Below are 55,959 nucleotides of genomic sequence, written 5' to 3'. Positions count from 1 at the left end.
TCGTCACCCCCACCGGCGTCTTCCTCGTTGAAGACACCCAGGCCTCCGGCGGCGCCATCGTCCACCGCGGCCGCGTCGTCGAAGGGGAGATCCGTGCCAGCCAGCGCGCCACCGCCACCGTCGACCTCCACTGGCGCCGGGGTGCAGCCCGCAACCACACCGGCACCCATATCCTCCACGCGGCCCTCCGCGCCATCCTTGGCACCCACGTTCGCCAGCAGGGCTCCCTCGTCACTCCGGACCGCCTCCGCTTCGACTTCACCCACCTCGAACAGACGCCCCGCGAGGCCCTCGCCGAGGTCCAGCAGCTTGCCAACGAGAAGGTCCGCCACGACCTCGAGGTCCAGTGGCGCACCACCGGCTATCGCCAGGCGATCGAATCCGGCGCACTCGCCTTCTTCGGCGACAAATACGGCAGCGAAGTCCGCGTCGTCGAAATCCGCGAAAACAGCCACGTCTTCAGCGCCGAGCTCTGCGGCGGCACCCACGTCCACCACACCGGCCAGATCGGCTTCATCCACATCATCCGCGAGGGCGCCGTCGCCGCCGGCACGCGCCGCATCGAAGCCGTCACCGGCCGTGCCGCAGAAGCCTACCTCCTCGAACAGCAGGACCGCCTTCTCCGCATCGCGGAGCGCCTCAACACCTCGCCGGCCGAGGTCGAAGACCGGATCGACGCCCTCCAGTCCGAGCTCGAGCGCCTCCGCAAACAGGCCGAACAGCTCGCCCGCGTCCAGGCGGCGGCCCTCGCCGAGGGTCTCGTCGCCGGCGCCGAGCGCGTCGGCGAGGCAGCCCTCGTGGTCGCCCGCGTCGACGCCCTCTCCCAGGACGTCCTCCGTGACGTCGCCGACCGCCTCCGCGGCCGGCTCAAGTCCGCCCTCGTCATCCTTGCCGCAGAAATCGAAGGCCGCCCGGCGTTCCTCGCCGCCGCCACGCCCGACCTCGTCGCCCGCGGCGTCCACGCTGGCACCATCATCCGCGCCGTCGCGCAGGCCGCCGGCGGCGGCGGCGGCGGCCGCCCCGACCTCGCCCAGGCCGGCGCCAAAGACCCGTCCCGCATCGACGCCGCCCTCGCCGAGGGCCGGCGGCTCGGATTGGAGGCGCTCTCCGGCTAGTCACCCGCCGGCGCCCCAACTCATGGAGGCCGAACGCTGACGAACGCACCACCCCCGCAGGACGTCCCGCCAGCAGAACCCGCAGACAGCCTCGCCTCCGTCATACTGGTCGACCGGACGGAAGACATCGCCGCAATCTGCGGCCGCCTCGATACCGCACCCACCTGGGCGGTCGTCATCCACGCCCCCGACGGCAACCGCCAGCTCGCAACCGAGCTCGGCATGCGCCGCCTCCTCCGCCACGCCGAAGAGACCGGCCGCGTCATCGCCGTCGCCACCCGCTCCCGCGCCCTCGCCGACCGCGCCCGCGAGGCCGGCCTCCCGGTCGCCCGCCGTCCTCACCAGGTCCGCTGGGACGCCGCCGGCCGGTACGTCATCCGCCTCGGTCCCCTCTCAATCGTCGCACCGGCCATCGGGCGGTTCGTCCAGGTGGCCATCATCGCCGGCGTTGCCGCCCTGGCCCTCTTCCTCGCGCTCTTCCTCGCCCCATCCGCAACCGTCGTCGCCTATCCACCGACCGAAACGCTCGCCGAGACCATCACCATCACCGCGATTCGCGACCTCGCGGAGCCCGATTACGACGCCCGCCGCCTGCCGGCTGTTGCTGTCTCGGCATCCCGCTCGTACACACTCGCCGTGCCTGCCACAGGCACCGTCCGCGTTGGGGTTGGCTACGCCCGCGCAACCGTGACCATCACCAACCCCACCTCCGCCGACGTTCTCGTCACCGCCGGCGCCGTGCTCCTCGCGGCCCCCGATTTCCTCGACTTCGAACTCGACGCCGACGTCACCGTGCCCCGCAACGGCAGTGCCACGGCGGCTGTCGTCGCCCGCCAGCCCGGCGAGCGGTACAACCTCCCCGCCGGCTCGATTACCGGCTGGTTCGACGAACGCTACCGCTTCCTTGCCGTCACCAATCCCGAGCCGGCAGCCGGCGGAACCAGCGAGCCGCGTCCCGCCCCCTCGGAGGCCGACGTTATCGCCATCCGCCAGCTCGCCGCCAGCCTCGCCGATTCCGACGCCGTCCGCGAAGACCTCGCAGCCGCCCGCCCCCGCGACGCCGTCTTCCTCCGGACAGCATCCGCCTCGGCAAAGCTCGGAACGCCGCGCCCTGCCATCGGCACCCCCTCCCCCGTGCTCCTGCTCGATGTCACCATCGAAGTCACCGCGCTGGCAGTAACCGAAGCGGTCCTCCGCGAGCTGGCCGTCCGCGCTCTTGTGCCCCCCGGCTCCCGCGGCGAACTCCTCGCCGAAACAATCCGCGCCAGCGAAACGGGCGCCTCCACCTACGACGCCGAAGCGGACGCCTTCACCACCAGCCTCCGCCTCTCCGCCGAGTTCGCCCGGGACATCACCGCAGCCGACCTGCAGGCCGCCATCAAGGGCAAACGTCCCTCAGAGGCGCGTTCGACCCTCCGCGAGCGGTATGCTATCGATGAAGCCGACGTGCGCGTCGTGCCCGGCTGGGCCCCCTTCCTGCCCCGCTTCGGCATCCGCCTCGATGTCCGCCTCGCCGTTCCCGAGGAATCACCCGCAGTCGGCACATCTCCAGCGAATCGCGAATGAACGACCGAAACCCCGCGGCCGGCCGCCGCATCCTCGCACTCGACCCCGGCGAAGCCCGCATCGGCGTCGCTATCTCCGACGACCTCGGCATGTTCGCCCACCCGCGCCCCGCCATCGTCGGGCGCGACCGGCGCGCAGCTCTCAGGGCCATCGCCGATCTCGTCGCTGCCGAACAGGTCAGCGAAGTCGTCGTGGGCCTGCCCGTCTCCCTCTCGGGCGAACACGGCCCGCAGGCCCGCGCCGTGGAATGGTTCGTCGCCGACCTCCGCGCAGCCGTCCGTGTCCCGGTCCGCACCGCCGACGAACGGCTGACCTCGGCCCAGGCCGCCCGCCAGGCTCCGGCTGCCGCCCGCCGCCGCGACGGCACCCTCGACTCGCTCGCGGCCGCCCTCCTCCTCCAGTCGTTGCTCGACGCCCGCCGGGGGGCCCCGTGACGAAATTCCCGGGCACTCCCTTTGCCGCCGCCGGCATCGGCGTCACCGTTCTGGTTGCACTCCTGGCCGCCTGGGGCATCGCTGGCACCCCCGCGTCGGTGCGCAGCAGTCTCCCCGTGGCAGCCGAGGCACCCCCGCCGTCGTCCGCCGCGACGGTGCCATTCACCCTGGAGCGCGGCGCCTCCGCTGGCGAGGTCGGCCGGCGCCTCGAAGAGCTTGGCATCATCCGTTCAGCACGCCAGTTCGAGATGCTTGCACGTCTCCTGGGCGTCCAGGGCCTGCTCAGCGCCGGCGATTACCTCCTCCCCGAGCGGGCCAGCGCGCTCACCGTCCTCCAGCTGCTCACCGTCAAGGAATCCGTCCCGGTGCTCCGGGTAACCTTCCCCGAAGGGCTCCGCATCGAAGAAATGGCCGTCATCGCCGAGCAGGCCGGCTTCGGCACCCGCGACGAATTCCTGGCCGCCACGGCCCGCGCCCAGCTCCCGCCCGGCCTCGCCGAGTACCTGCCCGAAGGCGCCACCCTCCAGGGCTACCTCTTCCCCGACACCTACATCCTGCCCGTCGGCTCGACCATGGATGACCTCGTCGCCTACATGATCCGCACCCTCGACGAGCGCTTCACCCCGGAGCTGCGCGCCGCCGCCGCCGCCCGCGGCCTCAACCCCCACCAGGCCCTCACCCTCGCGTCGATCGTCGAGCGCGAAGCCGTCATCCCCGAGGAGCGGCCGCTCATCGCCGGGGTCTTCTACAACCGCCTCGCCGCCGGCGACCGCCTCGGGGCCGACCCCACCGTCCAGTACGCCGTCGCCGAAGACCCCGCCTCAGTCCGCCAGTACGGCTGGTGGAAGAAGGAGCTCACCATCATCGACCTCGAGAACCCCTCCCCCTACAACACCCGCCTCTTCCCCGGTCTGCCTCCCGGCCCCATCGCCTGCCCCGGCCTCGCCTCGATCGAAGCCGTCGCCCGCCCGGCAGTAACTGACTACTACTACTTCGTCGCTGACGCGAAAAAGGGCGACGGCTCCCACGTGTTCGCGGTCACCTTCGCCGAGCACGAACAAAACATCGCGCTCTACGGGTCCCCATGAGCCGCCGCGCCGGCATCATCGGCCAACCCGTCGGGCACTCCCTCTCGCCCGTCTTCCAGTCCGCGGCCTTCGCCCACTGCGGCCTCGATGTCGTCTACGAGCGCTGGGACACGCCGCTTGCCGACCTCCCCGGGCGCGTCGCCGCCCTGCGCGCCCCCGACGTCCTCGGCGCCAACGTGACCGTACCCCACAAGGAGGCGGTTATCCCCCTCCTCGACGAAGTCGGCGACCAGGCCGCCCGGGCCGGCGCCGTCAACACGATCGTCAATCGCGACGGCCGCCTCTTCGGCTTCAACACCGATGGGCCCGGGTTTGTGGCCGCCCTCCGCCAGGAGGCCTTCCTCGAACCCGCCGGGCGCTCCTTCCTGCTCCTCGGCGCCGGGGGAGCCGCACGGGGCATCGCGCTTGCCCTCATCGATGCCCGCGCCGCCCGCGTCGATATCTGGAACCGCACACCCTCCCGCGCCGCCAGCCTCGCGGCTGACCTCGGCCCCCCGGCCCGTCCCCTCGCAGACCTCCCGCTCCTCGCTCCCTACGATGGTCTCGTGAACTGCACCACCATCGGCATGCGCGGCGGCCCGGCTCCCGGCGCATCCCCCGTCTCCCTCGAAACGGCCGGGCCGGATTTGCTCGTCGTCGATATCGTCTACGCCCCCCTCGAAACACCGCTCCTGCGCGAAGCCGCCGCCCGCGGCCTCCGCACGCTCGGCGGCCTCCCCATGCTCATCTACCAGGGCGCACTCGCCTTTGAACTCTGGACTGGCCTCCCCGCGCCGGTCGACGTCATGTTCGCCGCAGCCCGCAACGAACTCGCCCGCCGCGAAGGAGCCGCCCCGTGATCCTCCTCGGCATGATCATCGTCGGCGCCATCTTTCTCGTCGTCGGCTGGGCCGTCACCACCGAAATGCTGCAGCACCGCGCCTGGCGCCGCCGCGTCGCCTCCGGCGACACCGACATCATCGCCGCCCTCATCGAAGAGGCCCTGGGCACCTGGCGCCGCGCGCGCCCGCCGAAGGGCATCCACCCCGGCACCTGGGCCGGGATTCAATCGGCCCAGCTCGTGGCCGTTGAGCCCGACAGCGCCACCCTGACGGCCTCGGCAGAGGGCGAGTTCCGCACCGAAGGCGGCCAGCGAGTCCAGGTCATCTCGCCCCTCGACGACGCCATCGCCATCGCCGCAAAGCTCCTCGACATGATGCTGTACGATGTCCCCAACCTGCGCCTCGGAACTGTGCGCGTCGACGTGTACACCACCTTCGCTTCCCCCGACGGCACGCTCACCCAGCAGCCCATCCTTACGGTCACGGCCGACCGGGCCGTCGCTGAGGACCTCGCGTGGGATGCCCTTACCCCCGCCGAAATCCTCGGCCGCTTCGAGGCGCACTACGTGCGCGATCCCGCCGGCCGCGCCATCCCCATCCAGCTCCCGCCCGTCACCGGCGTCCCGCCGCGCCCCGCCGCGGGGGCTGCCGCCGAAGCCGCGCCCCGGGCCGAGCACCCCACGGAGTAACCATGGGCCACTTCCGATTCCTCACCGCCGGCGAAAGCCACGGTAAGGGCCTCACGATGGTCATCGAAGGCCTTCCCGCCGGCCTCCCCCTCTCCGAAGCCGACATCGCGCCGGACCTCGCCCGCCGCCAGGGCGGCTACGGCCGCGGCGGCCGCATGAAAATCGAAAAGGACCGCGCCGAGATCACCGCAGGCGTCCGCCACGGCCGCACCCTCGGCTCCCCTGTTGCCCTCTGGATCGAAAACCGCGACTGGGTCAACTGGACCGAGAAGATGGCCGTCGAGCCGGTCGAGACCGAAATCGAACGTGTCACCCGCCTCCGGCCCGGCCACGCCGACCTCCCGGGCACCCTCAAGTACGGCTTCGATGACGTCCGCAACGTCCTCGAGCGCGCCTCTGCCCGCGAAACCGCGGCCCGCGTCGCCGTCGGCGCCGTCGCCCGCCGCCTCCTCGCCGAATTCGGCGTCGAGATCCGCAGCCATGTCCTCTCCATCGGCGGCGTCGAAGCCAGCGTTCCCGACCCCATCGACTGGAACGCCGTCGAAGCCAGTCCCGTCCGCTGCGCCGACCCCGTCGCCGCCGAGGCGATGGTCGCAGCCATCAACGCCGCCAAGCCCGATGGCGATACCGTCGGCGGCGAAATCGAAGTCCGTGCCATGGGCGTTCCCCCCGGCCTCGGCAGCCACGTCCACTGGGACCGCAAGCTCGACGGCCGCATCGCCCAGGCCATCCTCAGCATCAACGCCTTCAAAGCCGTCGGCCTCGGGCTCGGCTTCGAAGCCGCCCGCATGCGCGGCTCCCGCGTCCACGATGTCATCCTCCCGGTCGACCAGTGGCAGGGGCGCCCGTGGCGGCACGCCACCAACAACGCCGGCGGCATCGAAGCCGGCATCACCACCGGCGAAGACATCATCGTCCGCGCCGCCATCAAGCCCATTCCCACCCTCGCCCATCCCCTCCCGTCCGTCGACCTCGATACCGGCGAGGAGGTCCTCGCCCACTACGAGCGGAGCGACGTCTGTGTCGTCCCCGCCGGCGGCGTCGTTGCCGAAGCCATGGTCGCCATCGTCCTCGCCGACGCGTGGCTCGAAAAGTTCGGCGGCGACACCCTCGAGGAAGTCCGCCGCAACTACGAGGGCTTCCTCGCGACCATCGGCCCCCGCGCCCGGAGCAGCTGATGGTCCCCCGCCGCATCTTCCTCATCGGCCTCTCCGGCAGCGGCAAGTCCACCACCGGCCGCATCCTCGCACGGCGGCTCGGCTGGGAGTTCATCGACACCGACGACGAAATTGAGCGCGAAGCCGGCCGCACCGTCGCCGAGCTGTTCGCCGCCGAGGGCGAAGCCGCCTTCCGCCAGCGCGAACTCCGCGCCCTCGAGCGTGCCGCTGCCCGCGAGCCGGCGGTTATCGCCACCGGCGGCGGTGCACCCACCATCCCCGCCGCCCGCCCCATCCTCGGCACCGGCTTCGTTGTCTGGCTCGCCGTCTCCCCCGCCGTCGCCGCACAGCGCATCCTCGCCGCCCCCAACGCATCCGAACGGCCCCTGCTCGCCGGCGACCCCCGCGCGCGACTCGAAGCACTCCACCAGGCGCGCATCGACCTCTACCGCGGCGCCGATGCCGCCGTCGACTGCGACGACCTCACCCCCGAGGAGCAGGCCGAGGAGATCGAGCGCCTCTGGTACGAATGGCAGCGCGACCCTGCCCCGCCCGCCCAGCGCTTCTACTCGCCCTACGCCGCCCCCCGCGAATCGGCACCCGGGCCCATCCCCGAGCCTGCCGCCATCGTCACCGCCCCCGGCGGCACCTACCCCGTCCTCGTCGGCGAAGGCGCCCTCGGCGCCCTCGGCGCCATCTGCCGCGACCTCGACCTCGATGGCCGAGCCTTCATCATCACCGACACCACCGTCGGTCCCCTCTTCGCTTCCCGCGCCGAATCCGCGCTCGAATCCGCCGGATACACCGCCGCGACCTTCGCCATCCCGGCGGGCGAAGAACACAAGAATCTCCAGACCCTCTCCGCCGTCTACGACTTCCTCATCGACCACAGAATTGAGCGGACGGACTTCGTCGTCACCCTCGGCGGCGGCGTCGTCACCGACCTCGCCGGATTCGCCGCCGCCACCATCCTCCGCGGTGTTCCCTTCCTCCACGCCCCCACCTCCCTCCTCGCAATGGCCGACGCCGCCATCGGCGGCAAGACCGGCATCGACCACCCCCGCGGCAAGAACCTCATCGGCGCCTTCGCCCAGCCGCGCGCCGTCGTGATCGACCCCCTCCTCCTCCGCACCCTCCCCGAACGCCAGCTCCGCAACGGCTGGGCCGAACTCCTCAAGCACGGCTTCATCCTCGACGAACCGCTCGTCCGCGACCTCGAAGCAGCCTCCGTCGACGGCCCGCCCCTCACATCGGCCGACCTCATCGCCCGCTCCGTCGCCATCAAGGCCGCCATCGTCTCCGAAGACGAACGCGAATCCGGCCGCCGCACCCTGCTCAACTACGGCCATACCGTCGGCCACGCCATCGAGGCCGTCACCGGCTACCAGACCTACCTCCACGGCGAAGCCGTCGCCATCGGCATGCGCGCCGCCGGCATCATCGCCGTCGAACTCGGCCTCCTGCCCTCCGCCGACTTCGAGCGCCAGCAGGCCCTCATCCGCCGGTTCGGCCTGCCCGAGACCGCCCCCGGCCTCGACCCTCGCGCCGTCTTCGATGCCACCCTCGTCGACAAGAAAGTCCGCGCCGGCGCCATCCGCTGGGTCCTGCTCGAGCGCATCGGCCAGGCCGTCGTCCGCCAGGGCGTCCCCGACGCCCTCGTCCACCACGCCATCGAGACCGTGACCCGCCCGTGACGGCCGCTGCCGCCTTCCGGTTCGAACTCACCACTCGCCCGGCTGGCCCCGTCGCCCCGCGCACCGGCCGCCTCCACACCGCCCACGGCATCGTCGAAACCCCCGTCTTCATGCCCGTCGGCACCCTCGCCACCGTCAAAACCCTCCTCCCCGCCGAAGTCGCCGAAACCGGCGCCAGCATCATCCTCGTCAACGCCTACCACCTGTATCTCCGGCCCGGCCATCGGCTCATCGAGCGGCTCGGCGGCGTCCACCGCTTCATGCGGTGGGACCGCCCCATCCTTTCCGATAGCGGCGGCTTCCAGGTCTTCTCCCTCGCCAGCCTCCGCAAAGTCACCGAAGACGGCGTCCGATTCCGCTCCCACATCGACGGCTCCGAGCACCACTACACGCCCGAGCTGGCCATGGAAGTCCAGCAGGCCCTCGGCGTCGATATCGCCATGCCGCTCGACCACGTCGTCCCCGGCGATGCCCCCTACGAGGCCGCCGCCGAAGCCGTCCAGCGAACCCTCCGCTGGTACCGCCGCTGCCGCGAGGCCGCCCCCGGGCTGCCGACCTTCGCCATCATCCAGGGCGGGACCCACCCCGCCCTCCGCCGCTACCACGCCCGCGAAGCCCTCCAGGCCGAACCCCCCGGCTTCTCCATCGGCGGCCTCTCCGTCGGCGAACCGAAAGCCCGCATGTGGGAAACCGTCGAACTCACCAACGCCGAGCTCCCCATCGAACGGCCCCGCTACCTCATGGGCGTCGGCAGCCCCGAAGACCTCGTCGAAGGCATCGCCCGCGGCATCGACATGTTCGACTGCGTCCTCCCCACCAGGCTCGGCCGCAACGGCGCCCTCTTCACGGATACAGGCCGGCTCACCATCCGCAACGCCGCCAACCGCGAAGTCGACGCCCCGCCCGACCCCGTCTGCGATTGCCTCGCCTGCCGCCAGTTCAGCCTCGCCTACCTCCACCACCTCTTCCGCAACGACGAGCTGCTCGGGCACCGGCTCGCAACCCACCACAACCTGCGCTACCTCGCCCGGCTCGTCGAGCGAGCCCGCCAGGCCATCCGCGATGGCAGCTTCGAACAATTCCGCCGCGAGTTCCTCGCCCGCTACCGGACAGCCGACGAAGAGGCGCGTCTCGCCAGCCGGCGGCGAATGTAAAAAACCGGCCCAGGGCCGCGGCAGACCCCTTGCAAACAACGCCGAGACGTGCCATCTTGAAACTCCCCCGCCGGCCACAGTCAGGGCGGCAGCGCCCGCGAGGGGCGGCCCCGTTGACAGCCTGGCGGAGAGAAGTTAATCTTCTCGTTCGGGCCTTACGAAAGGCCAGCGCACCTTAACAACTGGATAGCGGACGAAAGAGAACGTCTGGGACCCCGTTCAAACGGAACATCCCGGCCGCAAGGTCGGTTCTGTTTCTACGGAGAGTTTGATCCTGGCTCAGGACAAACGCTGGCGGAATGTATTAGGCATGCAAGTCGTACGAGCCTTCGGGCTAGTGGCGAACGGGTGAGTAACACGTGGGTAACCTGCCCCGTAGTGGGGAATAACTCCTCGAAAGGGGAGCTAATACCGCATAAGACCCCCGGTGAGAGTCCGGGTGGTGAAAGCTCCGGCGCTACGGGAGGGGCCCGCGGCCGATTAGCTAGTTGGTGGGGTAATGGCCTACCAAGGCGACGATCGGTAGCTGGTCTGAGAGGACGATCAGCCACACGGGGACTGAGATACGGCCCCGACTCCTACGGGAGGCAGCAGCTAAGAATCTTGCGCAATGGGCGAAAGCCTGACGCAGCAATTCCGCGTGGAGGACGAAGGCCTTCGGGTTGTAAACTCCTTTTGTGAGGGAAGAAGTTCTGACGGTACCTCACGAATAAGACACGGCTAACTACGTGCCAGCAGCCGCGGTAATACGTAGGTGTCGAGCGTTGTCCGGATTTACTGGGCGTAAAGCGCCCGCAGGCGGCCAGGCAAGTCCAGGGTGAAATCTCCCGGCTCAACCGGGAGGGTGCCCTGGAAACTGCCTGGCTTGAGGCAGGGAGAGGGATGTGGAATTCCCGGTGTAGTGGTGAAATGCGTAGATATCGGGAGGAACACCAGTGGCGAAGGCGGCATCCTGGCCCTGTCCTGACGCTCAGGGGCGAAAGCGTGGGGAGCAAACCGGATTAGATACCCGGGTAGTCCACGCCGTAAACGATGAGTACTAGGTGTTGGAGGTATCGACCCCTTCAGTGCCGAAGCCAACGCGATAAGTACTCCGCCTGGGGACTACGGCCGCAAGGCTAAAACTCAAAGGAATTGACGGGGGCCCGCACAAGCAGCGGAGCGTGTGGTTTAATTCGATGATACGCGAAGAACCTCACCCAGGCTTGACATGCACGTGGTACCGATCCGAAAGGTGAGGGACCCTTCGGGGAGCGTGCACAGGTGTTGCACGGCCGTCGTCAGCTCGTGCCGTGAGGTGTTGGGTTAAGTCCCGCAACGAGCGCAACCCCTGTCGCCAGTTGTACTTCTCTGGCGAGACTGCCGAGAAAACCTCGGAGGAAGGAGGGGATGACGTCAGGTCAGCGTGGCCCTTACGCCTGGGGCTACACACACGCTACAATGGGCAGTACAACGGGTCGCGAAGCCGCGAGGCGGAGCTAATCCCATCAAAGCTGTCCTCAGTTCGGATTGCAGGCTGAAACCCGCCTGCATGAAGCCGGAGTTGCTAGTAACCGCAGGTCAGCACTACTGCGGTGAATACGTTCCCGGGCCTTGTACACACCGCCCGTCACGTCACGAAAGTCGGAAACACCTGAAGCCGGTGGGCTAACCCGCAAGGGAGGCAGCCGTCGAGGGTGGAGCCGGCGATTGGGACGAAGTCGTAACAAGGTAGCCGTAGCGGAAGCTGCGGCTGGATCACCTCCTTTCTAGGGAGCCTGCCCCGGATCCACGCCAGCCGCCTCAGCGGTGGGGCAGCTGGCCCGGAAGCAGCACCCAGGTCGATCGGTCCGGCGTTTCGCCGGGTCGTTACACCACCGCGGCGCCCAGCAGCCGTCTTTCGTCCGCTATCCAGGTGTCGAAGGTGCACTGGCCGCGTACCCGGGGGCCATTAGCTCAGCTGGTTAGAGCGCAGTCCTGATAAGACTGAGGTCTCTGGTTCGAGTCCAGAATGGCCCACCATCCTGGCTCAAACCCCGGCCAAGCGCTTCACCCCCGGGCGCCGGGCGTGGCATACTCGAACCCGGAGGGGCCGTAGCTTAGTTGGGAGAGCGCCGCCTTTGCACGGCGGAGGTCAGGAGTTCGAATCTCCTCGGCTCCACCAGCCAGTTCGGCCTCCCGGCGGCACCAGCCAATCGACACAGGCTTCGCATCCAGCCCCTGCCAGCACGGCAGCGGCCGGCGGCGAAGCCGGGCTCCCAGCCGGGAGCACGCACCTTAAGAACTGAAGAGCGAAGATACTGCATCGCCTCGGCGGCACGCGCTAGCGTCGCCAACGAGGCCGGGCAATTCATACCGACCGAGTCTTGGTGGAGGTCAAGCTACCAAGGGCGCGCGGTGGATGCCTAGGTATCAGGGGCCGATGAAGGACGTGGCAAGGCTGCGATAAGCTCCGCCCAGCTGCCAAGCAAGCGTAAGCGGAGATCTCCGAATGGGGTAACCCAGCCCGGCAAAACCGGGCTACTCCAGGCTGAACACATAGGCCTGTGAGGGGGAACCGGGGGAACTGAAACATCTAAGTACCCCGAGGAAAAGAGAGTATTCCCCTAGTAGCGGCGAGCGAACGGGGAGGAGCCCAAACCGGCAGGGTACGCCCTGCCGGGGTTGTAGGGCCGGCCATCGTGCAGTTACCAATCGCACGGGTAGGAGAATGGACCTGGAAAGGCCAGCCAGAGAGGGTGATAGCCCCGTAAACGAAACCTGCTGCGACTGCCGGCCGGTACCTGAGTACCACGGGACACGTGAAACCCCGTGGGAATCCGGGGAGACCACTTCCCAAGGCTAAATACCCCTGATGACCGATAGTGAACCAGTACCGTGAGGGAAAGGTGAAAAGTACCCCGGGAGGGGAGTGAAAGAGAACCTGAAACCGCGTGCCTACGTGCAGTCGGAGCCCGTCGCAAGGCGGGTGACGGCGTGCCTATTGAAGAATGAGCCGGTGAGTTACTCTACGTGGCGAGGTTAAGCAAGGAGACTTGCGGAGCCGCAGCGAAAGCGAGTCCGAACAGGGCGTCACAGTCGCGTGGAGTAGACGCGAAACCGAGTGATCTACCCATGGGCAGCGTGAAGTCCAGGTAAAACTGGATGGAGGCGCGAACCTTCTAGCGTTGCAAAGCTATTGGATGACCTGTGGGTAGCGGTGAAATGCCAAACGAACTCGGAGATAGCTCGTTCTCCCCGAAATGCATTTAGGTGCAGCGTCAGGCGATCTCCGGCGGAGGTAGGGCTCTGAAAGGGCTAGGGGGCTCACCGCTTACCGAACCCTATCAAACCGCGAATGCCGTCGGACAAAGCCTGGCAGTGAGACGGTGGGGGCTAAGCTTCATCGTCAAAAGGGAAACAGCCCAGACCACCAGCTAAGGTCCCTAAGTCCACGCTCAGTGTGAAAGGATGTTGAACCGCCCAGACAGCCAGGAGGTTGGCTTAGAAGCAGCCATCCTTTAAAGAGTGCGTAATAGCTCACTGGTCGAGTGGTTCTGCGCCGACAATTCAACGGGGCTAAGCGTGGCACCGAAGCTGTGGGTCAGCAGCCTCGAGCTGCTGGCGGTAGGGGAGCGTTTGCTTCCGCTGTGAAGGGGTAGCCGTGAGGCGCCCTGGAGCGAAGCGAAGTGAGAATGCCGGCATGAGTAGCGCAAGGCGCGTGAGAACCGCGCCCCCCGTATACCTGAGGTTTCCTACGGAAGGTCAATCCGCGTAGGGTTAGTCGGGCCTAAGCCGAGGCCGAAAGGCGTAGGCGATGGACAGCTGGTTAGTATTCCAGCACCGCAGTGGTAGCGTTTGATGCAGAGGGGGGACCCAGCAGGGTAGGCCCCGCGGGCCCATTGGACATGGTCCGTTCCTGGTTCGTAGGCGTCTCGCCGGAGGCAAATCCCCGGCGGGGTTAAGCGGAGGAACCGGGACGAGTGGAGACATTGTCAAAGCGAGGGGGCTGAGCCCACACTGGCGAGAAAAGCCTCGCTGCTAGTTACCATTGCGCCCGTACCGCAAACCGACACTGGTAGGTGGCGGTAAGCACCGTAAGGGGATCGGGAGAACCTTCGTTAAGGAACTCGGCAAATTGGATCCGTAACTTCGGGAGAAGGATCGCCCCCGGGTGTGTAGAACCTCGCGTTCCAAGCACCGGGGGGCCGCAGAGAGCAGGCCCAGGCGACTGTTTATCAAAACCACAGGTCTCTGCAAAAGCGAAAGCTGATGTATAGGGGCTGACGCCTGCCCAGTGCCGGAAGGTTAAGGGGAGAGGTGCAAGCCTTGAACTGAAGCCCCGGTGAACGGCGGCCGTAACTATAACGGTCCTAAGGTAGCGAAATTCCTTGTCGGGTAAGTTCCGACCCGCACGAAAGGCGTAACGATCTGGGCACTGTCTCGACGAAGGACCCGGCGAAATTGAATTGACCGTGAAGATGCGGTTGACCCGCGGCAGGACAAAAAGACCCCGTGGAGCTTTACTGCAACTTGGCGCTGGAAGTGGGTCTGAGATGCGTAGGATAGGTGGGAGGCGACGAAGCGCTGCTTCCGGGCGGCGTGGAGCCAACCTTGAAATACCACCCTTCTCTGATCTGCTTTCTAACTCCTGAGCAAGCAGGAGGACAGCGTCTGGTGGGCAGTTTGACTGGGGCGGTCGCCTCCTAAAGAGTAACGGAGGCGCACAAAGGTTCCCTCAGGGTGGATGGAAATCACCCGTCGAGTGCATTGGCATAAGGGAGCTTGACTGCGAGACCCACAAGTCGAGCAGGGGCGAAAGCCGGTCAAAGTGATCCTACGGTACCGAGTGGAAGGGCCGTGGCTTAACGGATATAAGCTACCCCGGGGATAACAGGCTTATCTTGCCCAAGCGTCCACAGCGACGGCAAGGTTTGGCACCTCGATGTCGGCTCGTCGCATCCTGGGGCTGGAGTAGGTCCCAAGGGTTGGGCTGTTCGCCCATTAAAGCGGTACGCGAGCTGGGTTCAGAACGTCGTGAGACAGTTCGGTCTCTATCCGCCGTGGGCGTAGGAGCCTTGAGAGGAGCTGCCCCTAGTACGAGAGGACCGGGGTGGACGGACCGCTGGTGTGCGGGTTGTTCCGCCAGGAGCACCGCCCGGTAGCCATGTCCGGACCGGATAAGCGCTGAAAGCATCTAAGTGCGAAGCCGACCTCAAGATGAGGGCTCCCACCGAGTCAATCGGGTAAGACCACAGGAAGACTACCTGTTCGATAGGCGCCAGGTGTAAGCGCAGCAATGCGTTCAGCTGAGGCGTACTAATGGTCGAGGGCTTGACCTCCAGCAAGACCCGGCGCGCATGAAACGCCCGTCCCGCAGTTCTTCGCTCTTCAGTCCTCGAGGTGCACCGGCTCGCCGGCCCTCACATACCGCGGGGTGGAGCAGTGGTAGCTCGTCGGGCTCATAACCCGAAGGTCGGGGGTTCGAATCCCTCCCCCGCTACCAAACCCACACAGCACACCACAACGGCCCGGGTCACCCGACCCGGGCCGTAGCTTTTTGCCCTGCCTCCAGCCCCGACCCCCTCGTCTATCGCCCCCGCGGCCCGGTCGGCCCCCTTGCGGAACCCCGTTCGAACGTCACCCGCCGTTCCGGCGGCCTCCCACCCGGGATCTCCCCTGCACCGCCAGCACCCGCTCCGCCGCGTCGTCGCCCACGTCCCCGCATCCCCCCACCCGGCACAACCCCACTCAGCTCCCCAGCACAATTGCTCTCCCCGCCACCACCAGCACCACCCGCTCCGCTTCCCGCCCAATCGCCTGGTTCGCCAGTCCCAGCGCATCGCGGTAGTACCGCGTCAGCCGGCCGACCGGCACAATCCCCCAGCCAACCTCATTCGTCACAACGACGGTCTCGCCGGTCCGCGCCAGCGCAACCGCCGCAAGCTCCCTGGCTTCCGCGACGACCCGCTCCACCAGCCCCTCCCACAGGCCTGCCGGCGCACCATCGTCCAGCCCCGCCCGCCAGAACACGTTCCCGCACCACGTCGCAAGGCACTCCACCAGCACCGTCGCTTCGGCCTCGGCCGCTGCAACGGCGCCCGCCAGGTCGAGCGGCTCCTCCACGGTGGCCCATCGCGCCGGCCGGCGTGCCCGGTGGGCCGCCACCCGCGCCGCCGTCTCCTCGTCGGTCGCCTCCATCGTCGCCAGATACACCACTGGCACCCCCGTCGCAGCCGCCAGCTCCTCGGCGTACCGGCTCTTGCCGCTCCGCGCCCCGCCCGTCACCAGCGTCAGCCGGCCCATCACCCCGCCCCCGCCAGCGCCCACGAAGCGACCCGCTCGATGTCCAGCGACGACTCCAGCACGTCGGCCAGCCGGTCGAAGGCCGCATCCTCGTTTTCCGCCTCACCCGGTGCAAACGGCTTCCCGCGGAGGCGCGCCACGTTCCTTAGCAGCCGCGCCCTGAACTCCCGATCCCGAAAGGCCCCGTGGACATACCACCCGAAGACCAGCCCATCGTCCGAGGCAGCCCCGATCGCCTCGCCATCAGCGGTCCAGGCCGCCGGTTCGCCGTCGATGGCCGTCGCCCCGGCATGGATCTCGTACCCCTCGACCTCAAGTCCCGCACACCCGCTCAGCAGTCCTGGCCCGCCCTCCAGGCGGACCCGGCTCAGGCGGGTAACCTTCCCCCGCCTAAACCGGGTCCGACACCGCAGCCAGCCCAGTCCCTCCGCCGACCCCGGTGATCCTTCGATGCCCTCCGGGTCCTCGACAGCCTCGCCGAGCATCTGAAAGCCCCCGCAGATGGCGATCACCGGCACGCCCGCAGCCCGCAGCCGTCCCAGCGCCGCATCGAACCCCTCGGCTCGCAGCCACGCAAGGTCGTCCCGGGTCGCCTTTGTGCCCGGGACAATAACGAGGTCCGGGTCCGCGAGCTGGTCCGGCTGCCCGGCGTACCGCACCCGCACGTCGGGCTCCCGTTCGAGCGGGTCGAAATCATCGAAGTTCGCGATCCGCGGCAGCCGGATCACCGCCACATCGATCCCGCGGAATGGGCCGTGCGTATCCCGCCGCCGGTCGAGCGCAACCGAATCCTCCTCCGGGATGCCCGGCTCGCGAATCCACGGAATCACCCCAACGACCGGCACCCCGGTCAGCCGCTCGATCTCCTGCAGCCCCGGCTCCAGCAGCGAGGGGTCCCCCCGCAGCTTGTTAATCACGAACCCCTTCACCAGCGCCTGCTCATCCGGTTCCAGCAGGTGGTACGTCCCGTACAGGTGTGCGAATACGCCGCCCCGGTCAATGTCACCGACAACCAGCACCGGCGCTCCCGCGTACCTCGCCACCCGCATATTCGAGATGTCCCGCGCCTTCAGGTTGATCTCCGCCGGGCTCCCGGCCCCTTCGATGATGACGAGCTCGAACTCCTCGCGGAGCAGGTCGAGCGAACGCGCCACGTCGTCCCAGATGCGCGCCTTCGCCTCCTGGTAGGCGGCCGCATGCAGTGTTCCGATCGGCCGCCCGAGCACCACGACCTGCGACCGCAGGTTCCCCTCCGGCTTCAGCAGCACCGGGTTCATCTCCACCCGGGGCAACGCCCGCGCCGCCAGCGCCTGCACGTACTGCGCCCGCCCGATTTCGCCCCCGCCGGGCACCACTGCCGCGTTGTTCGACATGTTCTGCGCCTTGAACGGGGCAACGCGCACGCCCCGCCGTGCGAACAGCCGGCACAGCCCCGTCACCAGCAGGCTTTTCCCCGCCGACGAAGCCGTTCCCTGCACCATCAGGACTCCCCCGCGAGACATCGCCGTACCTCCACCATGGCATGCACCAGCCGCTCGGCGTGCCGCTCGTGCGGGATAGCCACCCGCACCCACTCCGGCAACCCGAACGACGCGCAGTCCCGGATAACGAACCCCCGCATGAGCAGCTGCGCCCTGAACGCCGCGCCGTCGCCTGCCCGCACCAGCAGGAAGTTCGCCAGCGAGGGGCGAACGGCGAACCCCGACCGCTCGAGCGCGTCGAGCAGAAACGCACGCGTCGCCGCGACCCTCCGTATGCTCTCCCGGCAGAACTCTTCCAGCTCAAGCGCCGCCATCCCGGCCGCTGCCGCCGGCGCGCTCACCGACCACGGCGGCTGCTGCGCCGAAACCCGTTCGATGTCACCCGGCGTTCCGAGCAGGAAGCCCAGCCGGAGCCCGGGCACCGCGTGGACCTTCGTCAGCGAACGTAGCACCAGCAGCCCCGACGCCGGCTGCACGCGCTCATCCTCCGGCCACGCGAACGGCATGTACGCTTCGTCCACCACCAGCCGCCCTCCCGCGGCCTGTGCTGCCCGGCGAAGCTGCTCAACCTGCTCCCGCGAGCACAGTTCGCCGGTCGGGTTGTTGGGGTTGCAGAGGAAGGCAATCGAAGGCCGCAGCTCTGCGAACAGCCGCCCCGCGTCGCCGCCGCGTGCAGGGTAGGGTGCCTCCACCGCGGACATGCCAGCAGCCCGCGCTGCCGCGGCATACTCCCCGAACGTCGGCCCGAAGATGAGGCAACCGCCATCCCCGGCAAACGCCCGGCAAAGGAGATAGATCAGCTCACTCGTGCCGTTGCCCGCCAGCAGCTGCCCGGGCTCCAGCCCGAACCGGTCCGCCCACGCGCGGCGCAATCCTGCAGCGTCCGGCTCGGGGTACCGGCCGATCGTCGCGTTCGCAGCCGCTGCGGCCACCGCCGGGTGCGGGCCGTACGGGTTCAGGCTCGCGCTCAGGTCGACAAGCTCGATGCCCGCAGCCGCAGCAGCGGCCAGCTCCGCCTCAGTCACCCCGCCGTGGACCACTCGCCCGCTCATCCGTCAATCCTCCAGCACATCGTCGCCCCGGCCAGCGCCATGGCTGCCAGCGCCAGTGCGCCCGTCCGCTGCGCCCTCCGGATATCCGCAGCCCCCGGCTCGCGGCCCGCTCCATGGAGGACATGATGTTCCAGCTTCTCCAGCCGCACGCCGAGGACGTGCGCCATCGCTGCCATCGGCCACCCCGCGTTTGGGCTCGACGTTGATCGCGCATCGCGCACCAGCCGTCGCACCTGCCGGGCCCCGGGCAGCGGCCGCACCAGCACGAGCGAAGCGGCTGTCAGCCGCGCCGGCAGCCAGTTCAGGACATCGTCGAGCCGGGCCGGCACCATCCCGAACCGCCCGCGCGAACGGTAGCCGACCATCGCGTCCAGCGCGTTGACCGCCCGGTACGCGGCCGCTCCCGGGAGCCCTGCCGCCAGGTACCACCACGCCGGCGCCACCACGCTGTCCGAAAGGTTTTCCGCCAGCGACTCAATCGCCGCCGATGCGACGAGCCCCGGCGGCAGGTCATCCGTCCGCCGGCTGACCATCATCGCGGCCGCCGCGCGCGCCCCGGCGAGGTCGCCGGCTTCCACCGCATCCGCCACCCTGCCGGCGTGGCCAAACAGCGCCCGGATGGCCAGGGTCTGCTTCAGCGCCAGCGCCTCAAGCACGAAACCGGCCGCGCCGCGGCCCCACGCCGCGCGCACAACTCCCATGGCGGCCCCAAGCGCCAGCCCGACTGCCGTCGCCGTCAGAAGTACGCCGCGCGTCGCTGTATCTCGCCGTCCCTCGGATGTCAGCAACCGGTCGAAGCAGCCCGCGGCCCGGCCGAACAGCGCAACCGGGTGCCAGCGGTTCGGCAGCTCGCCCATCGCGAGGTCGACGACGGCCGCCGCGCCCAGCACCGCCGCGCGCCGCCGGATCATCGGAGGGCCTCCCATGCCGTCCATGCATCCAGTTGTCCTGCCAGCCCCGCGGCCGCCAGCAGCACCGCGCACTCCCCCAGCTCGATGCACGCGCCGTACGCGTCGCCGTTCAGGCCCCCGAACGCCCGCCCGAGACCCCAGCCGGCCAGCAGCATCGCTGCCGCCCCTGCTGCGGATGCCGCAATCCCCCACCACCCCAGCGCAGCACCCCCTGCAGCGGTGGCTGCAGCCGCGCCGGTCAGTACCGCGCTCCACCTGCACCCTGCCCGGAAAGCAGCCCCCATCCCCGTCTGTCTCATGGGCGGAAACGCCCGCGCCGCGGCCGGCAGCCACCCCCGCGCCCCGGCAGCCGCAGCGAACGCTGCCCCCGCCGCCGTACCCCCGGGCAGGCTGGCCAGGCAGCTCACCTTGAGGATGACAACAAAGACAACAGCCGCCACTCCATACGTCCCGTGATGAACGTCTTCGAGGATCGCCACCCGCCGCTCTCGCGGGGCCGCGACCAGCGCAGCGTCGGCAGCATCGGCCGTGCCGTCGAGGTGGAGGCCGCCGGTTACAGCCGCCCACGCCGCAACCGCAATCGCCGCCGCTGGCAGCGGCGGCAGGAGTGCGTGCGCAGCCCACGTCACGCCGGCCGCGCTCCCGCCGATGAGCAGCCCCACGGCCGGGACCCAGCCTGCAGCGCGCTCGGGTGCCCATGAGGCCCCGCCTGCCGGCAGCCGGCTCAGCAGCCCGATCGCCGCCAGCAGCCCGTTCACCCGTCCAGCCGCTCCGAAACGCCGGCCTCCGCGAACTCCGCCATCTCATCCCGGATCGCAACTGCCGCATCGACCAGTTGCAGCGCCAGCGCGGCGCCGGTCCCCTCGCCGAGCCGGAGCCCCAGGTCCAGGAGCGGCTCGAGTCCCAGCGCTTCCAGGATGATGCGGTGCCCCGGTTCCACCGAACGATGCGAGGCGATCAGGTACTCCCGCGCCGCCGGGGCCAGCGAGCACGCTGCCAGCGCCGCCGACCCCGTGATGAATCCATCAAGGATGACCGGAATCCGCCGCTCGGCCGCGCCCAGCACCAGCCCCGCCAGGCCGGCAATCTCGAAACCGCCCACTGCCGACAGCACCCCGATCGGGTCCGCCGGGTCGGGCCGGTGCAGCGCCAGTGCCCGTTCGACCACGGCAATCTTGTGCGCGAGCGCGCCGTGGTCCAGTCCAGTCCCCCGGCCCGTCACCTCAGCCGCCGGCCGTCCGGTCAGCGCGGCAGTCACCGCACTCGCCGCCGTCGTGTTGCCGATGCCCATTTCGCCGGTCAACAGGATGCTGGTTCCGCCCGCCGCGAGCTGGCCTGCAAGCTCCCGCCCGGCCGCAACCGCCGCCTCCGCCTGGGCGCGGGACATCGCCGGTTCGCGCGTCATGTTCCGGGTCCCCGGCCCGAGCCGCCGGTCCAGCACGCCCGTTGCCGACCGCGTCCGCACCCCCATGTCCACCACCACCACCTGGGCGCGCGCCTGCCGCGCGAGTACGTTAATGCCCGCTCCGCCTGCAGCGAAGTTCGCCACCATCTGGGCGGTGACCTCCTGCGGGAAGGCGGAAACCGCTTCCTCGGTCACGCCGTGGTCGGCCGCCATCACCACCACCGTCCGCCGTTCGAAGCGGCAGCGCGGGTTTCCGGTCATACCGGCCAGCCGTACCGCCAGCTCCTCCAGCCGGCCGAGGCTCCCCTGCGGCTTCGTCAGCCGGTCGAGCCGGTGCTGCGCGGCCTCAGCCGCCGCCTGGTCGAATGCCGGGATGTCGATGCGCATCAGAACTCTACTCCTGGTTGAGCTTTGATCCCCTGCTCGCGGTAGGGGTGCTTGATAAGTGTCATCTCCGTCACCAGGTCCGCCGCCTCCACCAGCTCCGGCGGCGCATAGCGGCCCGTCACCACCACATGGAGCATCGGCCGCCGCCCCTGAAGCGCCGCCACCACCCCCGCCGGGTCAAGCCACCCGTAATGCATGGGATAGGTGAACTCGTCGAGCACCAGCACGGCGAGGTCCGGATCAATCAGCCGGGCCCGCGCCCGATCCCACTGCTCGAGTGCCAGCGCCTTTGTCCGCTCCGGGTCCTTCGACTTCCAGGTAAATCCGTCCCCCAGCGGGTACACCGGGATGCCGAGACGCTTCGCCGCCCGGTGCTCCCCAAAGTTCGCCGTCGGCGGCTTGATGAACTGGTACACCTCGACCGGCATCCCCCGTCCCCACGCCCGCAGCACCATGCCCAGCGCGGCAGTCGTTTTCCCTTTGCCGTTCCCGGTGTTGACGATCAGCAGCCCTTTTCGCTTCCGCGGCCCCTTGACCGGCTGGTGCTCGGATTCGATCATCTCCTGCCTCCCTTGGCTCCTGCCGCTTCGAACATGGGCAGTTCGAAGGCAATGCGGCACTCGGCACCCTGCCAGTCGACCCGTGCCGCCAGCCCATACACCTGCGCGAGCAGCTCCGGCTGGAGCACCTCCGGCGGCGGCCCGGCCGCGGCGACTCGTCCCCGGTCGAGCAGCAGCAACTGATCGCACCAGCGCGCCGCCATCTCGAGGTCGTGGAGGACGACCACAAACCCCATCCCCTCGCCGGCCAGCATGCGCAGCCGGGCCATCAGTTCGAGCTGGTGCCGCACATCCAGCGACGCGGTCGGCTCGTCGAGGATGACCGCGCATCGCGCCTGCGCGAACGCCCGCGCGATCAGCACCCGCTGGCGCTCCCCGCCCGAAAGCGAATCAACCCGTCGCCCGGCCAGCCCGAGCACGCCCGTCCACGCCATCGCCCGCGCAGCCGCTGCCCGGTCCTCCGCCCCTTCGGGCTCGAAGGGGCCGCGGTGCGGGTACCGGCCCATCAGCACAAGGGCCCCGGCCGTGAAGCCGGGCGCCTCCGGAATGGATTGCTGCACGTACGCCAGCTCACGCGCCCGCCGCCGTCCATCAATGCGGCGGCCCTCGACAAGAAGGCAGACCGCGCCGCTGGCCGGGCGGAGAAGCCCGGCCAGCAGCCTCGCCAGCGTCGATTGCCCCGCCCCGTTCGGGCCGACCAGGCCGACGACCTGGCCCGGCCCAACGGTCAGGGTCGCGTCCTGCACGAGCCACCGCCCGCCGGCGCGGTAGCCAACCTGCTCGGCGACAAGCTCGAAGCGGGCCGCCACCGGTCCTCTCCCGCTACCTGGCCTGGCCGGCTAGCGAGAACTGGGGCGGGTCTGCCACAGGGAACTCGCGTGGCCAGAGAATGTGGGCCAGGTGCTCTACCGCGCGGACGTTCGCAAACGAGTTCGTCGTGTACAGCGCCGGCGGAACAACGTACACCCGCCCGTTCTGAATCGCCGGCACGCCCGCAAGCGTCGGCTCAGCCATCAGCTCCGCCTTGAACTTCTCGCCGGCCTCCGCCGGCATCGGGATGATGATGATGTCCGGGTTCGCCGAAAGGATCGCCTCGAGCCCAATCTGCTGGTTCCCCTTGATGCCGCCCAGCGTCCCCGCGTTTCGGCCACCGGCCGCGGTGATGACCCCCTCCCCCGTAGTCCCGGAGCCTGCCATGTAGAGCGAGGTGTACTTCGTGAGGTGGGCGACCACCGGCTTCTCGGTGTCCGGCTTCTTGCCGGTCACGTCGACGACCTTCCGATACCGTGCCTCCACTTCATCCGCAAGCGCTATGGCCCGTTCTTCCTCCCCGTAGATGTACCCCAGCAGCAGGATCGCATTCAGGCGCCCTGCCGGCGTCGGGTCGAGATTCAGCTGCACGACCGTTACTCCCGCGCTCTCGATCGCCGCAACGACGTCCGCCTTCTGCGTCGGCGTCGCAATCACGAGGTTCGCCCCGCTCGCAATCACCGCCTCCGGTTCACGCGCGACCGTCGGCAGATTCTTCACCAGCGTCGCAAAGCTCGACGTATCCGGGTTCTTCGTCGCCGAGCCGACCCCGACGATCCGCTCGATCGGAACCAGCGACAGCGTAATCTCGTCGATGCCCGCCGACATGGTGTGGATCTTCAGCGGCTTCTCCTTGATCGTCCGCCTGCCGTTCAGCCCCTCCACTTCCCGCGGCCACGAAAGGTTGGCCGGGTTCACAATGCCCGGTACACCAGTCAGCCGCGCTTCGATGCGCTTCGCAGGCGATTCCGTCGGAGTTGCCGCCGGTACCGCTGCTGTCGCCGTTGCCGGAGGAGACGTGGACGCCTCATCGTCGTCGTCGCCTCCGCAGGCCGGCACGAACGCGGCGATCGCCAGCGTCGCCAGCAGTGCCGGCGCCAGACGCCTCACGATCAGTCGTTTCGAAAACATGTTCCCTCCTCTGGTGTTCAAAGTTGGATTGCCAGCCGCGACCGCTGTCGCAGCAGGATCACCGCGAACACCGGCGCCCCGATGAGCGCCGTCACCATGCCGACCTGCAGCTCCGCCGGGCGCACCACCGTGCGCGCCACCGTATCGGCGCCAACCAGCACCGCGGCGCCCGCGACCATCGACGCCGGGAGCAGGTGCCGGTAGTCCGGCCCCAGGACGAGCCGCAGCACGTGCGGCACCACCAGCCCGACAAACCCGATCGTCCCGCTCACGCTCACCGAAGCAGCAGTCACGAGCGTCGCGGCCCCGAGCAGCAGCGCCCGCGTCCGCCCGAGCTGGACCCCGCTCGACGCCGCCACCTCGTCCGAAACGGACAGCAGGTTCAGCTGCCGCCCGGCCAGCCCGAGGACGAACAGCCCGGCCGCGATCGGCCAGGCAACCACCCGCACATACGCCCACGATGCGCCGCTGAATCCCCCGGCCAGCCAGAACAGGATGCCGCGCAGCGCCTCGTCCGGCGGTACCAGCGCGATCACCACCGCCGTGACCGAGCCGAGAAACGCGCTCACCGCCACGCCGGCGAGCAGCAGGCTCCCCGGGTGGGGCCGTCCACCCGGCGCTCCGAGCAGGTACACCAGTCCCACAGCCCCGAGCGCTCCGGTAAAAGCGGCCCCGCTGACCAGCCAGATAGAGGCCGCGCCCAGTCCCGCCGCAATCGCCGCCACAGCCCCGGTCGCCGCCCCCGATGACACCCCGAGCAGGCCCGGGTCTGCCAGCGGGTTCCGAAAGAGCGCCTGCATGGTCGCCCCGGCAGCCGCCAGCGAAGCGCCGGCCAGCGTCGCCAGCACGACCCGCGGCAGCCGAAGCCGCTCGATGACGAGCCGCTCCCGCTCGGCGAATGCGCCAACCTCCACGCCTGCCCGCGCGGCCAGCACGGACACGACGTGCGATGGCGGGATGCGCACCGGACCGTTCGCGACCGCCGCAACCGACGCCCCAGCCCAGGCTGCCACGAGCAGCACCATCGCCGCTGCAAAGCGCGCCGCCGGGCGTCTCCCCCGCACGGCGGCAGCTTCAACCGGGGCCGCCGGGGACGTGGCCGTGTCGTTCATCCCTCTCCCTCCGCCCGGGGCAGGGAGCGGCCACGCCGCCGGCAGACTCCGGAATGACGGGCGGGTGCCCCCGGTTCGAAACCGGTCGGGCACCCGCGAGGTTCGTCCCCGGCAACTCCCGGGCAACGAAAAGCCCCTCTCGCTGGAGGGGCAGTGGGCTCGTCACATGGAAGGCAGCCTGCCGAACCACGTGTCCACCACCCGTTTCCCCGCGGGCTAGACACCGACGCCGCTGGCGACCTGGCTGACCGCCCTGTCGGGCGGATCACAGTTGCGGGACAGCCCCGGATTCGCACCGGGTTCGCAAACGGACGTCGCGCCGGACTCTAGCACAGCCGCTTCGCTCCCTGCAAATTGCTCCCGCCTCGCTTGACGCAAGTCAATGCTCCTGCAAGCGTTTGCACATGCGCCTTGGCGATCGCGGTTGTCCTCGCCCGCAAAACTGATATATCGTCTCATCTATCCTCGCTGGAGAGAAAATCCATGCCAATCTCCCGTCGAACATTCGTTAAGGGTATCGCGGCCACCTCTTTCCTCGCCCTTCCCGCCCTCGGCGCTGCCTGCGGCGATGACGATGAGGAATCCTCTGCCGGGCCGACCCCGGGGACGGCCGGCACCGCACCTGCTGCCACACCGACAGCCGCCCGCCGCGGACCAAGCACCGGCACGATGCGCTTCGCCGAGCCGTTCCTCGCCGCCTCCCTCGATGCCGACTCAGGTGCAAGCGCTGCCTACAACCTCCAGGCCGTCGGTGCTGCCGAGTGCCTCATGCGCTTCAGTCCAACGCTGGCCCTCGAGCCGTGGATCGCCGCACGTTTCGACCGCCTCGATGACCTGACCTGGAAAATTACGCTCCGCGATGACGTGACGTTCTGGGACGGCTCCCCGGTCGACGCCGCCGCCGTCCGTGACTCCCTCCTCCGCACCATCGAAAAACAGCCCGCGACCGCCGACCGCCTCCCGAAGGAAACCCAGTTCACCGCCAGCGGCTACGAACTCACCATCAAGACCCCAAAACCGCTCGGGCTCCTTCCTGCGTTCCTCGCCGACGCCACATTTGCGATCAAGAAGGCGCTCCCCGGGGACCAGTTCCTCTACACCGGGCCGTTCAAGATCACCGGCTTTACCGCCCGCGAGGCCATGACCCTCGAGGCGTATGAGGGCTACCGTGGCGGCCCTCCCTGGATCAAAACGCTCCAGTTCCGCCAGGTCGCCGACACGAACGCTCGCTCGCTCGCCCTGCAGTCCGGCGACGTCGAACTCGCCCAGGCCCTCCTCCCCTCCGACGTCGAACGGCTCAAATCGGCCGGCCTCACGGTGCACGTCGCCCCCTGGGCGCGCCAGCACATGATAATCCTCAACGTGCGGGCCGCCCCCTTCGACGACGTTGCAGTCCGCCGCGCCTTCGCCCTCGCCATCGACCGCGAGGCCATGGTCAAAGGCATCATGGAGGGTGCCGCCACCCCCGCGTACGCCTTCGCTCCCGACACAATCGGACACAAAGGCCTCCTGAACATCCAGAAGTTTGACCCCGCCGAAGCGCGTCGTGTCCTCGATGCTGCCGGCTGGAAACCCGCCGCCGATGGAATCCGCGCAAAGGACGGAAAGCGCCTGAGCTTCAAACTGAACACCTACGCCGGGCGCGCTGAACTCGAACAGGCAGCAGTCGTCGCCGTCGATATGCTTAAAGCCGTCGGTATGGAAGCGTCCATCGAAAAAGTGGCCGACATCGAAAAAACCATTGGCGACAACGCATTCCAGGCAGCGATGTACTCTATCGGGCCAGCCGGTTTCGGCGAACTCAGCCGGGCTATCGGGCTCCTCTACGTTCCCTCTTCGCGCAATAAAGACCGGTATTCCAACCCGGTCGTCAACTCCGCCTACGACGACTACATCTCGACCTCCGACGAAGGACGCCGGCAGCAGGCGCTCAAAACCATCCAGGAACAGCTCCGGGATGATGTCCCAATCGTCTACCTGTTCAACCCAAAGCAGGTCGTCGGGACAGCGAAGAAAGTCAAAAACTTCACCCCGCACCCGCTCGACAGCTACCGGGTCACCCCGGACATCAGGCTCGAAGGTTAACATGTTCTTCTTTCGCCAGCTGGCGGCCGAAGACGTCGATCAGGCCCGGGATCTGGTGACCCGCGTCTACACCGAGATGTTCGGGCCAGGCGTCGTCGCTCGCTGGCATGCCGACATCCGCAACATGGAATCCGAGTACCTCGGTTCCGACCGCCAGGCCGGCTTTGTCGCACTCGACAATGCGCGAGTCATTGGGTTTATTGCAATTCGGCACCGTTCACCGCAATCAGGCCCCCTCGCCGGCCGCTACGACCGGGCCGCAACCTGCGAGCTCGGCCGCCTCGCCGTCGAACCCGCCTTCCGCCGCCGCGGCATCGCCCTCCAGCTCGTCGAGCTCGCCCGGCTGTGGGCCGGCGGCCGCTACCGCGTCATCTCCCTCCACACCGACGACACCAATCATGCCGCCCTGGCCCTTTGGCGCCGCCTCTGCGTGGAAGTCCTGGCCCACGAGGGCACCGTCTACTTCGAACTGCCGCTCGACCGACCGGTCACGGTAATGCCCGCCCCGGAGCCTCGTCCATGACCCTTACTCCTCTCGCCCAGCCCCCCATCGACCTCCGCCCCTGGTACGACCGCTGGGAACGCCAGCAGGAAACCTACATTCCCCTCCGCGAGACCCGCTTCCAGGTCATGCTCGATATCGTCGAGCACATAGTCGGGCCCGCCCCGCGTGTCCTCGACCTCCTCTCCGGCCCCGGGGCAATCTCCGCCCGCGTCCTCCAGCGGTTTCCGCAGGCAACCGTTGTCGCCCTCGACCTCGACCCGGTACTGATCGCTATCGGCAAATCCGCACATGGCGATGGCGGTGGCCGGCTGTCCTGGCTCGAGGCCAATGTCAAAGATCCCGATTGGGTCAACGCGCTGCCGCCGGGTAACTTCGACGCAGTGCTGTCAACGACGGCCATTCACTGGCTCGATGCCGGCGACATCATCGAACTCTACCGCGCACTGGCCGCCCGAATCCGGCCTGGCGGCGTATTCATGAACGGCGACCAGATGCGCTTCCCCCCGCGCGACACCGCCCTGCGCGGCCTCACCGAAACGATGCGCCAGCTTCACGAGCGCCGCATGGTCGAGCTCGGCAGCGAAACCTGGGAAGGCTGGTGGGCCGGGCTCCGCAAGCTCCCCGAACTCGCCGAGCTCTTCGAGGAACGCGACCGCCGCTTCCGCTGGAGGAACATCGAACGCGAGCGCGCCATCGGTTCGCGCAGAGACGACGCGAGCCCCCGCGAGCTCGTCCACACAACGTTCACGGTCCATCGCGCCGCCCTGCTCGATGCCGGCTTCCGCGAAGCCGAGCAAATCTGGCAGGTTTACGACAACCGCATCCTGCTCGCCGTGCGCTGATGGTCCGCTTCGTCGGGTCCCGGGTGCTGCAGGCGGCCGGCGTGCTGGTCCTGGTCAGCCTCATCGCCTTCAGCCTCCTGAAGGTGGCACCCGGCGACCCGGCCCAGCGCATCGCCGCCGAACGCGGTGGCGAAATCGTCTCCAGCAGGGAGATCGAGGCAGTGCGGGGGGAACTCGGTCTCGACCGCCCGATCTGGGAACAGTACGCCGCCTGGCTCAGCGATACCCTCCGCCTCAACCTCGGCACCTCCTACGTCAACCGCGAGCCCGTCGCCAAACTGATCCGCGAACGTTTCCCGGCGTCATTTGCCCTCGCGGCCGCAACGGTCGCCATCAGCACGGCCCTTGGGGTCCCGCTCGGGGTCCTTGCGGCGGCCCGGCGCGGCCCGCTCGATACCGCGGTTCGCACGCTCAGCCTTGTCCTGGCGTCGATGCCCAGTTTCTGGCTCTCCTTGCTCGCCATCTGGCTGTTCGCCGCCGAGCTCCGCTGGCTTCCCGCCATCGCCGACCTCTCACCACGCGGTCTCGTCCTGCCAGTCGCGGTCCTGGCGTTGCGTACCTCGGCCATGCTCATCCGCGTCACTCGGGCTACCGTCATCGAAGCTCTGGCGTTGCCCCATGTGACCGTTGCGCGAGGCCGCGGCCTCCCCGAACGGCTCGTGGTCACCCGTCATGCAGTCCGGAACGCCCTCGTTCCCGTAATTACCGTCATCGGCCTCGACTTCGCGACCCTGCTGGCCGGCGCGGCCGTCGTCGAATGGGTGTTCGCGTACCCCGGCGTCGGCCGCCTGGGCGTCCAGGCCGCCCTCAATGGCGACGTCCCTGTCGTCCTGGGATTCGTCCTCTTCGCCAGCGTCGCGCTCGTCGTCGTGAACACGGTCGTCGACATTCTCTGTGGGCTTCTTGATCCGACTGTCCGCCCCGCAAGGACGGTCACCGCATGATCTCCAGCGCCGCGGGCGGGCACCGCCCGGCGGCCCTCCGTCTCTTCCGCCGTAGGTGGCCGCACCCCGTGTACTGGTGGGCAGCCATACTCGCCCTGATCCTCCTCTGCGCGGCCCTTGGGCCCGAGCTGTGGACGACCGACCCGAACCGGACGAACCTCCTGAATCGCTTCGCCGGCCCATCGTTCGAACATCCGCTCGGCACCGACGGCTTCGGCCGCGACCTCCTCGCTCGGTTGCTCCATGGCGCCCGGCTTTCCCTCGTCAGCGCCGCCATCGTTATTGTCTGCTCAACGTTCCTCGGCCTCGTCGTCGGCAGCCTCGCCGCCGTCATTGGGGGAATCGTCGATACCCTCGCTGCCCGTCTCGTCGATGGCCTCCTCGCCCTTCCGGCGCTCGTCGTCGCCCTCGGACTCATCGGGGTCTTCGGTACCGGCTGGACGACACTCGTCTTTGCCCTCACCGCAACCGGCTGGCCCTGGTACGCCCGCATTTACCGGTCCCTGGTAATCGCCGAGCGCCAGAAACCGTACGTCACCGCCGCCCGCGCCATCGGTGCCGGCACCCTCCGCATCGCCGTCCGCCACCTCGGCCCCAACATCGCCGGTCCGGTCGCCGTCGTGGCAGCCACCGACCTTGGTGCCACCATCCTCGGTCTCGCCGCATTCTCCTTCCTTGGCCTGGGTGTCGCTCCGCCGACGCCCGAGTGGGGCGCCATGGTCGCAGAGGGCCGCCAGCACTTCCAGTCGCATCCCTGGGTCATCGTGGCGCCCGGGCTGGCCATTACGGTCACGGTTATCGTCGTGAACCTGTTCAGCGATGCCCTCCGCGACGCCGCCGACCCCTTCCGCCGCCGCTGACCCCGTTCACGCCCCTCCGCTACGATGACCGCATGACCGCCCCCTTCGCCGAACAGCCCCTCCCCGGCGTCTGGTGGCTCACCGGAACCCGCGGCTCCAACGTCTTCCTCGTCGCCCTCCCATCGGGCGGCGTCGCCCTCGTCGATACGGGCTTCGCCGATAGCGCGCCCGCCATCCTCCGCGCCCTCGAATCCATCGGCCGCCCGCTCGAAGCCATCCTCCTCACCCACCGCCACCGCGACCACGCCGGCGCCGCTGCCGCCGTCGCCACCGCCACCGGTGCCCCGGTCATCGCCGGCGCCGGCGACTGCCGCTTGCGCAATGGCCGGCTCGTCCTCCGCTCCGGCATCGGCCGCAGCCACCCGCTCCGTCTCGCTGCTGCCTTCCTCCGCCGCCGTCCCACGCCCGCACCGGTAGCCGTTGCGGTCGAAACACCCCAGGAGGTCCTCCCCGGAATCCGCGCCATCCCCACGCCTGGCCATACCCCCGGCTCGCTCTGCTTCATCGCCGACCACCTCAACGCAGCCTTCGTGGGTGACCTGGTCATCAGCCACGGCGGCGAACTCACCCGTTCGCTCCGCTGGGCGAATCACGACGATGCCCGCTACTTGCAGTCCATCGCTGAGTTTGCCGGTATCGCCCCGCCAGCCGGCTTCCCCGGCCACGGTATCCCCGTGCTGGCCGGCTTCGATACCGCCCTCGCTGCCCTCGCGGCCCTCCCCCGGCGCCCGCTCACCCCGCGCACCGCGCTCGAACGCGCCCGCCGGCTTGCCGCCTTCGCGTCCGGCTTCGCGGCCCGCCGCCGCCCCGCCCGGCACGTGAAAGAATCCGAAAGCCCCTGACCCCGGCGCTCGCTTTCCGTTACCCCGCTCTGCAGGTAAAGTTCGCGCCGATGAGAAAACCCTTCGTCCTCGTCATCGGTCATGCCGGCGCTGCCGGCGAAGCCCCCGCCAACACCCTCGCCGGCGTCCGTGCCTGCCTCGATGCCGGCGCCGAAGCCATGGAGATCGACGTCCAGCTCTGCGCCGACGGCGTCCCCGTCCTCATGCACGACGAAACCGTCGACCGAACGACCAACCTCAAAGGCCGCGTCCGCGACCTTCCGCTCGCCGCGCTCCAGGCAGCAGATGCCGGCAACGGCGAGCCCGTGCCCACCCTCGCGCAGGTGCTCGACCTCGTCGACGGCCGCCTCACGATCATGTGCGAGCTCAAGGCCACCCCCGGCGACCCCGACCAGGACGCACGCAACGTCGACGCGGTCATCGACACCATCAGGCGCCACGGCGCGGAGTCGTGGACCGCGATTCACTCCTTCTCGCCCGATATCGTCGCCCGCGCCCGCGAGCTCGAGCCCCGCATCTCGGCCGCCATCATCTCCCCGCCCGTCGCCGGCGATGGGATCGAACGCCTCCTCGGCGGCCTCCTCAAGCGCAACGCCCAGGCCATCTCGGTCGAACACCACGCCGTCACCCGCGACCTCGTCCTGCGCGCGCGGCGCCGCCAGGTCACCGTCTGGTGCTGGACCGCCGACAGCCCCGCCGACTGGGAGCGGCTCGTCGATGCCGGTGTCGCCGGCATCATCACCAACGTCCCCCACCAGCTGCGGGCCTGGCTCGGCGCCGGTTAGCCCGCGAGCGGCCCCACGTACACCACCCCGGAGAGCAGCCGACCGGGCCCCGCAACCCTCACCACGAGCCCCGCCGCCCCCGCCTCCGCCGCCGCCTGCGCCGCCGCCCCCGCCGAACCCGCTCCCGCTGCTCGACCGGGTCGCCGCCAGCGTCGACCCCACCGAGCTGTTGAACCCCTGGAGTCCCTGCGAAAACGCGGCCACCTGGAACATCCCCGTGCCCGTGTACCAGCCGGCCGTCGACGCCTGCACCTGGTCGTCGAGGCCGGAGAACGCCTGCGCCCACTTCCCCACGCACCCGAACACAATGGCGTACGGCAGGTACCGCGCGAAAATGTTCGCCTGCTCGTTGAACTCCTGCCGGTGTTTCTCCGCCGTCTCGATGTACAGCCGAAACCCCAGCACCCGCCGCAGCACCTCGCTCCCCTTCGCCGTCCGCCGCGCCATCGACGGCGTCAGCACCAGCAGCGCAATCCCGCCAGCCCCGAATCCCAGCGGCAGCAGTCCCCGCCCGAGCAGCGTCGCGCTCAGCAGCGCAAGGCCGACCGCTCCCAGCAGCCAGCCGACCGCCGCTGTGCCTGCCGCCGCCTTCGAAGAGCCCGGACGCACCGCAAACCACCCCCGCTGCATCGCATCGTCGTAAATCAGCTTCTGTACCTTTTGCAGGTCGTCGGCGAACGCATACTTCAGCTCCGAGACCTTCACCCGGTCCCCGGATGCGAACAGCGCGTCGAGCAGCGCCTTCTCGTAGGGGAGCAGGTCGCTCCCGTCCTTTCGCCGCTCCAGCTCCCAGTCCGTCTTCCCGAGCAGGCCCCGCTTCGGGATTTCCGTGATGTGGAGGTAGCCCCGCACCGCGAGGTCGACGATCGTCGCGGTCACGTCCAGCGTGTCCGCCCGCTCGTCGAGCAGCACGCCCATCTGCGCCGGCCGCAGCTCCTCCGGCGGCAGGTACTCTACGACCAGCGGAGGAGCGCCGAACAGCGGCTTCGTCTCCTCCGAGGCATCCTCGGTCAGGTAGTAGATCGTCCGGTACTGCCGGTCTCGCCCGTGCCGCCACCAGAGCGCCAGCGCCGCGGCCACGCCCATAACCGCGGTGAAAGCGAACCCGCCCCACTCCAGCGCATCGAGCTCGAAGTAGTCCCCCGGTCTCGCGGGGTCAATAATCTTCGGCGGCGGCACGGTCACGATGCCCGGCTGCCATCCGACCACGATGGTCAGCTGCTCCCCGTACTCCAGCCGGCGCGAAACGAACTCCGCCGTGCTCCCCGCCACCGACCCAGGGCATCTCTCCCGCGAACGTGCGGCGCCGACGAAACACCGCGTAAACGGCCGCGCGCCCTCCGGCAGGACGACCCGCACCGACGCCCGCTCGACCGGCACCTGCCACTGCCCCGTCACGTTCCAGTACAGCTCATCGTGGCTGGCGTAGGCGTCCAGGGCGCGCGAAAGCCGGTAGCTGATGACGTACACCTGCCGCCCCGAGACCGTCACGTCCGGGTCGCCGATCCGCAGCCGAATCGTTCCCGGCGCCGATTCCCGCTTGAACTTCAACGCTCGCCCATCCGCATCGACGACCGCAAAGCCTTCGTACACCCACTTCCGCACCTGCCCCTCCGGGCACGGATGCAGCGGCTGCTCCGCGTCCGGGTCGGCCGGCCCGCAGCGGGTCGTCTCGAAGAGGTCCCGGTAAATCCCGTGCCGCTCGAGGTTGCGGAAATCCACCGCAATCCGCTCTTCCACCAGCACGTCGCCGCTCGGCTCCACCCGGTAGGTCGCGGTGAACTCCGTCACCGACCATCCAGTCTCCTGCGCGAACCCCGGCGCCCCGTCCGAGACCGCGGCGGCCAGCGCAGCCGCGAAGATCGCAACGAGTGCCACGAGGACGGCGACCTTCGGCATCCGCGCCATTCTAGAGGAGTTGTCATTACCGCGAATTGCGTCCCGTTACCACGCCATCGCGCGACCGGCGTATGATCCCCACTAACCACGCGGCCGAGGCCGCTCCATCCTCCTCCGGGAAGGTCCATGCACGCATTCGAATACGCCCGGCCGGGCTCCCTCGCGGAAGCCCTGGCCCTCGCCAGCAATGGCCGCCGCGCCCTCTTCCTCGCCGGCGGCACCGACGTCATCGTCCAGCTCCGCGAAGGCCGCCGCGCCTGCGACCTGCTCATCGACCTCAAGCACGTGCCCGAGCTCACCTCGATCACCGTCGGGCCCTCGGGCGCCCTCGAAATCGGCGCCGCTGTCCCCCTCGCCGAAATCTACGAGCACCCGGTCGTCCGGCGCGATTTCCCCGCCCTCGTCGACGCCGCATCGATCATCGGCGGTATCGCCATCCAGTCCCGCGCCAGCCTCGGCGGCAACCTCTGCAACGCCAGCCCGGCCGCCGACTCCTCCCCCGCCCTGATGGCGCTCGGCGCAACGCTCCGCATCGCCGGGCCCGCCGGCGAACGCACCCTGCCCGTGGCCGACTTCTTCACCGGCCCCGGCCAGAACGCCCTCCAGCCCGGCGAAATCCTCGTCTCCATCCGGGTCCCGCCGCTGCCGCCGCAGAGCGCCGCGTTCTATCACCGCTTCATCCCGCGCAACGAAATGGACATCGCCGTGGCCTCCTCCGGCGTCTACCTCGCCCTCGACGATGCCGGCCGCATCGCCGATGCGCGGGTTGCCCTCGGCGCGGTCGCCCCGACGCCCATCTTCGTGCCCGCCGCACGCGACGCCCTGCTCGGCCGCGAGCCCGGCGCCGAGGCCTTCGCCGCCGCCGGCGAAGCCGCCCGGGCCGCAGCCAGGCCCATCGACGACATGCGCGGCAGCGTGGCCCAGCGCAGGCACCTCGCCCGTGTCCTCACCGTCCGCGCCCTCGAAAACGCCCTCCGCCGCATCCGCGGCGCCCAGTAGCATCCGGAGCACGACCACACCCATGAAACGCACCTACGTCCAGGCACGCATCAACGGCGAAGAGCGCGACTTCCTCTGCGAGCCGCGCCAGAGCCTCCTTGAAGTCCTCCGCGAAGAACTCGGCCTCACCGGCAGCAAGGAAGGCTGCAACAACGGAAACTGCGGCGCCTGCTCCGTCATCATGAACGGCCGGGTCGTCAACTCCTGCTGCGTCCTCGGCGTCGAAGCCGACGGCGCCGATATCACGACCATCGAAGGCATCGCCCACGGCGACCGGCTGCACCCGCTCCAGCAGGCCTTCCTCGAAGAAGCCGCCCTCCAGTGCGGTATCTGCACCCCCGGGTTCATCATCGCGGCCAAAGCCCTGCTCGACCGCGAACCCGGCGCCGACGAACACCGCATCCGCTTCTGGCTCGCCGGCAACCTCTGCCGGTGCACCGGCTACGACAAGATCATCCGCGCCGTCCAGCGCGCCGCCAGCCAGCTCCAGGAGGCCAGCTCGTGACCACTGTCGAAAAACCCCAGTACCGCGTCATCGGCACCCGCCCCATCCGCCCCGACGGCGTCGAAAAAGTCACCGGCAAAGCCCTCTACGGCGCCGATATCCGCCTGCCGGGCATGATCTACGGCAAGATCCTCCGCAGCCCGCACGCGCATGCCCGCATTCTCCGCATCGATACCTCCGAGGCCGAGCGCGCCCCCGGCGTCCTTGCGGTTGTCACCCACGCCGACCTCCCCGTCGCTGCTGACCGCGTCGAGGAGCTCGGGGAAAGCGCCGTCAACGTCAGAGAAGTCGCCGAGAACATCCTCGCATCGCAGAAGGTCCTCTACCGCGGCCACGCCGTGGCCGCCGTCGCCGCCACCAGCCCCCACCTCGCCGAGGAGGCCCTCGAGCTGATCCGCGTCGAATACGAGGTGCTCCCGCCGGTTCTCGATGTCCTCGACGCCATGCGCGACGACGCCCCCCTCCTCGATGAGAACCGCCGCACAAAGACCCTGATGACCGGCGAGCTGAGCGAAAAGCCGTCCAACGTCGCGAGCTACAACCGGTTCCAGGACGGCGATGTCGAGGCTGCCTTCGCCGAAGCGGATGTCGTCGTCGAGCGCGAGTTCCGCACGAAAATGGTGCACCAGGGCTACATCGAGCCCCAGAACTCCACCGCGAACTGGAACGCCGACGGCACCCTCACGATCTGGACGAGCACCCAGGGCGCCTTCGCCGTCCGCAACCTCGTCGCCGAAGTCCTGCGCAAGCCCATCGCCCAGGTCAAAGTCGTGCCCATGGAGATCGGCGGCGGTTTCGGCGGCAAGATTCCCATCTACCTCGACCCGATCGCTGCCCTCCTGTCGAAAAAGAGCGGGCGCCCCGTCAAAATCGTCATGTCCCGGACCGAGGTCTTCGAAGCCACCGGCCCGACCTCCGGGACCGTCATCCGCGTCAAAGCCGCCGCCAAAGGCGACCGCCTGACCGCCGTCCAGGCCAGCCTCTTCTACGAAGCCGGTGCCTTCCCCGGCTCCTCCGTCGGCGCCGGCTCGATGACCATGCTCGCGCCCTACAACGTCGAGAACTTCGTCATCGACGCCTACGACGTCGTGGTCAATAAGCCGAAAACGGCCGCCTACCGCGCCCCCGGCGCCCCCGCAGCCGCCTTCGCCATCGAAAGCGTCATCGATGAGCTCGCCCGCCACCAGAAGGTCGACCCGCTCGTCTTTCGCAAGGTCAACTCGGCCCGCAAGGGCACAAAGATGGTCAACGGCATCGCCTTTCCCCGCATCGGTCACGAGGAGTGCGTCGAAGCAGCCCTCAACTCCGACCACTACCGCTCGCCCATCGAAGGTCCCTACCGCGGCCGCGGTGTCGCCTCCGGCTACTGGTTCAACGGCGGTATGCAGTCCAGCGTCGTCGTCGCCGTCAACACCGACGGCACGGTCAACCTGATCGAGGGCTCCACCGACATCGGGGGCACCCGCGCCTCCCTCGCCATGCAGCTCGCCGAAACCCTCGGTATCCCCTACGAGAGCATCCGCCCCTCCGTCGTCGATACCGACTCCATCGGCCACAACGACGTCACCGGCGGCAGCCGCACCACCTTCGCGACCGGCATGGCCGTCTATGAAGCCGGGATGGCCATCCGCCGCGAAATGGTCGCCCGCGCCGCAAAGCTCTGGGGCCTCGCCGAAGAGGACGTCGAGTACGACGCCGGCATCATCCGCAGCAAGAAGGACGGCCGCCAGTTCACCTTCAAGGAGCTCGCTGCCCAGTCGGCCCGCACCGGCGGTCCGATCACCGGCAAGGCATCCCTCGTCGCCCGCGGCGTCGGCGGCGCCTACGGCACCCACATCGTCGACGTCGAGGTCGACCCGGAGACAGGCAAGGTCACCATCCTCCGCTACACCGCCGTCCAGGATGTCGGCACCGCCATCCACCCGTCCTACGTCGAAGGCCAAATCCAGGGCGGCGTCGTCCAGGGCATCGGCTGGGCCCTCAACGAGGAGTACGTCTTCGATGAGCAGGGCCGCATGCTCAATGCAAGCTTCCTCGACTACCGGATGCCCACCGCCCTCGACGTCCCCATGATCGACACCATCCTCGTCGAGGTGCCGAACCCCGGCCACCCCTACGGCGTCCGCGGCGTCGGCGAAGTGCCGATCGTGCCGCCCCTCGCGGCCATCGCCAACGCCATCTACGACGCCACCGGCTACCGCTTCACCGAACTGCCGATGTCGCCCCGGCGCATCGTCGAGGCGCTCAACGGCCTCTCCGGCTGATGGCCCGCGTCACCATCCCTGCGACCCTCCGCAGCCTCTGCGGGGGGTCGCAGGAGCTTGAGGTCGCCGCCGCCACCATCGACGAACTGCTCCGCGCCATCGACGCCCGCTGTCCCGGCTTCTACGCCCGCGTCGTCGAGGCCGGCCGCCTCCGGCCCGAGCTCGCCTTCGCAATCGATGGCGAAATCCTGCCGCTCGGCCTCCACGACGCCATCGCCCCCGGCGCCGAGGTCACCATCGTCCCCGCCCTGGGCGGCGGCTGAGGTCCGCCCCGCCGCCCGGCGGCCACGCTTCTCGCTCGTTGCCCTCGCGAACGCCGAGTACTGCTACGTCCTCGAAAGCGGCTCCGTCACCATGGAGGGCCCGCCCGCAGTCCTTGACGCGGAGCGGCTGCGCGAGGCGCTGGCTATCTAGTCTGCGCCGCCCCGGTCTCGTACGCCTCTGCCTCGGCGCACGCGGCCAGCAATGCCTCGGCCAGCGCACGCGCTGAGGCCACCGTCAGCTCGACGCCGATGCGCGCGTCCAGGCCCCCCGCCTCGTCGACGAAATCGACGGTGACCGCATGTTCGAGGTCCAGGTGCAACGGATGGTCGTAGGTCACGTTCGCTCGCGTGACCGGGAACCATCCCCTGCGGCCGAACCCGGCCCCCTCGAGCGGGGCATGGATGAGAATGTTCGAGCACATCGCTCCCTCCCCGTTCTCAGCCCAGGTGCCGGCGGAAGAAGTCGAGCACCTTCCGCCAGCCGTCGACCGCCGCCTCGGCGCGGTAGGCCGCCGGCCGGTCGTGATAGAAGAAGCCGTGCCCGGCCCCAGCGTACATGTGGAACTCGTACGTCTTCCCGTACTTCTTCAGCTCCTCCTCATGCTGCCGCACCTGCTCCGGCGAAGGCGCCCGGTCCTCCTCGCCGAAAAGCCCCAGCAGCGGGCACGAGAGGTCCTTTGTGTAGTCGATTGGCGCAACCGGCCGCTTCTCCGTGAGGTCCTCCGGCCGCATCACCACGCCGCCGCCCCAGAGGTCGACACAGGCATCGAATCGCTCCCGGCAGGCAGCCAGGTATGCGTGCCGCCCGCCGGAGCAGGTGCCCGTCACGCCCACCTTCCCGTTCGATTGCGGCAGCGCCCGCAGGAAATCCCGGCAGGCCGCCGCATCGCCCACCACCTGGTCGTCAGGCACCCCGCCTTCGGCCCGAACCTTCGCCGCGACGTCCTCAGGTGCGCCCGTCCCCGCCCGGCAGTACAGGTCCGGCGCCGCGACCATGAACCCGTGGTATGCAAGCTTCCGCGCCGCCTCCTTGGTCCACTCGTCCCACCCGGGCATGTGATGCAGCCAGACCACGCCGGGGAATGGCCCCGGCCCGAGCGGCCGCACGAAATACACCGAAATCCAGTGCCCGCCATATCCCGGGATTTTCGTGACCTCGGCAAGCATCCCGTCGTAGGCGCCAGTATCAGCCATCGCCAGCACTCCCTCGTTCAAACCGGTATCGTGCGGCGCAGTATAGGCCGGCCTACTCCATCTCGCCCCAGTTGCGGCCCTGCTTCAGGTCCACCTTGAGCGGCACCTTCAGCTCGATGCTTGCCGGCATCACCCGCGCCGCCAGCTCCCGCACCGCCTCCACCTCATCCGCCGGGCACTCGAAAATCAGCTCGTCGTGGATTTGCAGGATCATCCGGCTCCGCAGCCCCCGCTCCTGCAGCTCCCGGTCGATGCGGATCATTGCCACCTTGATGATGTCGGCCGCTGTCCCCTGGATCGGCATGTTGATCGCTTCCCGTTCGGCCGCGGCGCGCGCCTGGTAGTTATTGCTCAGGATCGCCGGCAGGTACCGCCGCCGCCCGAACAGCGTTTCCGCGTACCCGTGCTCCCGCGTAAACCGGAGCGTCTCGTCCTGCCACCGCGCGATGCCCGGGTAGTTCCGGTAGTACGTGTCGATGAACCGCTCCGCCGCGTCCCGCGTCATGCCCGTCCGGCTGGCCAGCCCGAATTCGCCCATGCCGTAGGCGATGCCGAAGTTCACCATCTTCGCCGTGTCCCGCATCTCCCGCGTCACTTCGGAGGGGTCGACCCCGTAGACCGTCGCCGCTGTGGCCCGGTGGATGTCCTCGTCGTTCAGGAACGCGCGGATCAGCCCCTCGTCACCCGAAACATGGGCAAGGATCCGCAGCTCGATCTGCGAGTAGTCCGCGCCAACCAGCCACGGGTCATCGAAATACGACGCGACGAACGCTCTCCGGATGGCACGGCCCGTCTCGGTCCGCACCGGGATGTTCTGCAGGTTCGGGTTGATGCTGCTCAGCCGCCCCGTCGCCGCAACGGTCTGCTGGAAATCGGTATGAATCCGCCCGTCCTCCGCGACCGTCGCCGGCAGGGCGTCCGCATAGGTCGACTTCAGCTTCGTCAGCTCACGGTACTGGAAAATCAGGTCGATGATCGGCGTCAGGTGCCGCAGCCCCTCGAGGGACCGCTGGTCCGTGCTGTAGCCCTGCGTCGTCTTCCGCGTTTTCGGCAGCCCCAGCTCACCGAAGAGCACGTCGCTCAGCTGCTTCGGGCTCCCGATGTTGAACTCGTGGCCGACGATCGCATAAATCTCCCGCTCCACCCGTGCCGCCTCCTCGCCCAGCTGCCGCGATGCCTCCCGCAGCACCGCAAGGTCGACCGCCACGCCCACATTCTCCATCCGGTAGAGCACCTCGACGAGCGGCATCTCCATCTCGGCGAACAGCTTCCACTGGCCCCGCTCGCGGAGCTCCGCGGCCAGCGGCTCACGCATCCGCAGCGCAAAATCCGCCTGCTGGCACGCGTACGGCATCACCGCCTCGATGCTCGCCTGCGAGAGCGCGGTCGCATTCCGGCCGGTCCCGGTCAGCGATTGCAGCGAAACCAGCTCGATGCCCAGCCGCTCATTGACCAGCGCGTTCAGGGACGACGACGTCTCCCCGAGCAGGAACGCCGCGATGCTGACGTCAAAGCGGCCGCCCCCGAGCGTCATCCCGTTCCGGTCGAGCATGTGCAGCAGGTACTTCACGCCGTACGCCGTCTTCTCCAGCCCCTCGTCCGCAAGCACCGGCCCAAGCACCTCGCGCACATAGTCGAGCTTCACCTGCCGCGTCTCGCCGTCCATCCGCGGTGCATGCCCGACCGGCACATACCACGCCTGCCCCGGGGTGGTCGCGAACGCCAGCCCGAGGAGGAGCGGATGGCTGCTGTCGCCGGCCGTGGAAATTCCCGCCGCAGCGAAGCTCCCCGCAGCCCGCAGGGTCGCCGCCAGCTCCTCCAGTTCAGCCCGGCTCCCGACTGCGCGGTACGCCGCCTCCGCGGCGGCCGCTGCCGCTGTCGTCCGCGACCCGAGCACCTCATCCAGCCGCTGCGCAAGAACCCGGAATTCCAGCTCCCGGAAAAGCGCCGCAATCCGCTCCCGGTCGAAGCCCCCGACCCTGCACTGCTCGAGGTCGAACTCGATCGGCAGGTCTGTGTGGATCGTCACCAGCTCCTTATTGCGGAAGGCGAGCTCCTTCCCCTCGAGCAGCTTCTGCTTGAGCGCCGGCCGGACGAGCTCGATGTTCTCGTAAATCGCCTCGATCGGCCCGAACTGCCGGATGAGCTCGGCAGCCGTCTTCTCCCCAATCCCGTAAATGCCCTGGATGTTGTCGCTGGCGTCGCCCTTCAGCGCCTTGAAATCAACCATGTACTTCGGGCTGAAGCCCCATCGCTCGGCCGCCTTCGCTTCGTCGTACTCCACGGTATCCCGCTGGAACGGCCGGAACAGGAACAGCTTGATGTTCGGGCCGAGGAGCTGCACAAGGTCGGTATCAAGCGTCGCGATGTAGGTCTCGATGCCCTGCGCCGCGGCCTTCGTCGCAATCGTCCCCGCAACATCGTCCGCCTCGTAGCCCGGCACCTCGTAAATCGGGATGCCGAACGCATCGAGCATCTCCCGCACCCGGCCCATCTGCCGCAGCAGCTCGTCCGGGGCCGCGCGCCGCGTCGCCTTATACGCCTCGCTCGCTTCGTGCCGGAACGTCTTCCCGCCGGCATCCCACGCCGCACAGATGTGCGTCGGCCGAAGCTGGTCGAGCACCCGGATCAGCGTCTCGGCATAGCCGTGGACGGCGAACGTCAGCTCGCCTTTCGAGGTCATCAGCGGCCGGTCGGAGTTCGCGAACGCAAAAAACGCCCGGTACAGGATCCCGTGCGAATCCAGCACCACAAGCCGCGGCTTCCCCTCGCTTCCGGTGGGCACCCGCCAAGTATAGGTCACTGCCGAGCCCTTTCGGCGCGGTGCCGGCGCGCTGATCTCGCCACCGGCAGCCGGCCCGCTACACTATCCGCCGACAGCACGTCGAGCACTTCCACCCGGAGCCCCTTCCCCATGGATTTCCGCCTCACCCCCGAACAGCGCGCCTTCCAGGCCGAAGTCATCGACTTCATCGAGCACGGCCTGCCCCCCGGCTGGGACCAGGAGTTCGAATCTCTCGAAGACCGCCTCGCCGTCGAACGCGACATCATGAAGCGCCTGGCCGCGAAGCGCTGGCTCGCCCTCCCCTGGCCGAAGGAATACGGCGGCCTCGGCGCCTCCCCAATGCAGCAGATGCTCTTCAACGAGCAAATGGCCTACCACGGCGTCCCCGGCACCGTGAACATGGGCGTCGCCTGGGTCGGGCCCGTCGTCATGCTCTACGGCACCGAAGAGCAGAAGGCCCGCTTCCTCACCCGCATCGCCGACGGCACCGACCTCTGGTGCACGCTTTACTCCGAACCCGGCGCCGGCTCCGACCTCGCTGCGATGCAGACCCGCGCCGTCCGCGACGGCGACGACTACATCATCAATGGCCAGAAAATCTGGACCACCTTCGGTCACTACGCCGACTGGGGCTGGCTCGCTGCCCGCACCGACCCCAACGCCCCCAAGCACAAAGGCATCTCCACCTTCGCCGTCAAGATGGACAGCCCCGGCATCACCGTCCGGCCCCTCGTCAACATGGCCGGCACCCACGAGTTCAACGAGGTCTACTTCGAGGACGCCCGTGTCCCCGCCAGCAACCTCGTCGGCGAAGAGAACCGCGGCTGGTACAACGTCGCCGTCGGCCTCGATTTCGAACGCTCCTCCATCGGCGCGACCTCCAACGCCCGCCGCACCGTCGATGACCTCGTCGCCCTGCTCAAAGAGCGCCGCGGCCGCACGCCCGACCCCATCCGCCACCGCATGGCCGAGCACGCCATCGGCGTCCAGATCCTCCGCAACCTCGCCTACTACATCGCCTCCCAGCAGGAGAAGACCGGCATCGCGCCCACGCGCGAAGCCCAGATGGCGAAACTCTTCGGCGCCGAACTCCAGCAGCGCATCGCCGCCACCGCCCTGCAAATCTTCGGCATGGGTGGGCAGGCCGCCCCTCCGGGCTCGCGCGCCCTCCGTTACCAGTACCTCTACCTCCGCAGCGTCGCCAACACCATCGAAGGCGGCACCTCCGAGATCCAGCGCACCGTCATCGCAACCCGGGGCCTGGGGCTGCCCCGCGAATGACCCGCACCGCGGACCCCGTGGCGCGCGATGCCTGACCCGGCCATCGAAACCCGGGGGCTCACAAAGCGCTTCGGCTCCATCACCGCCGTCGATCGCCTCGACCTCGCCGTCCACCGCGGCGAGGTCTTCGGCTTCCTTGGCCCCAACGGCGCCGGCAAAACAACAACAATCCGGCTCCTCCTCGGCTTTATCAACCCCACCGCCGGCAGCTCGCTCGTCTTCGGACGGCCCGGTGCCGACCCCGCCGCCCGCCGCCGCATCGGCTACCTCCCCGCTGACCTCGCCTTCGACCCCCGCTACACCACCAGCGACCTCATCGACTTCTTCGGCAGCCTCCGCGGCGGCTACGACCATCCCTTTACCGCGGCCCTGCTCGAACGGTTCGCGCTCGATCCATCGCGCCCAATCGGCGACCTCAGCACCGGCAACCGGCGCAAGGTTGGCATCGTCCAGGCCTTCATGCACCGCCCCGACCTCTACATCCTCGACGAGCCAACCTCCGGCCTCGACCCGCTCCTCCAGCAGGAGTTCCAGCGCCTCGTGCGCGAAGAAGTCGCCCGCGGCGCCACGGTTTTCCTCTCGTCCCACGTCCTCCCCGAGGTCGAGGCCCTGGCGTCCCGCGTCGGCATCCTCCGGCGCGGGCGTCTCGTCACCGTCGCTGCCATCGATGAACTCCGGCGGAAGGCCCGCCAGCGGATCGATATCTACACCGCCGGCCCTCCCCCGCGCGGTCTCTTCGAGCAGCTCCCCGGCGTCCGCACCGTCAGCTACCACGACAGCGGCGTGCACCTCGTGGTCGAAGGCGCGGTCGACGCCGTGATCAAGGCCGCCGCGGGCCTCACCGTCGAGCGCATCCATACCCCCGGCCAGGACCTCGAAGACCTCTTCCTCGAGTACTACCAGGGCGGTGGCGCATGACGATCTTCCGGCGCACCCTCCGCGACCGCCGCCGTGCGCTCCTCTGGTGGGCGCTCGGCTTCCTTGCGCTCAACCTGCTCACGCTCGCCTTTTTCCCCACCATCCGCGGGCAGCAGGACTTCGATGAACTGGTCCAGCAAATGCCCGAAGCCCTCCGCGCAATGTTCGGGATGGAGCAGGGCATCTCGCTCGGCTCGGCCGCCGGCTACCTCTGGGCGCGGCTCTTTTCCTCGCTGCTCACCGTGCTCCTCGTCGTCTACGCCATCGTCGGCGGCGCCGGGCTCATCGGTGGCAGCGAAGAGGACGGGACGCTCGAACTGCTGCTCGCCAACCCCGTCTCCCGCGAACGGGTCGCCCTCGAACGGGCGCTCGCCTTCGCTGCCGCCCTCGCCGCGCTCACTGCCGTCGCCGCGCTCACGCTCATCGCCCTGGCTCCGCCCTTCTCCGCACTCGAGGGCATCGATGCCGGCGGCCTCGCCGCCGCTTTCGCCGGGGCATATACGCTGGCCCTCCTGCATGGCGCCGTGGCGTTCATGGGTGGCGCCGTATCTGGCCGCAGGGGTCCGGGATTGGCTGCTGGCACCGTCCTCGCTGCCGGCGGCTTCCTCGCCCAGGGCCTGCTCTCGGCCGCCGGCGCCCCCGAATGGGTCAGCAATCTGAACCCCTGGTACTGGTACCTCAAAGAGAACCTCCTCGCCTTCGGTCCCCGCTGGGAGGCAGCCCTGCCTGCCCTGGTCCTCGCCGCGGTTCCCGTTGCTGCAGGCGTGGCCGTGTTCCGCCGCCGCGACCTGCGCTGAACGATGCTCTCCCCCCGGTCTCAGGGTTCTCCCGACACCGGAAGTGTGAAAATTCCGAAAGAACGTTGCCTCACCCCGTACACCCGCAACCGAAACGTGCCGTCAACCGTGGTGTAACTCCCGCGCGAGGTGCCGCAGTGCTCGACCCGGCCACATCTGATTTCCCGTCAGTGATTCCCTTCGACGAACGCACCCGGCGCGTTCTCGAACTGCGCGAGCTGGTCCGTCGCGGCGCCTACCGCCCCGACCCCCGCGAAATCGCCCTCGCCCTCCTCGCCCACGCACTGGCGTGCCCCGCCCCGGAGGAGGCCGGGCCGCTCCCGGCGTTCGACCCCGCGCGCTTCATCGTCCGGCCTGCCGCGTCTGCCGCCGATGCAAGCAGCCCGCCGGGCCGTCTCCTAGCCTGCCCAGGCCGGCCTTCCGCTCCCGAGGGGCGCACTCGGCAGCTCCCAGTGCGGGTCCGTCTCCGACATCCGCAGCGCCGGCCGCAGGAACCGCATTAGCCCGTACCCGGTTTCTCGCTCGAGCATCCAGCCGCCCATATCGCCCGTTCCGCTCGCCGCTGCCGGGTCGAGGTCATGCCCCAGGTCGTAGTACCACATACTCGTCCGCGCCAGCGAAACCCGCACCAGCCATGAGCCGCCTTCGTCGGCCCGTCGCCGGAGCGCCATCATCGCCCCGAGCGCCCCGAAATAGCCCGTGGTGTAATCGTTCATCGCCGCCGGGGCCAGCACCGGCGGCCCGTCGCCGCCCTGCCGCACGCACACGCCCGTGGCCGCCTGCGCCAGCTGCTCCCAGCCCGGCCGCCCGTCCCACGGCCCGCCGTAGCCGAAGGCGTTCTCGGTCACATAGATGATCCCCGGGCGCAGCGCCGCGACCTGCGCCGGGCCGAACCCCCGCCGTTCCAGCGACCCCCACTGGAACCCCTGGGAAAACACGTCGGCCCCGCGCACCAGCTCCTCCAGGGTTGCGCGCCCGGCCGGGTCGTCCAGGTCAAGGTACGCCTGCCGCTTTCCGTGGCCCGTGTCCATCTCAAACCGCTCGACCGTTGGAAGGCGCGGCCCCGCGATGTGCAGCACCTCCGCCCCGTGCTCGGCCAGCGTCCGCGCCACTGTCGGCCCGGCCAGCACCCGGGTCAGGTCGAGCACCCGCACGCCCCGGAGCGGCCGGTCGCCCTCACCGAACGGCTCAGGCGGTGCGTCGCCGATGCGGACCAGCTCCACGACGGGCTTCGCGGCGAGCGCCTGCCCCTGCGGGTGCGCGAGCCACTCCGCGTTGGTCCGGCAAACCGCAGCGCAGAGGCCCTGCCCCGCCAGGGCATCCTCCAGCTCGAAAGCGCCCCGCCGCCGGGTCGCGGCCGCAATCTCCTCCGCACTCGCGCCCTCGCCCAGTCCGAGCTCCGCCAGGATGCCCGGGCCGTGGGTAAAACTCCCGTGCAGGTGAATGAACCGGCCGTCGCCGCACGGCCAGATCGCCGTCACGTTCGAACCGGACCGCGGCGCAGGCGGGCCCGCCTGCCCGTTCACCTCAAGCAGGAGGTAGCTCCGGAGCGAAGCCGCCGCGTGCCGCACATCGATGGCCATCGCCTGCCGGCGCCCGCCGCGCAGCCGCCAAATCCGGCCTGCTTCCTGCCCCACGAGCGCAAGAGCCACCGCGGCCCCCTCCCCGAGGTGGAACGGCGTCGGCAGCACCGGGTCTTCGCCCGTGATCGTGACCTCGGTCTCCGGGTCGAGGTCGAGACCCGCCCGGGCTGCGTACCAGGCCGCCCGGTCGCGGTCCATCACTGCGCCCCGGCCCGCTTCGCCGCCAGCCGCCCCTCGAATCGCGCCCGGTCGACCACGAACCGCTGGTGCGTCCCGTGCCCGACCTGCTCCGCGCCGTCGTGGGCCGTCCACTCGAAATCGAACCGCCTCCCGTCGACGGCGACCAGCCGCACCTCGGCTGTCACCTCCATGCCCTCCGGCGTCGCGCCCGTGTGGTTGATGACAATCTGCGTCCCCACCGTCATCTGCCCCGGCTCGAGGAAGCCCGCCATCCACTCGGCCGCGGTCTTCTCAACCAGCGCGCCCAGCGACGGCGTCGAAAATACGTCCGGCGTGCCCGCTACGATCCGGCTGGCGAAATGCTCCGGCGCACACCGCACCGAGCCCCGGGCCGTCGCGCCGACCTGCATCGCTTCGATGCCCATCGAGTCCCTCCTGCTGCGGCTGGTCCGCCGCCCGTCATGCGCGGCCGCATCATACCGGCCCGTCGACAGCCCACCAATGAACGCGGGACAATAGAACTGTCCAGCAGGCCGGGCAGCCGCTCCCCGCCCCGTGCGGGGAGAGGAAAGTCCGGACTCCACCGGGCAGGGTGCCAGGTAACGCCTGGGCGGCGCGAGCCGACGGAAAGTGCAACAGAAACATACCGCCTCCGGTCGCCCCCGGCGGCCGGCGGTAAGGGTGAAATGGTGCGGTAAGAGCGCACCGGCGTCCCGGTAACGGGGCGGCCGTGCAAACCCCACCCGGAGCAAGGCCGAATAGGGGAGGAGGGTGCCCGGCCCGCCACAACTCCCGGGTTGGCCGCTAGAGCGCGCCGGCGACGGCGCGCCCAGAGAGATGGCTGCCGCCCCGCCTCCGCGGGGTACAGAATCCGGCTTACAGGCCTGCTGGACGCACCCACGCGGGCTCCCTTCGCCACCGCCGAACGACCATTCCAATCCGGTCGTCCATTCGCTACGATCGAAACAACATACCCCCGTGGAGTATCCAATGCCCGCCGCAACGGTCATCGATGTCACCGACGCCAACTTCGCGACGGAGGTCCTCGAGCGGTCGAAGACTATCCCCGTCGTCGTCGATTTCTGGGCGCCATGGTGCGGTCCCTGCCGCATGCTCGGCCCCATCATCGAAAAGGTCGCCGCCGAGAACGAGGGCAAGGTTCTCCTGGCCAAGCTGAACACCGACCAGAACCCCCGCACCGCGATGCAGTTCCGCATCCAGGGCATCCCCGCGGTCAAAGCCTTCAAGGATGGCAGGGTCATCGCCGAGTTCACCGGCGCCTACCCCGAGCCCCAGGTCCGTGCCTTCTTCCAGAAGGTGATCGGCGCCGCCGGGACCGGCGCGTCCTCGGCCGAAGAGCTCCTCCGCAAGGGCGACGTCGCCGGCGCCGAGCGCGAATACCGCGCAATCCTCGAAAAGTCCCCGAATGACGCCAACGCCATCGTCGGCCTGGCGACGATCCTCCTCGCACGCGGCGCCCGCGACGAAGCCGAGCGTCTCCTCGAGCGGGCCCCCGCCGACCGGCGTGCAAAGGCCCTCAAGCACCGCATCTTCCTCGACGAGTTCCGCCAGAAGCACGCCGGTGAGGACCTCGCGGGAGAGGTGCAGCGCAACCCCCGCGACCCCCGCGCTCGCTACCGCTGGGGCGTCATGCTCGCCGCCCAGGAGCGCTACGAAGAGGCTCTCGACCAGCTCCTCGAATCCGTCCGGCTCGACCGCACCTTCGCCGATGGTGCCGCCCGCAAGGCGATGCTCGCCATCTTCGATATCCTCGGCCTCGAATCGCCCATCACCCGCGAATACCAGCGTCGGCTCTCCAGCGTCCTCTTCTGAATGCATCGCCGCTTCGCGCGTAGAGCGGACCCGGGAGATAATCGCGCCAACATAACATCCCCCGGGACCGCTCTATGATTATTCATATGGCCGAAGGCGCGACCATCGACCAGGTCGAGCGCGTTATCAACCGCATCACCCAGGATTACGGCCTTCGCTGCGAGACCATCGTCTCCAACACCACCGTTATCGGCGTCAAGGGCGTCGCCTCCATCGTCGACGAGGGCCGCATCCTCGAACTCCCCGGCGTCGACCGCGTCATCCGCATCACCGAAAAATACAAAGACGCCTCCCGCACCTTTCACCCCGAAGACACCATCGTCTGGGTCGCCGGCAAAGTCCCCGTCGGCGGCAGGAACCTCACCTTCTTCGGCGGCCCCTGCGCCATTGAATCCGAGCAGCAGGCCCTCGAATCGGCTCGCATCGCCAAAGAGGCCGGCGTCGATGTCCTCCGTGCCTTCGTCGATAAGTCCCGCACCAGCCCCTACGACTACCGCGGCATGGATATAAAGAAAGGCCTCGAAATCGCCGCCGCGATGAAGGCTGAAACCGGCCTGCCCACTGTCTCCGAGCTCATCGACCTCCGCCACCTCGATCTCTTCCTCGAGTATGGCATCGACGTCATCCAGATCGGCGCCCGCAGCGCCCAGTACTCGCCCCTCCTCGAAGAGCTCTCGAAGATCGATAGGCCGGTCATCCTCAAGCACGGCTTCGGCAACGACATGAACGAGTGGCTCTGCGCCGCCGCCTACATCATGTCCGGCATCGACCGCGAGCGCCGCAGCGTCTCCGAGGGCAACCGCAACGTCATCCTCTGCTACCGCGGCATCAAGAGCTTCGAAACGGAGACCCGCTTCGCCGCCGACATCGGCATGATCCCGCTCGTGCGGATGAAGTCCCACCTGCCGCTCATCGCCGACCCCTCCCACAGCTCCGGCGACCGCCGCCTCGTCGAGCGTGTCACCTATGGCTTCGTCGCCGCCGGCGCCCACGGCATCGAGTTCGATATCCACAACAACCCCGCCGAGGCGCTCTGCGATGGCAAGCAGGCTGTCAACCACGAAGCGCGCCGCATCATCGAGAACGCCCGCCGCATCCACGCGCTCCTCGCAGACGTCGGCATCGAATCCGGGTCCACCGTTTCCGTCGCAGCCAAATAACCGCCACCGCGCCCAAGCCCACAGGCCGCTGATGGCGTAGGATTCCCTCGCACAACCGCTTCCTCGGAGGAACAGCACCCATGGCAGTTCGTCTCGATGGCCAGGTCGTCCTGGTTACCGGCGCCGGCCGCGGCCTCGGCCGCGCCTACGCCCTCGACCTCGCCAAGCACGGCGCAAAAGTCGTCGTCAACGACTTCGGCGGCTCCGTCTCAGGCGAAGGACACGACGACACCCCCGCCCAGCAGGTCGTCAACGAAATCAAGGCCGCCGGCGGCGAGGCCATCGCCGATGGCGGCGACGTCGGCAGCTACGAAGACTGCTACAAGATGATCAAGCTCGCCGTCGACACCTGGGGCCGGCTCGATGCTGTCGTCGCAAACGCCGGCATCCTCCGCGACGTCACCATCCACAACATGAGCGAACAGGATTGGGACGCCGTCATCCGCGTCCACCTCAAGCAGTGCTACAACCTCGCCCACCACGCCTGGCCCATCTTCCGCCAGCAGTCCTACGGCCGCTTCGTCATGGCCACCAGCACCTCCGGCCTTATCGGCAACTTCGGCCAGGCCAACTACGGCGCCGCCAAGGCCGGCATGTACGGCCTCATGAACGTCCTTAAGCTCGAAGGCGAAAAGTACAACATCAACGTCAACCTCATCGCCCCGGCCGCCCAGACGCGCATGACCGCCAATCTCATGGGCCGTGACCCCAACGACCCCGAGCGCGCGGTCGTCATGGCCCCCGAGCATGTCGCCCCGGCCGTCACCTACCTCTGCTCGCCCCAGTGCGAGGAAAGCGGCATCTGCATCGCCGCCTCCGGCGGCCGCTACAGCCGCATCGCCATCGTCGCCAATAAGGGCGTCACCTACGACCCGCACGAGTTCAAGGACGCCGACTGGTTCGCCGCCAACTGGAGCAAAATCACCGACCTCTCCGACGCCTACGTCCCGTGGTCCTTCCGCGAGACCCGCGAGGAGCACTACGCGGCGAAGAAGGCGGCCCAGGGCTAAGCCGCACCTGTCATTCGCGTCCGGGGCCCGGCAGCATGTGCTGCCGGGCCCCGTTCCGCTTCGACTTGGCCGCAAAACTGGCAGCGGTGGGTGTAAAGTCACGGCATTGACATTGCCGGGGGTCGTGCCCATGCCGTCCAGCCTCGCCGACCTGCTTCTCCGCCAGTCGCCGGACGCCGTCATCTTCGCCGGCCTCGATGGCGTCATCCAGGTGTGGAATCCCGCCGCTGAGGCGATGTTCGGCTTCCCCGCTGCCGAAGCCATCGGGCAGGACCTCAACATCATCATCCCGGAGCCGTTCCGGGAGGCCCACTGGACGGCCTACGACCGCGCGCTCGCCGCCGGCGATACCAAATACCGCGGCCAGGCCATGCCCACGCGCGCCCGCCGCGCCGACGGCTCCGAGTTCTACATTGAGATGACGTTCGCCATCGTCAAAGACGAAACCGGCACGGTTCTCGGTGCCCTCGCCCACTGCCGCGATATCACCGAGCGCTTCGAACGCGACCGCAGCCAGCGTCGCCGCCTCCGCGAACTCGAAGCAGAGCTCGAACGGCTCCAGGGCCCCGCCGCTACGCCGTAAGCCGTGCGCGCACGGCCGAAACGGTGTCGCTGCTGACGCCAATCGCGCGCGCGTAGCCCTCTGCCGACCCGTACCGCTCCCGGAGATGCCGCAGCGTCGCCGCCATATCCTCCGGCGGAGCCGCCAGCAGCGCTGCAGCCCGTTCCTCGTCGAAGCCCCGCTCCCGCATCTGCGGAAGCCATTGCTCCTTCAACGGCGCCAGCAGCTGTTCCGTCACCATGTAGTCCTCGATGATCGTTGCCTCGTCGACCCTCGCGAGGTCGAGCAGCAGCGCAGCCGCGATGCCCGTCCGGTCCTTCCCCGCGGCACAGTGGAAGAGCACCCGTCCATCCGCCTCGGCGAACGTCTCGAAGAGCGTCCGGTAGGCCGCAGCCCCCACCTCGAGGAACATCGCGTACATGACCGCGAATCCCGGGAACTCGCCATCGAAACCCGCCGGCGACATGTCGTGCTGGAACACCGGCGCGTGCACCACCCGTATCCCGTACCGGCTGGCATCCGGCGTCCGGTCCCGCTCCCGCTCCGCATCCGAGCGGAAGTCGACGATGGTCAGCACCTCGCGCTCGCGCAGCTGCTCCAGACCGCGGTCGGTCAGCCGGTGCAGGCTGGCCGACCGGATGGCGATGTCGGTGGTTTGCGTTCCGGCCGCCGTCCGGTAGCCGCCAAGGTGGCGCACGTTGTGCGCGACTTCGAGCCGAAGCTCCCGGCTGGAGATCACGAGTTCCATACCTCCACTATGCGGCACCCGCATGAAACATTCATTAACGCCAGGAGAAATGTTTGGCGCTGCTCCCGCGCCGTATCCTCTCCCCAGCGACCAGCCCCGGAGTGCTGCCCATGATCACCCGCGACCGCATCGTGCAGACGTTTCTCGACCTCGTCGGCATCGACTCGCCATCCGGTGAAGAGGACGCCATCGCCGGTGAGCTCGAACACCGCCTGCGCGCCCTCGGCCTCCAGGCCGTCCAGGATGCGGCCGGCAACGTGCTCGCCCGCCTCGAGGGCGCCGGCGCCCCGGTGCTCCTCTCCGCCCACATGGATACCGTCGAGCCCGGGCGCGGCATTAAGCCCCGCTGGGACGGCCCCGACATCATCCGCAGCGACGGCACCACCATCCTCGGCGCCGACAACAAGGCCGGCTGCGCCGTCATCCTCGAGGTCCTCCAGTCGCTCATCGAAGACGGCGGACCGCATCGCACGGTCGAAGTCGCCGTCAGCCGCGGCGAAGAGGTCGGCCTGGTTGGTGCCGCGAACATGGACTACTCCCGGATCACCGCCAGGGTGGCCATCGTCATCGATAGCGGCGGTCCGCCCTCGTCCATCCAGGGCCAGGCGCCCTACCACTACGTCTACGACATCGAGGTTCACGGCCGGAGCGCCCACGCCGGTCTCGAGCCCGAAAAAGGCATCCCGGCGGTCACCATCGCCGCCGAGATCGTCGCCGGCCTCCCCCAGGGCCGCCTCGACGATGAGACGACCGGCAATGTCGGCATCATCCGCGGCGGGCTCGTACGCAACGCCGTCCCTGACTATTGCCTGGTCCAGGGCGAATTCCGCTCCATGGTCGAAGAAAAGGCCGAGACCCTCGCGCGCAGCGCCCGCCGCCACATTGAGACCGTGCAGGCCCGCCACCCGGGCGCCCGCATCGAGGCATCCATCCGCATGGCCTACCCCGGCTACCGGCTCGAACCCGGCGACCCCGCCGCCGACCTCCTCTACCCCGTGCTCCGCTCCCTCGGCTTCGAGCCGAACCCCCACCCGGTCGGCGGCGGCACCGACGGGAACGTCTTCCGCGGCCATGGCATCGCCGCCGTGGTCATTGGCCGCGGCGGCTACAACCAGCACACGAAGGATGAGTACCTCGTCGTCCCCGAAATGCTCGACTGCGCCCGCGTCGTCGAGGCTGCCGTTCGCACCCTCCCCGCCTGAGACTCTCATGCCGCTCCGAGGGTGATTGCCCGCGCGGGCAGCGTACCGCCCGGCCCGGGCTCAGCCGACCCGCGAAACCCTCTCCCCCGGTCGAACACCGGCGTCACCGCTTTTGCCAGCACGTCGAGCCGCTCCAGTTCCCCGCGGTAGAACGGCGTCGCCATCGTGCGGATCGCCACAGCCAGCTCCACCGTGCCAAGAGGTGCTATGGCCACCCAGGCCGCGCCCGTTTCCGACGCAAACGCTGCGGGCACCCAGCCATCAGCGGCCGGGAACGCCGCGGCTGCCCCACGTGCGAGCACCCACCGCCCGGCGAACGGCTCATGCGGGCCAACCACCGCCGTTGCCGGCAGGCCCACAACCGGGACAAACCCGCCCGTCTCGATGCACCGCAGCACGGCAGCCCGGTCTGCCCGCATCACCCTCGAGATGCCTGTCACCAGCTGCGACCGGGCCTCCACCTGCGTCGGCGCCCCGGTCACGTTGGCGATGGCCATGCCCATCTCCACGGCGGGGTCGCCGAGCGGCGCATCGAACGTTCGGACGGCCACCTCTGGCCAAAACCCGCCAATTGCCGCCCCAATGTCTTCGGCGCTCGCTGCCCGGAGGAGCAGGTCGTCGACCACCACGGAGCCCTCGTGGGAGACCACATCGAGCCGGACGATATCTACCCGGTGGGCCGCCAGCGCTGTTGCGACCGCTGACAGCGCGCCCGGCCGGTCCGGCATGGTAAGACGAATTGCCCTGACGACTGCCATGCCGCCAGCATCGCACCTGGCGGTTGCGCCCCGGTTTCGAACGCATGACGCCGGTGTTGCGGCTGCGCGGCCCGGCTACATGCGCGTGTCCCGCTCGAACTCGCCGTTTGCGAGCGCTGTCACCCGCTGCGCCAGCACGCGGCTCCCTTTCCGCACCGGCTCGAACCGCCACGCCAGCGCCTCCTCGAACACTTCCGCCGTCGCCCGCGGCACCGCCCCTTCCCGGGCCATGATCCACGCACCTGCCAGCAGCCGCAGGTGATACAGGGTGGCCCCCCGGTACATCCCCGCGTCGAGCGCCTCCACCAGCTCGGTGAACTCCGCGGCCACCCGCTCCGCCAGCGCTGCCGCCGGCTGCTTCACCATCGGGTCGCGGTCCACTACCCGCCCGAAGGACGTCATCAGCCTGCCGTAAATCTCATCGGTAATCCGCGGCCGGCGCCGAAACCACGCCACCTTGCCTCACCTCGTGCACGATTCCTGCGTGCGCCGTGGCGACCACCACACGCACATACCCGCCGGCCTGCAGCCGCTCCGCCAGCGCAATCGACGCCGCCGTCGGCGCCCCCGGCGTGTTCACCAGCGCGCAGAGCCGCGCCCCGGCCGGGACGCCCTTTCGCCCGCCCGCCGGGTGAAGCAGCACCCGTGCCGCCGCTTCTGCGTCAACCGGCGCCCCCGGGCGCAGGCCCGCGAGCGGCCCCGCCAGCTCCGGACGGTGGACCCACCGCGCATCGAGCGGCTGCCCGAGCACTGCGGCCCCAACACAGACCACCACGGCGGTGGCGGCCGCCGGGATGACCGGCTCGTGCGCCGCGGGCGCCTTGAATGGGCGGTGCGCCGACCCGTCCGCTTCCACCAGCACCAGCCGGTCCTGCCCCGCCAGCAGGTCGACTGCACCGGGCGCGAACCCGAGCATCCGCCCTCGTTCGCCCCGGCCGGAGATGAGCGTAGCCGCGCCGTATTCGGATAGGGCCGACGCTGCCCGCGCAGCCAGCTCGCCGGGCTCGGCCGTCACCACCGGCGGCATCGGCAGGCCCGCTGGCTGGGTGAACCTTACGGTCGTCGTCACCACCACCGGTATCCCCCGCCCCTGCGCCTCCAGCGCCAGCCGGAACAGCAGCGACGTCTTGCCCCCGCCGCCGACCGCCGCCACCATCTCTCCCGGGGCGAATCCAAATGCATCCAGCAGCATCTCTTCGATTCTACGGTGCCCCGTGAGCCGCGGCCTCGAGGCCGTCATCCTCGCCGGGGGCCGCAGCACCCGCTTCGGCCGCGATAAAGCCTCCGCACCGCTCCGCGGCCGGCCCCTCCTCCAGTGGGTCGCAGAGGCCGTCGCGCCGGCGGTCGACCGCCTCGTCATCGTCCGCGCCCCCGGGCAACTGTTACCCCCGCTCGACCTGCCGGTCCCGGTCGACCTCGTCGACGATGAATTCCCCGGCCTCGGGCCCCTCGCGGGCCTCGCGACCGGCCTTGCCGCGGTCGCGGCCCCGCTCGCCTTCGCATGCTCCTGCGATGCCCCGCTCATCGCTCCCGCCCTCCTTGCGCGCCTCGCCGACATCGCCCGCGCAGCCTCTGCGGATGTCGTCTGTCCGCGGGTCGGCGGCTACCCCCAGCCGCTCGTCGCGGTCTACCGGCCCGCAACCTGTGCCCCGGCCTTCCGCCGTGCGGTCGAGTCCGGGGCAGGCGGCCTCCGCATCCTCGCTGCCTACGCAGGTCTCCGCGTCGTCGAACCCGGCGAAGCCGAGCTCCGCGCTGTGGATCCCGGCCTGCGCAGCTTCCTCAACGCCAACACGCCGGACCGGCTGGCCGAAATCGACGCCCTGCTCGGGTAATTTCCCCCGCGAATGCCAGCCCGCTCACCCTCGGTTGACAGGCCTGGGGGGCACCCTAAGATTGAGCCAGAGGCCCGGTACCTGCGAACGGTACCGGGCGCACTGCCAGCGGCAGTGTCCGGGAACGGGCTTGCGCCACGGGGCGCCGCCCCTCCATCGGCTCCCGGCATCCAGCCGGTAACCTCATCGGAGTGGCACACCAGTGACGACACTCGAACGTCCCCGCACCGTCGGCGAACTTCGCGCCTCCGGCTATCGCGTCCTTCCCGTCCGCGAGGAGATGCGGAAGAACCTCATCGCGAAGATCCGCGCCGGCGAAACCCTCTTCCCGGGCATCTACGGCTACGACGACACCGTCATCCCCCACATCGTCAACGCCATCCTCGCCGGCCAGGACATCATCTTCCTCGGCGAGCGCGGCCAGGCGAAATCCCGCATCATCCGCTCCCTCGTCAACCTCCTCGACGAGGAGATCCCCATCCTCGCCGGCTG

The 55,959-nt window shown here is 69.1% G+C and carries 49 protein-coding genes, 3 tRNA genes, 2 rRNA genes, 1 other RNA gene, 1 pseudogene and 1 riboswitch (2 of these 57 cut by a window edge); of the genes and pseudogenes, 36 read left to right on the top strand and 20 right to left on the bottom strand.

What is annotated here, in order from left to right:
* From alaS to A9A59_RS11420, 14 genes are all read left to right on the top strand, one after another.
* Positions 1–1,115, top strand: the end of a protein-coding gene (alaS, locus tag A9A59_RS11490) for an alanine--tRNA ligase (protein WP_098504395.1). The gene continues 1,582 nt to the left of window position 1, outside the view; only the last 1,115 of its 2,697 coding nucleotides appear in the window; its start codon lies off the left edge, out of view; the stop codon is at positions 1,113–1,115.
* A 222-nt stretch (positions 1,116–1,337) separates the two neighbouring features.
* Positions 1,338–2,681, top strand: a complete 1,344-nt coding sequence (locus A9A59_RS11480) for a baseplate J/gp47 family protein (protein ID WP_098504393.1) — start codon at positions 1,338–1,340, stop codon at positions 2,679–2,681.
* Entirely contained in the window at positions 2,678–3,115 is a 438-nt protein-coding gene (ruvX, locus tag A9A59_RS11475; protein ID WP_098504392.1) for a Holliday junction resolvase RuvX, read from the top strand. The genes A9A59_RS11480 and ruvX overlap by 4 nt, the downstream gene beginning before the upstream one ends.
* On the top strand, positions 3,112–4,203 hold the full coding sequence (gene mltG / locus A9A59_RS11470; protein WP_098504391.1) for an endolytic transglycosylase MltG: 1,092 nt from the start codon (positions 3,112–3,114) through the stop codon (positions 4,201–4,203). Before ruvX ends, mltG begins: the two co-directional genes overlap by 4 nt.
* Positions 4,200–5,042 carry a shikimate dehydrogenase gene (locus tag A9A59_RS11465; RefSeq protein WP_098504390.1) on the top strand — a complete coding sequence of 281 codons (843 nt, stop codon included), beginning with the start codon at positions 4,200–4,202 and terminating at the stop codon, positions 5,040–5,042. The genes mltG and A9A59_RS11465 overlap by 4 nt, the downstream gene beginning before the upstream one ends.
* Positions 5,039–5,713, top strand: coding sequence for a hypothetical protein (locus A9A59_RS11460; RefSeq protein WP_098504389.1), 675 nt, complete (start codon positions 5,039–5,041; stop codon positions 5,711–5,713). The genes A9A59_RS11465 and A9A59_RS11460 overlap by 4 nt, the downstream gene beginning before the upstream one ends.
* Before the next feature lie 2 nt (positions 5,714–5,715).
* The gene (gene aroC, locus A9A59_RS11455; protein WP_098504388.1) at positions 5,716–6,891 is read left to right on the top strand and encodes a chorismate synthase; all 1,176 of its coding nucleotides are present in this window, start codon (positions 5,716–5,718) and stop codon (positions 6,889–6,891) included.
* A complete protein-coding gene (gene aroB / locus A9A59_RS11450; protein ID WP_098504387.1) occupies positions 6,891–8,564 on the top strand; it encodes a 3-dehydroquinate synthase in 1,674 nt (557 codons plus the stop codon). Before aroC ends, aroB begins: the two co-directional genes overlap by 1 nt.
* Positions 8,561–9,718: a tRNA guanosine(34) transglycosylase Tgt gene (gene tgt, locus A9A59_RS11445; protein WP_098504386.1), complete on the top strand. Its 1,158-nt coding sequence runs from the start codon at positions 8,561–8,563 to the stop codon at positions 9,716–9,718. Before aroB ends, tgt begins: the two co-directional genes overlap by 4 nt.
* Before the next feature lie 256 nt (positions 9,719–9,974).
* A 16S ribosomal RNA gene (locus A9A59_RS11440) occupies positions 9,975–11,466 on the top strand.
* Positions 11,467–11,642: 176 nt separating this feature from the next.
* Positions 11,643–11,719: transfer RNA gene (locus A9A59_RS11435), tRNA-Ile, on the top strand.
* A 66-nt stretch (positions 11,720–11,785) separates the two neighbouring features.
* Positions 11,786–11,861 (top strand) — tRNA-Ala (locus tag A9A59_RS11430).
* A 210-nt stretch (positions 11,862–12,071) separates the two neighbouring features.
* Positions 12,072–15,018 (top strand): 23S ribosomal RNA (locus A9A59_RS11425).
* The 16S and 23S rRNA genes sit together here with 3 tRNA genes alongside, the layout of an rRNA operon.
* An 89-nt stretch (positions 15,019–15,107) precedes the next feature.
* A tRNA-Met gene (locus tag A9A59_RS11420) sits at positions 15,108–15,182 on the top strand.
* Positions 15,183–15,427: 245 nt separating this feature from the next.
* On the opposite strand, the gene cobU is transcribed toward A9A59_RS11420, so the two are convergent.
* The 10 genes from cobU to A9A59_RS11370 are packed head-to-tail and all read right to left on the bottom strand — an operon-like array spanning position 15,428 to position 24,831.
* Positions 15,428–15,982, bottom strand: a complete 555-nt coding sequence (gene cobU / locus A9A59_RS11415) for a bifunctional adenosylcobinamide kinase/adenosylcobinamide-phosphate guanylyltransferase (protein ID WP_098504884.1) — start codon at positions 15,980–15,982, stop codon at positions 15,428–15,430.
* A complete protein-coding gene (locus A9A59_RS11410; protein WP_278286893.1) occupies positions 15,982–17,484 on the bottom strand; it encodes a cobyric acid synthase in 1,503 nt (500 codons plus the stop codon). Before A9A59_RS11410 ends, cobU begins: the two co-directional genes overlap by 1 nt.
* Positions 17,463–18,515 carry a pyridoxal phosphate-dependent aminotransferase gene (locus A9A59_RS11405; RefSeq protein ID WP_098504384.1) on the bottom strand — a complete coding sequence of 351 codons (1,053 nt, stop codon included), beginning with the start codon at positions 18,513–18,515 and terminating at the stop codon, positions 17,463–17,465. Before A9A59_RS11405 ends, A9A59_RS11410 begins: the two co-directional genes overlap by 22 nt.
* Entirely contained in the window at positions 18,512–19,426 is a 915-nt protein-coding gene (gene cbiB / locus A9A59_RS11400) for an adenosylcobinamide-phosphate synthase CbiB (protein WP_165772691.1), read from the bottom strand. The genes A9A59_RS11405 and cbiB overlap by 4 nt, the downstream gene beginning before the upstream one ends.
* On the bottom strand, positions 19,423–20,184 hold the full coding sequence (gene cobS / locus A9A59_RS11395) for an adenosylcobinamide-GDP ribazoletransferase (protein ID WP_098504382.1): 762 nt from the start codon (positions 20,182–20,184) through the stop codon (positions 19,423–19,425). The genes cbiB and cobS overlap by 4 nt, the downstream gene beginning before the upstream one ends.
* The gene (gene cobT / locus A9A59_RS11390; RefSeq protein WP_098504381.1) at positions 20,181–21,218 is read right to left on the bottom strand and encodes a nicotinate-nucleotide--dimethylbenzimidazole phosphoribosyltransferase; all 1,038 of its coding nucleotides are present in this window, start codon (positions 21,216–21,218) and stop codon (positions 20,181–20,183) included. Before cobT ends, cobS begins: the two co-directional genes overlap by 4 nt.
* On the bottom strand, positions 21,218–21,778 hold the full coding sequence (cobO, locus tag A9A59_RS11385; RefSeq protein WP_098504380.1) for a cob(I)yrinic acid a,c-diamide adenosyltransferase: 561 nt from the start codon (positions 21,776–21,778) through the stop codon (positions 21,218–21,220). Before cobO ends, cobT begins: the two co-directional genes overlap by 1 nt.
* Positions 21,775–22,587, bottom strand: coding sequence for an ABC transporter ATP-binding protein (locus A9A59_RS11380; protein WP_098504379.1), 813 nt, complete (start codon positions 22,585–22,587; stop codon positions 21,775–21,777). The genes cobO and A9A59_RS11380 overlap by 4 nt, the downstream gene beginning before the upstream one ends.
* Positions 22,588–22,600: 13 nt before the next feature.
* The gene (locus A9A59_RS11375; RefSeq protein ID WP_098504378.1) at positions 22,601–23,719 is read right to left on the bottom strand and encodes an ABC transporter substrate-binding protein; all 1,119 of its coding nucleotides are present in this window, start codon (positions 23,717–23,719) and stop codon (positions 22,601–22,603) included.
* Positions 23,720–23,736: 17 nt separating this feature from the next.
* A complete protein-coding gene (locus A9A59_RS11370; RefSeq protein ID WP_098504377.1) occupies positions 23,737–24,831 on the bottom strand; it encodes a FecCD family ABC transporter permease in 1,095 nt (364 codons plus the stop codon).
* Between the two features lie 215 nt (positions 24,832–25,046).
* Positions 25,047–25,163: riboswitch (cobalamin riboswitch) on the bottom strand.
* A 151-nt stretch (positions 25,164–25,314) separates the two neighbouring features.
* On the opposite strand from A9A59_RS11370, the gene A9A59_RS11365 reads away from it, so the two are divergent.
* The 7 genes from A9A59_RS11365 (at position 25,315) to A9A59_RS14480 (ending at position 31,694) form a co-directional block, all read left to right on the top strand.
* Positions 25,315–26,916 carry an ABC transporter substrate-binding protein gene (locus A9A59_RS11365; RefSeq protein WP_098504376.1) on the top strand — a complete coding sequence of 534 codons (1,602 nt, stop codon included), beginning with the start codon at positions 25,315–25,317 and terminating at the stop codon, positions 26,914–26,916.
* A 1-nt stretch (position 26,917) separates the two neighbouring features.
* Entirely contained in the window at positions 26,918–27,439 is a 522-nt protein-coding gene (locus A9A59_RS11360) for a GNAT family N-acetyltransferase (protein WP_165772690.1), read from the top strand.
* Positions 27,436–28,263: a class I SAM-dependent methyltransferase gene (locus A9A59_RS11355; protein ID WP_098504374.1), complete on the top strand. Its 828-nt coding sequence runs from the start codon at positions 27,436–27,438 to the stop codon at positions 28,261–28,263. The genes A9A59_RS11360 and A9A59_RS11355 overlap by 4 nt, the downstream gene beginning before the upstream one ends.
* Positions 28,263–29,207 (top strand): ABC transporter permease, encoded by a 945-nt coding sequence (locus tag A9A59_RS11350; protein ID WP_098504373.1) that lies wholly within the window; start codon positions 28,263–28,265, stop codon positions 29,205–29,207. The genes A9A59_RS11355 and A9A59_RS11350 overlap by 1 nt, the downstream gene beginning before the upstream one ends.
* 68 nt (positions 29,208–29,275) lie before the next feature.
* The gene (locus A9A59_RS11345; protein ID WP_165772689.1) at positions 29,276–30,067 is read left to right on the top strand and encodes an ABC transporter permease; all 792 of its coding nucleotides are present in this window, start codon (positions 29,276–29,278) and stop codon (positions 30,065–30,067) included.
* A gap of 32 nt (positions 30,068–30,099) precedes the next feature.
* The gene (locus A9A59_RS11340; protein WP_098504371.1) at positions 30,100–30,909 is read left to right on the top strand and encodes an MBL fold metallo-hydrolase; all 810 of its coding nucleotides are present in this window, start codon (positions 30,100–30,102) and stop codon (positions 30,907–30,909) included.
* A gap of 50 nt (positions 30,910–30,959) precedes the next feature.
* Positions 30,960–31,694 carry a glycerophosphodiester phosphodiesterase gene (locus A9A59_RS14480; protein WP_165772750.1) on the top strand — a complete coding sequence of 245 codons (735 nt, stop codon included), beginning with the start codon at positions 30,960–30,962 and terminating at the stop codon, positions 31,692–31,694.
* A 282-nt stretch (positions 31,695–31,976) separates the two neighbouring features.
* Here the strand turns inward: A9A59_RS14480 and A9A59_RS14345 are convergent.
* A pseudogene (locus A9A59_RS14345) lies at positions 31,977–33,593 on the bottom strand (DUF2207 domain-containing protein); the annotation flags it as partial.
* Between the two features lie 126 nt (positions 33,594–33,719).
* On the opposite strand from A9A59_RS14345, the gene A9A59_RS11330 reads away from it, so the two are divergent.
* Genes A9A59_RS11330 through A9A59_RS11315 form a run of 4 tightly spaced genes read left to right on the top strand, consistent with a single transcriptional unit; the run spans position 33,720 to position 37,624 of the window.
* Positions 33,720–34,592 carry an FAD binding domain-containing protein gene (locus A9A59_RS11330; RefSeq protein ID WP_098504369.1) on the top strand — a complete coding sequence of 291 codons (873 nt, stop codon included), beginning with the start codon at positions 33,720–33,722 and terminating at the stop codon, positions 34,590–34,592.
* Positions 34,593–34,614: 22 nt separating this feature from the next.
* Positions 34,615–35,097, top strand: a complete 483-nt coding sequence (locus A9A59_RS11325) for a (2Fe-2S)-binding protein (RefSeq protein ID WP_098504368.1) — start codon at positions 34,615–34,617, stop codon at positions 35,095–35,097.
* Positions 35,094–37,361 carry a xanthine dehydrogenase family protein molybdopterin-binding subunit gene (locus A9A59_RS11320; protein ID WP_098504367.1) on the top strand — a complete coding sequence of 756 codons (2,268 nt, stop codon included), beginning with the start codon at positions 35,094–35,096 and terminating at the stop codon, positions 37,359–37,361. The genes A9A59_RS11325 and A9A59_RS11320 overlap by 4 nt, the downstream gene beginning before the upstream one ends.
* Complete coding sequence (locus A9A59_RS11315) at positions 37,361–37,624, top strand: MoaD/ThiS family protein (RefSeq protein ID WP_098504366.1); 264 nt, start codon at positions 37,361–37,363, stop codon at positions 37,622–37,624. Before A9A59_RS11320 ends, A9A59_RS11315 begins: the two co-directional genes overlap by 1 nt.
* Positions 37,625–37,767: 143 nt before the next feature.
* Here the strand turns inward: A9A59_RS11315 and A9A59_RS11310 are convergent, their stop codons facing one another.
* The 3 genes from A9A59_RS11310 to polA are packed head-to-tail and all read right to left on the bottom strand — an operon-like array spanning position 37,768 to position 41,603.
* Positions 37,768–38,046, bottom strand: a complete 279-nt coding sequence (locus tag A9A59_RS11310; protein ID WP_098504365.1) for a DUF6295 family protein — start codon at positions 38,044–38,046, stop codon at positions 37,768–37,770.
* Positions 38,047–38,062: 16 nt separating this feature from the next.
* Positions 38,063–38,818, bottom strand: a complete 756-nt coding sequence (locus A9A59_RS11305) for a dienelactone hydrolase family protein (protein WP_098504883.1) — start codon at positions 38,816–38,818, stop codon at positions 38,063–38,065.
* A gap of 52 nt (positions 38,819–38,870) precedes the next feature.
* Positions 38,871–41,603 carry a DNA polymerase I gene (gene polA, locus A9A59_RS11300; protein ID WP_165772688.1) on the bottom strand — a complete coding sequence of 911 codons (2,733 nt, stop codon included), beginning with the start codon at positions 41,601–41,603 and terminating at the stop codon, positions 38,871–38,873.
* 129 nt (positions 41,604–41,732) lie between these two features.
* Here polA and A9A59_RS11295 point away from each other — a divergent pair, with 129 nt between their 5' ends.
* Genes A9A59_RS11295 through A9A59_RS11285 form a run of 3 tightly spaced genes read left to right on the top strand, consistent with a single transcriptional unit; the run spans position 41,733 to position 44,599 of the window.
* A complete protein-coding gene (locus tag A9A59_RS11295; RefSeq protein WP_098504363.1) occupies positions 41,733–42,884 on the top strand; it encodes an acyl-CoA dehydrogenase family protein in 1,152 nt (383 codons plus the stop codon).
* Between the two features lie 27 nt (positions 42,885–42,911).
* Positions 42,912–43,802 (top strand): ABC transporter ATP-binding protein, encoded by an 891-nt coding sequence (locus A9A59_RS11290; RefSeq protein ID WP_098504362.1) that lies wholly within the window; start codon positions 42,912–42,914, stop codon positions 43,800–43,802.
* Positions 43,799–44,599, top strand: coding sequence for an ABC transporter permease subunit (locus tag A9A59_RS11285; RefSeq protein ID WP_098504361.1), 801 nt, complete (start codon positions 43,799–43,801; stop codon positions 44,597–44,599). The genes A9A59_RS11290 and A9A59_RS11285 overlap by 4 nt, the downstream gene beginning before the upstream one ends.
* A gap of 398 nt (positions 44,600–44,997) precedes the next feature.
* On the opposite strand, the gene A9A59_RS11280 is transcribed toward A9A59_RS11285, so the two are convergent.
* A complete protein-coding gene (locus tag A9A59_RS11280; RefSeq protein ID WP_098504360.1) occupies positions 44,998–46,380 on the bottom strand; it encodes a CoA transferase in 1,383 nt (460 codons plus the stop codon).
* Positions 46,380–46,787 carry a thioesterase family protein gene (locus A9A59_RS11275; protein ID WP_098504359.1) on the bottom strand — a complete coding sequence of 136 codons (408 nt, stop codon included), beginning with the start codon at positions 46,785–46,787 and terminating at the stop codon, positions 46,380–46,382. Before A9A59_RS11275 ends, A9A59_RS11280 begins: the two co-directional genes overlap by 1 nt.
* 100 nt (positions 46,788–46,887) lie before the next feature.
* On the opposite strand from A9A59_RS11275, the gene rnpB reads away from it, so the two are divergent.
* The 5 genes from rnpB to A9A59_RS11250 all read left to right on the top strand — a co-directional run bounded on the left by rnpB (position 46,888) and on the right by A9A59_RS11250 (position 50,948).
* Positions 46,888–47,257, top strand: an RNA gene (gene rnpB, locus A9A59_RS11270) — RNase P RNA component class A.
* Positions 47,258–47,352: 95 nt separating this feature from the next.
* Entirely contained in the window at positions 47,353–48,195 is an 843-nt protein-coding gene (gene trxA, locus A9A59_RS11265) for a thioredoxin (protein WP_098504358.1), read from the top strand.
* An 86-nt stretch (positions 48,196–48,281) separates the two neighbouring features.
* Positions 48,282–49,355, top strand: coding sequence for a 3-deoxy-7-phosphoheptulonate synthase (locus A9A59_RS11260; protein WP_165772687.1), 1,074 nt, complete (start codon positions 48,282–48,284; stop codon positions 49,353–49,355).
* 80 nt (positions 49,356–49,435) lie between these two features.
* Positions 49,436–50,365: an SDR family NAD(P)-dependent oxidoreductase gene (locus A9A59_RS11255; protein WP_098504356.1), complete on the top strand. Its 930-nt coding sequence runs from the start codon at positions 49,436–49,438 to the stop codon at positions 50,363–50,365.
* 130 nt (positions 50,366–50,495) lie between these two features.
* On the top strand, positions 50,496–50,948 hold the full coding sequence (locus A9A59_RS11250; RefSeq protein WP_098504355.1) for a PAS domain S-box protein: 453 nt from the start codon (positions 50,496–50,498) through the stop codon (positions 50,946–50,948).
* Here the strand turns inward: A9A59_RS11250 and A9A59_RS11245 are convergent.
* On the bottom strand, positions 50,938–51,675 hold the full coding sequence (locus tag A9A59_RS11245) for a tyrosine-protein phosphatase (RefSeq protein ID WP_165772686.1): 738 nt from the start codon (positions 51,673–51,675) through the stop codon (positions 50,938–50,940). The two genes, A9A59_RS11250 and A9A59_RS11245, sit on opposite strands and share 11 nt — an antisense overlap.
* Positions 51,676–51,785: 110 nt before the next feature.
* Here A9A59_RS11245 and A9A59_RS11240 point away from each other — a divergent pair, with 110 nt between their 5' ends.
* On the top strand, positions 51,786–52,877 hold the full coding sequence (locus tag A9A59_RS11240; RefSeq protein ID WP_098504353.1) for a M20/M25/M40 family metallo-hydrolase: 1,092 nt from the start codon (positions 51,786–51,788) through the stop codon (positions 52,875–52,877).
* Positions 52,878–52,882: 5 nt separating this feature from the next.
* On the opposite strand, the gene A9A59_RS11235 is transcribed toward A9A59_RS11240, so the two are convergent.
* The 3 genes from A9A59_RS11235 to yqeC all read right to left on the bottom strand — a co-directional run bounded on the left by A9A59_RS11235 (position 52,883) and on the right by yqeC (position 54,827).
* Positions 52,883–53,635 (bottom strand): ACT domain-containing protein, encoded by a 753-nt coding sequence (locus A9A59_RS11235; protein WP_098504352.1) that lies wholly within the window; start codon positions 53,633–53,635, stop codon positions 52,883–52,885.
* A gap of 75 nt (positions 53,636–53,710) precedes the next feature.
* Positions 53,711–54,091, bottom strand: coding sequence for a hypothetical protein (locus tag A9A59_RS11230; RefSeq protein WP_133117606.1), 381 nt, complete (start codon positions 54,089–54,091; stop codon positions 53,711–53,713).
* The gene (yqeC, locus tag A9A59_RS11225; RefSeq protein WP_165772685.1) at positions 54,054–54,827 is read right to left on the bottom strand and encodes a selenium cofactor biosynthesis protein YqeC; all 774 of its coding nucleotides are present in this window, start codon (positions 54,825–54,827) and stop codon (positions 54,054–54,056) included. Before yqeC ends, A9A59_RS11230 begins: the two co-directional genes overlap by 38 nt.
* A gap of 22 nt (positions 54,828–54,849) precedes the next feature.
* On the opposite strand from yqeC, the gene mobA reads away from it, so the two are divergent.
* Positions 54,850–55,467: a molybdenum cofactor guanylyltransferase gene (mobA, locus tag A9A59_RS11220; protein WP_165772684.1), complete on the top strand. Its 618-nt coding sequence runs from the start codon at positions 54,850–54,852 to the stop codon at positions 55,465–55,467.
* 202 nt (positions 55,468–55,669) lie between these two features.
* Positions 55,670–55,959: the start of a magnesium chelatase ATPase subunit I gene (locus A9A59_RS11215; protein ID WP_098504349.1), read on the top strand. The gene runs 1,111 nt beyond the window's last position; 290 of the gene's 1,401 nt are visible here — the first part of the coding sequence; its start codon is at positions 55,670–55,672; its stop codon lies off the right edge, out of view.

Origin of the sequence: Tepidiforma thermophila (assembly GCF_002563855.1) — a bacterium.
Lineage (GTDB): Bacteria > Chloroflexota > Dehalococcoidia > Tepidiformales > Tepidiformaceae > Tepidiforma > Tepidiforma thermophila.
The sequence above is the reverse complement of the archived record's forward strand: the minus strand, read 5'-3'. Positions and strand labels throughout refer to the sequence as shown.

What these genes read in the sequence shown, in the direction of transcription:
- A9A59_RS11480 (WP_098504393.1), top strand. Translation starts at nt 1,338, where the DNA reads ATGCGCCGCCTCCTCCGCCACGCCGAAGAGACCGGCCGCGTCATCGCC.
- ruvX (WP_098504392.1), top strand. Translation starts at nt 2,678, where the DNA reads ATGAACGACCGAAACCCCGCGGCCGGCCGCCGCATCCTCGCACTCGAC.
- A9A59_RS11465 (WP_098504390.1), top strand. Translation starts at nt 4,200, where the DNA reads ATGAGCCGCCGCGCCGGCATCATCGGCCAACCCGTCGGGCACTCCCTC.
- aroC (WP_098504388.1), top strand. Translation starts at nt 5,716, where the DNA reads ATGGGCCACTTCCGATTCCTCACCGCCGGCGAAAGCCACGGTAAGGGC.
- aroB (WP_098504387.1), top strand. Translation starts at nt 6,891, where the DNA reads ATGGTCCCCCGCCGCATCTTCCTCATCGGCCTCTCCGGCAGCGGCAAG.
- cobU (WP_098504884.1), bottom strand. Translation starts at nt 15,982, where the DNA reads ATGGGCCGGCTGACGCTGGTGACGGGCGGGGCGCGGAGCGGCAAGAGC.
- A9A59_RS11410 (WP_278286893.1), bottom strand. Translation starts at nt 17,484, where the DNA reads ATGTCTCGCGGGGGAGTCCTGATGGTGCAGGGAACGGCTTCGTCGGCG.
- A9A59_RS11405 (WP_098504384.1), bottom strand. Translation starts at nt 18,515, where the DNA reads ATGAGCGGGCGAGTGGTCCACGGCGGGGTGACTGAGGCGGAGCTGGCC.
- cbiB (WP_165772691.1), bottom strand. Translation starts at nt 19,426, where the DNA reads ATGATCCGGCGGCGCGCGGCGGTGCTGGGCGCGGCGGCCGTCGTCGAC.
- cobT (WP_098504381.1), bottom strand. Translation starts at nt 21,218, where the DNA reads ATGCGCATCGACATCCCGGCATTCGACCAGGCGGCGGCTGAGGCCGCG.
- cobO (WP_098504380.1), bottom strand. Translation starts at nt 21,778, where the DNA reads ATGATCGAATCCGAGCACCAGCCGGTCAAGGGGCCGCGGAAGCGAAAA.
- A9A59_RS11375 (WP_098504378.1), bottom strand. Translation starts at nt 23,719, where the DNA reads ATGTTTTCGAAACGACTGATCGTGAGGCGTCTGGCGCCGGCACTGCTG.
- A9A59_RS11370 (WP_098504377.1), bottom strand. Translation starts at nt 24,831, where the DNA reads ATGAACGACACGGCCACGTCCCCGGCGGCCCCGGTTGAAGCTGCCGCC.
- A9A59_RS11365 (WP_098504376.1), top strand. Translation starts at nt 25,315, where the DNA reads ATGCCAATCTCCCGTCGAACATTCGTTAAGGGTATCGCGGCCACCTCT.
- A9A59_RS11360 (WP_165772690.1), top strand. Translation starts at nt 26,918, where the DNA reads ATGTTCTTCTTTCGCCAGCTGGCGGCCGAAGACGTCGATCAGGCCCGG.
- A9A59_RS11355 (WP_098504374.1), top strand. Translation starts at nt 27,436, where the DNA reads ATGACCCTTACTCCTCTCGCCCAGCCCCCCATCGACCTCCGCCCCTGG.
- A9A59_RS11350 (WP_098504373.1), top strand. Translation starts at nt 28,263, where the DNA reads ATGGTCCGCTTCGTCGGGTCCCGGGTGCTGCAGGCGGCCGGCGTGCTG.
- A9A59_RS11340 (WP_098504371.1), top strand. Translation starts at nt 30,100, where the DNA reads ATGACCGCCCCCTTCGCCGAACAGCCCCTCCCCGGCGTCTGGTGGCTC.
- A9A59_RS14480 (WP_165772750.1), top strand. Translation starts at nt 30,960, where the DNA reads ATGAGAAAACCCTTCGTCCTCGTCATCGGTCATGCCGGCGCTGCCGGC.
- A9A59_RS11330 (WP_098504369.1), top strand. Translation starts at nt 33,720, where the DNA reads ATGCACGCATTCGAATACGCCCGGCCGGGCTCCCTCGCGGAAGCCCTG.
- A9A59_RS11325 (WP_098504368.1), top strand. Translation starts at nt 34,615, where the DNA reads ATGAAACGCACCTACGTCCAGGCACGCATCAACGGCGAAGAGCGCGAC.
- A9A59_RS11315 (WP_098504366.1), top strand. Translation starts at nt 37,361, where the DNA reads ATGGCCCGCGTCACCATCCCTGCGACCCTCCGCAGCCTCTGCGGGGGG.
- A9A59_RS11310 (WP_098504365.1), bottom strand. Translation starts at nt 38,046, where the DNA reads ATGTGCTCGAACATTCTCATCCATGCCCCGCTCGAGGGGGCCGGGTTC.
- A9A59_RS11305 (WP_098504883.1), bottom strand. Translation starts at nt 38,818, where the DNA reads ATGGCTGATACTGGCGCCTACGACGGGATGCTTGCCGAGGTCACGAAA.
- A9A59_RS11295 (WP_098504363.1), top strand. Translation starts at nt 41,733, where the DNA reads ATGGATTTCCGCCTCACCCCCGAACAGCGCGCCTTCCAGGCCGAAGTC.
- A9A59_RS11290 (WP_098504362.1), top strand. Translation starts at nt 42,912, where the DNA reads ATGCCTGACCCGGCCATCGAAACCCGGGGGCTCACAAAGCGCTTCGGC.
- A9A59_RS11285 (WP_098504361.1), top strand. Translation starts at nt 43,799, where the DNA reads ATGACGATCTTCCGGCGCACCCTCCGCGACCGCCGCCGTGCGCTCCTC.
- A9A59_RS11280 (WP_098504360.1), bottom strand. Translation starts at nt 46,380, where the DNA reads ATGGACCGCGACCGGGCGGCCTGGTACGCAGCCCGGGCGGGTCTCGAC.
- A9A59_RS11275 (WP_098504359.1), bottom strand. Translation starts at nt 46,787, where the DNA reads ATGGGCATCGAAGCGATGCAGGTCGGCGCGACGGCCCGGGGCTCGGTG.
- trxA (WP_098504358.1), top strand. Translation starts at nt 47,353, where the DNA reads ATGCCCGCCGCAACGGTCATCGATGTCACCGACGCCAACTTCGCGACG.
- A9A59_RS11260 (WP_165772687.1), top strand. Translation starts at nt 48,282, where the DNA reads ATGGCCGAAGGCGCGACCATCGACCAGGTCGAGCGCGTTATCAACCGC.
- A9A59_RS11255 (WP_098504356.1), top strand. Translation starts at nt 49,436, where the DNA reads ATGGCAGTTCGTCTCGATGGCCAGGTCGTCCTGGTTACCGGCGCCGGC.
- A9A59_RS11250 (WP_098504355.1), top strand. Translation starts at nt 50,496, where the DNA reads ATGCCGTCCAGCCTCGCCGACCTGCTTCTCCGCCAGTCGCCGGACGCC.
- A9A59_RS11245 (WP_165772686.1), bottom strand. Translation starts at nt 51,675, where the DNA reads ATGGAACTCGTGATCTCCAGCCGGGAGCTTCGGCTCGAAGTCGCGCAC.
- A9A59_RS11240 (WP_098504353.1), top strand. Translation starts at nt 51,786, where the DNA reads ATGATCACCCGCGACCGCATCGTGCAGACGTTTCTCGACCTCGTCGGC.
- A9A59_RS11235 (WP_098504352.1), bottom strand. Translation starts at nt 53,635, where the DNA reads ATGGCAGTCGTCAGGGCAATTCGTCTTACCATGCCGGACCGGCCGGGC.
- yqeC (WP_165772685.1), bottom strand. Translation starts at nt 54,827, where the DNA reads ATGCTGCTGGATGCATTTGGATTCGCCCCGGGAGAGATGGTGGCGGCG.